Raw genomic sequence first — 55957 nt, 5'->3', positions numbered from 1 at the left:
AATTGACGAACTCAGTAGTGAAGCGAGCCCCGGCCAATGATAGTGTAGCATTTGCTATGTGAAAGTAGGACATTGCCAGGCTCTAAATACAAGAAAGCCCGACTAGTAATAGTCGGGCTTTTTTACGTCTGTAAGAAAGTGAAAATAGTAGCTATCAGCCGTTAACTATCAGCTGCACAGCGTCAACCAGTACTTCGTAGCGTGGGTTGAGTATCACGAAACCCACGGGGAAAAGAACGCGACGACCACCTCAGTGCTCAGTGAATCCCATTAAAAAACATTAAGAATACTTTGCTATGTGTCTCTCCATCGCTGTGGGTACTACGACATCGCCAGGCTCAAATACAAGTAAGCCCGACTAGTAATAGTTGGCTTTTTTACGAGTGCAGGAAAGCCAGTTCGTACATGTGATACATATTTATTTAAGCTCATCATATAGGTCGATCGAGCTAATGCCGATGCTAAAAAGCGTCGATTATAATTACAGTGTCCTTATTTCACGAGCAGGGTTACCCGCAGCAATAAAACTGTTACCCAAAATGATATGGGTTTGGTCTATTATCAATTTTTTTTAGAAAGTCTTTTAACTATTCTGCTAATTATCAATTGGCATCAAGTACTATAGACTTGCTCCATCTTGTATTTACACACCTCACAAAGTGGAGAAAAGCATGTCTCATCAGATTATTAAAGACTTACATAACCGTTATACGGCTAAAAAGTACGATGTGAACAAACGTATTTCATCAGCAGATATTGACGTAATTAAAGAAGCTATTCGCTTGTCTGCTTCTTCGATCAACTCTCAACCTTGGAAGTTTGTATTGGTAGAAAGTGACGAAGCAAAGCAGCGTTTACACGATACATTTGCTAACAAGCATCAATTCAATCAACTTCATGCAAAAGAAGCATCGCATACGCTGTTATTAGCTTATGATCCTAAATTTACTAAGGAGAAGTTTGTTAAACGTGTGGATGTCGAAGTGAGCTCTGGTCATTTACCAGTAGAGTTACGTGAGAGCTTTATGGGTGCTTATGCTTTTGCAGAAATGAATACAGATGAAAATGGCTATAATGGCAGCTGGACTAAAGCACAAGTTTACCTAGCACTGGGTAACATTATGCATACACTGGCGCGTTTAAATATTGCATCTACACCCATGGAAGGTGTTGACCCAGAGTTAATTGGCGAGAAGTTTAGCGAAGAGCTAGATGGCCATATTTGTGAAGTGGCACTTGCAATGGGTTACCCTGTTGAAGAAGAAGACTGGAACTTTGGCAAACCTAAAGCGCGTTTATCAGTTGAAGATATTATTGCTACTGTATAAAGTGTTGCTATAAGTTAATTAGCCGAGAATCTTCTCGGCTTTTTATTTTTAGAATAAACCATACGCTTGTGTTTCTTCGTCTTTCTCTTGTGCTAAATGATCAGGTCTAAATATTGCGCTAGGGTCTATTAAAACACTGTGTTTTTCGGCTAGCTTTATTAGCCCTCGCATCATGCCTTTGGTTTGCGGGTCTATATCAAAGCCTACTTCGGTTAATTTATCGAGTGGCTTAATGTCTTCTTTTTTATAATCTATATTGTCCTCTACTTTATCTACTAGTAACCCGATATATGGGTTGAGCCCGTCTTTAGTAGTAAAAACAATAATAGGTTTATAGTCGAGTGTTATTTGCTCTTTTGCCGCATCAAACAGTCGTTGCAATTGCATGAAGCTGTTGCGCTTTATACTCGCTACATATTTACTGGCTTGTTTATAGTCTTGCTCGCTATGAGCACTAACTGCCTGATCTGTTGTTGTAACTAGCGCTTGAAAAGGCTCATCAAGTTTTTCTATGATAGTTTTTAGGTCACTGTTGTCGGTTTTAAACTCTTTATAAAATACGGCGATGTTGTGCAGCTGAGTTTTATCGTTCGTTATTATCTGGCTCTGCTGCGCGATGCTTTTTTCAAATTGGCTAAACCAATCATTAAGCGAGGTTTGCCAGGTTCTTAGCTCATTAAGTGCTTTTTTATTACTTTGCTCTGTAGAGCTGCCATTTAAAATAACACCTAGGTCGAACACTGGCGTAGGTGTTTCCATGTAGTCTTTTACACCAATAAAGCTCTTATTGTTATTTGGCAATGTAGTGAGGTTATTATCAAACCGCTCGGTGAGTAAAATATCGAGAATTTTAAGTGAAATGGTTTTACAGCCCACTTGAAAGTTTATGAATTCCATACCTTTATCTTTAATTGCCTTGTAATGCTTTAAGGATAGAACAAAATAGATAAATAGCTTAAAGGTTGGGTGGTTTTTTAATTAGTGATTTAACAGCGAGTTTAAATTGTTGCTCTAATGCTTTTTTCCCACTTAAGCGGTGTTGTTTGATTAGCTGCTCATTATTGTGGTTTTGTAATACCATTTGTATCAGCAAGTGGCGAACTTCACTTTTAGTTGCCATTAGGCAGGACGGTGAGTGGTTAAATAAATACCATAGTTTTGGCGCGGTATTAAAGCGATTTATTGTACTAATTGGAGTGTTTATAGGTGGGCTGGGCACGCTAGATTCATCGCTAAATTTACTTATTAGCTCACTGACTAACTCACTGTCGAGCTGGCTAAAGTGCGTTAATAAACCATAAAACAAATCACTTTTAAATTGCTGAGTTAAGGTATGTAAGCCCTGCGGGGATGTGTCTAATGCTTTAACAACAAGGGCTGAGTGCTCACCGGTGCTTTTATCTCGCTGATAACCTAGCTTAACAGTACTAAAGCCTTGAGATTGCCAAAAATGTAAAAGCCCGGCTGTAGCCCCAAAACTTGCACCTATATAACTACAGGTGGGTGTTAGCTGATGCTGGCAATGCGCTAGTAATGCTTTACCTACGCCTTGTTGGTGCAGGTTAGGTGCAACAGCTATACGAATAACGCGTGCGCTTTGTTTTGTTAAATAGCTTGGCTGTGCGCTTAATTGCGCGAGTGATTGTGCCATTAAATGCCCTTGTGGGCGCCGCTCACCACTGATTACTTGCTTAGCTAACTCTGCATCCATACCGCCTTCAACGGCTATTAAACACACTCCCACAACATGCATCTGGCATCTACTAATAAACAGTCTTTGCGCTGGGGCATCAAGAAAGTGGCGTAAATCGTTAACACTGCTTTGATAATGGGCAAGTGCGAGCAGCGCAACTATTTGCTGCAGTAAAGGCTCATTGTCAACGAGTTGCTGTTGAGTGACTTCAACGTGCTCAATGCTACTTAATGCGGGCGGGTATTCGTTATATTGTGCATCTAAAGCAAAGAGTGTGCGTACCTGTTGCTCAAGAGGGTCGCCCTTAGCAAAACGTATAGGGTCTTCTAAGTTTACAACTTTTGCCGCTTTGTAATTTGCTTTTATATGTTGCGTAAAACGAATGGTATAGCCTCGGCCATTACCCTCGTAACCTACCAAGGTGCTTGCAAAGACTATACGCGGGTAGTGCTTTAACATGGCTAATAGTAGTGGTACAGGGATTGCGGCGGCTTCATCGACCAGTAATAGATCACAAGGCGGCAACTGATTAAGCAGTGCATCTGGGGCCATGTACTGTAAATTAGTTAAATGTTTTTGCTGAGCCTTGTATTCAACCTGTAAGGTTTTAGCTAAATGCTTAAAACAGCTATGGGTGGCTCTGAATTGTGTTGCGCATACAATGATTTTTTTATCATGTAATGCTGCGGCTGCCAGACCAAGCGCGGCTGATTTTCCGCGCCCTCTGTCGGCATTAATAATTAAAGGCCTGTTCGCGCGGCCTGTGGCCACCTTAATTATTTGTTCAACGCATTGTTGCTGCGCCTGATACTCAATTTTATTTGTTACATTGCTTTTGATCGGCGGCTGTTTAAAGTCAGTGTGTTCATCAAAGTGTATGACGGGTAGCGTTTGTAAAAGGCGAGAAAAACGTAAATTAAAATAGCTTTGCCGATTACTACTTCCATGAGATTGCACGCTTTTAAGTGCAGGGTCTTGCCAAGAGGCTAAACGTTGTAAGTCAGGCAGTAATAAAAATAACAAACCGCCTGCTTTTATGGTACCGGCAAGGGCAGCAAGTTTATCGGGGTAAATGCCACTATAGCCATCATAAACGGCATGAATAAACTCTTGCCCAAGTAGTTCATGGGTATGCTCAGGCCAACTTGAATTAGCAATGCCGCTGTTTGACAGCAGCTTTACATTATCTGAGTCTGTTAATGCGCTTAGTAGCTCGTAGCACCAAGCGGCTTGGCCTGTAATAAGTACTAACTGACGATGTTTTGCGTCAGTTAGTTGCTGTGTTAATTGTTCAACATAGTGCTTATACAGCTTGAAGTCGTGCATATGCGGTCACTAGCCATTTGCTGCCAAGGTCGTCAAAGTTAACTTGTACACGCGATTGTGCGCCACTGCCTTCGTAATTTAGCACAGTGCCAATACCAAATTTAGCGTGCAGTACACGTTGACCTAAGTTAAACCCACTTTCTTCAAAAGCTGCATGGCTTACTGACGCGCTAAAGCGCCCTGCAGCAGGTGGTCGCGATACCTGCGTTTTAATACGAATTTCTTCTACGCAGTCTTCGGGTATTTCGCGTAAAAATCGTGATGGGCTATGGTACTTTTCTTGGCCGTATAAACGGCGGCTTTCGGCATGGCTTATGTAAAGCTTGTCCATTGCACGGGTCATACCCACGTAACAGAGGCGGCGTTCTTCTTCTAAGCGCCCTGATTCTTCATTACTTTGCTGCGATGGGAACATACCTTCTTCAACGCCCACCATAAACACAAGTGGAAACTCTAATCCTTTAGCAGAGTGAAGAGTCATCATTTGTACAGCGTCTTCGTGCTCATCCGCTTGGCCTTCACCAGATTCAAGTGAGGTGTAGGCTAAAAAGCCCTGTAGTGGTGAGCTAAACTCTTCTTCTTCAGGGAGCTCGTACTGATCGCATGCACTGATAAGCTCTTCTAAGTTTTCTACGCGAGCGCGGCCTTTTTCGCCTTTTTCAGCCTGATACATAGCCATTAAACCAGACGTTTGAATAGTGTACTTGGCTTGCTCTTGTAGTGTCAGGTCGCTGATTTTATCTTCTATGTGTTCTACCAACTCTACAAACTTTGTAACAGCGCTTGCCGCACGACCCGATAAATGCTGTTGTTCAACAATTGCTTTAGCAGCGTACCAAAGAGGCAGCGACTCAGCACGCGCACAGTCGCGTATATGGCTAAGTGTTTTATCGCCAATACCGCGCGCAGGGGTGTTAATTACACGCTCAAATGCGGCGTCGTCTTGGCGGTTTCCTACCAATCGTAAGTACGATAGCGCGTCTTTAATTTCTTGACGTTCGAAGAAACGCATACCGCCGTAAATACGGTATTTTAAGCCTTCTTGAAGCATGGCTTCCTCGAGTACACGAGATTGCGCGTTGCTACGGTATAAAATGGCGGCGTCTTGCAGCGCATTACCGGCATTTAACCAGCTGCGTAGCTTACTACTTACAAAGCGGGCTTCGTCTAGCTCGTTAAAGGCTGCATAAATTGATATAGGCTCGCCTTCGTTGCCATCGGTCCACAAGCTTTTACCCATGCGCTCTGCATTGTTTTTTATAAGCGCATTAGATGCTTTTAGAATGGTTGCGGTTGAGCGATAGTTTTGCTCAAGGCGAATAGTTTCAGCATCAAAATCGGTTAAAAAACGCTTTATATTTTCTATTTTAGCGCCGCGCCAACCGTAAATACTTTGGTCATCGTCGCCTACAATCATAATGCTTTGCGTATCGCCTGCAAGTAGCTTTAACCATGCGTATTGAATGGTATTGGTATCTTGGAATTCGTCTACCAGCATGTGGGCAAAGCGCTGCTGGTAATGGCGAAGTAGCGTAGGGTTATTTTTAAGAACCTCGTAGCTACGTAGCAGTATTTCTGCAAAATCGACTAAACCAGCGCGGTCACATGCTTCTTGATAGGCTGCATATACACGCAGCATCATTTGCTCGTTTATATCGTAGGCTTGAATATCTTTAGGACGCAGGGCTTCATCTTTCTTAGCGCTGATATACCAGCCAAATTGTTTAGCTGGCCATTTTTTATCATCAATATTCATTGATTTTAATAAGCGCTTGATCATTCTTAGCTGATCGTCAGAGTCTAAAATTTGAAAGGCTTCTGGTAGGTTTGCTTCACGATGATGAGCGCGCAAAATACGGTGTGATAAACCATGGAATGTACCAATCCACATGCCTCCCACGGGGGCTTTTAGGGTTTCTTCAACACGGGTGCGCATTTCTTTAGCGGCTTTATTAGTAAAGGTAACCGCAAAAATACTATAAGCAGAAGCTTGCTCAACCTGCATTAACCATGCGATACGATGAACTAAAACACGTGTTTTACCCGAACCAGCACCTGCTAATACCAGCATGTTTTGTAGTGGGGCTGCAACGGCATCGCGTTGTTTGTCATTTAAGCCATCGAGTAATTCAGAAACGTCCATCGTTACGCCTTTTCAATCAATAATGAGAGGGAGTATAACAGGTGTTTTTGTTAGGCTAAATAAAATACTGTTTTTATGAACAGCTATTCTAAAAATACTTGTAAAACTAGTTGCTTAACTGTTTATTCATGCTGTTAAGTAACTGTAATTAAGAATAAAAATAATCAAATTGACCTATATTTAGTAAAAAAGACTAAATCAGTTATTTTATGCTAGTTTAACTAATTGATTTTTAAGCTTTAAAAAATTGGCATAAAGTGTGATAGTAAGTAAATAACTAAAATTTAAAATTAATTAACTACAGAGGTGAGTATGGCTGATCAAGGTTCTGGCGGTAATGTAATTGCGGCGTTGTGTAATATATTTTTTCCTGGTTTAGGGCAACTGGTACAAGGGCGTATTTTAGCTGCTATCTTCTTTGCGCTAGCTATTATAATTAGTTACGCACTTATTTATGTATTGGTAGGCTTTGTACTGGTGCCTATTATTTATTTATGGTCGATTATAGATGCTGCACGTTTTAGATCGCGAAGTTAGCTTTTATGCCACCTATTTAAATAGCGCCCATTGGCGCTATTTTGCGTTTTAGGGGCAGTGTTCAGGGCTATTTATGGGTATAATTAGTGCATTAGCGTTTTACAAGTAAAAATTATGGAATATCAATTTATACGCGACCCTATTAGCGGGCTGCGCATTAAAATAAGCAGCGAGCATGCCCTAATTGGCCGCTGGTTAAATGAAGAAATTGGCAAAGAAAAAGTGGCGATGGTACAAGCACTTATCAACTCAGTTAAAACAAGCTACGAGCCAATAACGTTAAAAGGCCAAGAAATAGACTTAATACTCTCTAAAGACGAAGCCTTATTTGAAGCCCATGCCCTACACCAAGACAGTGAAGACTTAGTTGCCTATCAAGATGATGACTTAATGCTTGAAGAAAATGGCCTAGTGAGTGGTTGTGGCTTTGAAGATTTTATAGATTTAATTGAATCTTGGGCTGATTTTAGCGGCTCAAAGTAAAACCAGAATTATTAAAATAGTGCTGATGCATTGCGCTTTTTTTATCTGTACTATTACACCAATCAAAAACGTCAGGAATGAATATGTCTGCCAATTTAAATAAGCTAGTCGTTATGCTAGAAATGCAAAATGCCATGAATACTAAGGTTCATGAGCAATGGTTTAGCCAAGGTTTTGAGTGGTATAGAGCCATTTGGGTAGAGTGTGCAGAAATGCTAGACCACTACGGTTGGAAGTGGTGGAAAAAGCAAACCCCAGATACTGAGCAAGTCATTTTAGAATTGGTTGATATATTTCACTTTGGTTTATCGCTAAGAATAGACGGCACTACAAGTTATGAAGCGTTAGCAAAGCAGTTAGAGCAGCAACTTAATGCGCCTGAGCAAGCTGATGACTTTAAACAAACACTTGAAATATTAGCAGCATCAGCCGTTGCTGATAAAACCTTTAACGCCGCTGCATTTGCAGGCTGTATGGCGCAAATTGGTATGAATATAGACGATTTATACCGAGGTTACGTAGGTAAAAATACCTTAAACTTTTTCCGCCAAGATCATGGCTACAAAGATGGCAGCTACATTAAAGTGTGGAACGGTCAAGAAGATAACGAGCATTTGGTTGAAGTCGTAAAAAGCCTTGATACCGAACATGCCGACTTTGCAAAGTTAGTATACCAAGGTTTGGAAGCTCGTTACCCAAAAAGCTAATTATATAATAGTGCGGTAGTCGGTTACGTTTAAGTAATCGGCTATTACATTATGTGGTTGCTTACTATCAGGGTTAGCAACCGCAAGTAAATGTTCAATGCCGTATTCTCGGGCTGCATTTAAAACAGGCACACTGTCATCAACAAACAAAGTGCGCTGCTTATTAAACCCTAAATCTTTTTGTACTTGATGCCACAAACTTTGCTGCTCTTTACTCACGCCGTATTGGTGGGTCGACACCACGCCATCTAAATAATTATCTATCGCGGTGTGCTCAAATTTAAGCATGACGTTTTCTGGGTGAGCGTTAGTTAACAAAATCAGCTCTTTACCTGCTTTTTTTAACTCAGTTAAAAAGTGAGGCACATCTTCGCGTACTTTTATTAGGTGTTGGGTTTGACGTTTTAGTTCCATTATCGGCAACTTTAACTGTTCTTCCCAATAATCTAAACAATACCACTGTATTTGGCCACTTACCGCTTGGTAGCGCTTGTGCATATCGGCTTTTGCTTCATCAAGGGTGATATTGCGAGTGCGTGCAAGTTGTTCTGGAACAACATTAAGCCAAAAGTGACTATCGAAATGCAAATCGAGTAATGTTCCGTCCATATCGAGTAAAACGGTATCGATTTTTGACCAATTTAGCATGGGCTTTTCCTTGTGAAAAGTTTATGATTAAGCACAACTGCCATGATAGCAAAATAACGCCAATGACACAGAAAAAGCACCCAACTCCACCGCAAATTATTAGTAATAATGTAGTTGCTAAAAGCCGTTTATTTACTGTTGAATCATTAGAGCTTAAGTTTTCTAATGACGAAGAGCGCCAGTATGAGCGAATACGTGGCGGTGGCCGTGGGGCTGTAATGATTGTGCCAATAACTGCGGACAACGAAATGCTACTGGTACGTGAGTATTGTGCAGGCACGAACGACTACCAATTAGGTTTTCCTAAAGGCTTAATAGACCCAGGCGAAACGCCCCAACAAGCTGCAAACAGAGAGCTTAAAGAAGAAGTGGGTTTTGGCGCCGAATTTTTTGAGCCATTAAAAGTTGTATCAATGGCGCCAAGTTACTTTAACGCAACTATGCATATTTTATTTGCTAAGCAGCTATACCCGCAAACGTTAGAAGGGGATGAGCCTGAACCGCTAGTGGTTGTTAAGTGGCCATTAACAGATTGGCAGTCATTATTAGAACAAGGCGATTTTACCGAAGCTCGCAGTGTTGCCGCTTTGTTATTATTAAATAAGTATTTAGCGTCTGGAGCTGCAAATGAATAAACTACTAGAGCCTTGTATAGAGCTTGCACAACGAGCAGGCGATGCCATTATGGCTATTTATAAAAAAGATGATATTGGCCAACAAGAAAAGTCAGACGCTACGCCCGTCACAAAAGCAGACTTAGCGTCTAACGATGTGCTCGTTGCTGGTTTAAAAGACCTTGCGCCCGAGATTCCTATTATGTCAGAAGAGACGCCTATTCCGGCACTTGCCCAAAGACAAGACTGGCAACGCTACTGGTTATTAGATCCGATGGACGGCACGGGCGAGTTTATTTTAGAAAGTGGTGACTTTGCCGTTAATATTGCGCTTATTGAAAATAACCATCCCGTTTTAGGTGTGATTCATTGGCCAGCAAAAGGCATTACTTACTTTGCTACTGCTAATCAGGGGGCATTTAAACGAGAAAATGGTAGCGATACAAAAATGTCGGTAGCAACACCCGATAACCTAACGCTAGCAGTAAGCCGTAGACAAAAAATTGAAGCGGTCAGTCAGTATTTAAATACGCAATTTGCCACTATTGCTGTAGGCTCGTGCTCGCTAAAAGCATGTATTGTTGCCGAGGGTAAAGCCGACTGCTTTTTACGAATTGGCCCTACTGGCGAGTGGGATACCGGCGCGTCACAAGTGATTGTAGAAGAGGCAGGCGGGTGTATTACCGATGCAGAATTTAACCCGCTTACATATAACCAGCGTGAGAGCACCGAAAATCCAGATTTTATTGTGATGGGACACCCAGATTGGGAGTTTCAAAAAATGATAAGCCCGCATCAAAGATAGCGATTTAAAGAGTGGTTTGGTTGCTTTTTGTTCGGTTGAACGCAATTAACGAGTGAAAGCCTTGCAATATAAGTTTATTCCTATATTATAGCGCTCTCTTCGAAACAGGCTCGTTATTAACACGAAACTATTTCAAAGAAATTACAGGCGCGGGATGGAGCAGCCTGGTAGCTCGTCGGGCTCATAACCCGAAGGTCGTCGGTTCAAATCCGGCTCCCGCAACCAATTTCCTTTAGGGGTTTGAGGTTACTGTAAAATGTTAGTTAAAGAAAAGCTTGTCGGTCTCAGCTCTTCATTAGCCAGCAAAGGTAGTCGTTTTAAATCTGGCTCCCGCAACCAATTTCTTTTAGGAAGTTGGCAGCCTCGTTGTAATGTAAGCAACGCTAAATAAGTATGCATATTTCAGGCGCGGGATGGAGCAGCCTGGTAGCTCGTCGGGCTCATAACCCGAAGGTCGTCGGTTCAAATCCGGCTCCCGCAACCACTGAAATAAAAAGTTAGAATGAAGCGACACTCTATATGAGTGTTTTTTTATGCCTAAAATTCAGTGAAATGAATAGCTCGTCGGTCTCAGCTCTCCATTAGCCAGCAAAGGTTGTCTTCACTGCGTGAGGCATTCACTCTCCATAAACTCTGGCTCCCGCAATCACTGAAATAACACCCCTCATAAATTTATGCCTCCCAAAATAGTGTTTTATACACGTTATAAATTTTCCGAAAAAAGTGTTATTACTTAAAACTTTGTATAGTTTGTGTTAAAACGGCACAAATAATTTTGGGTGTGTTACACATGACTGAGCTTTACCACTGGTTTGATTTAATTGGCATTGCCGTGTTTGCTATTACGGGTACATTGGTTGCACACGAAAAGAAAATGGATGGTTTTGGTGTTGTAGTATTAGCTGCTGTAACAGCGATTGGAGGCGGTACGGTTCGTGACCTTATATTGGATGTTCCGGTATTTTGGTTACACGACCAAAGCTTTTTTTATGCTATTTTAGCAGCGGTATTTATTACCACTCGGCTTATTAACAAGCAAAAGTCGATTCCACATTACACATTACAAATTGCCGATGCATTTGGATTAGCATTTTTTGCGGTTATGGGTACCCAAAAAGCATTACTTGCCGGCATGCCAAATATGACCGCCATTATTATGGGTGTAATTACCGGTTGCTTTGGTGGCATGCTCCGAGATGTGCTTGCCCGCGAAATTCCTATGCTGCTAAAAGGCGAGCTATACGCAATTACCTGTATTGCAGGCGGTGTTGTTTATACTTTGGGTATTCACTTTGCGTTAGCGACTGAACTTGCCATGGTAATGGCAATGCTAACCACCTTATTGCTTCGTATTGCAGCTATTAAATGGCAAATCACAGTACACGTTTTTAAATATTCTGACTAAACTAATTAATTAAACCATTAATTAGGATAAGGAATGTCGCTAGCTCGCATTTATTCTCGTGCCCAAGTGGGTATAAACGCCCCTGAGGTTATTGTAGAGGTACACCTTGGTAATGGTTTACCGGCATTTAATATTGTTGGGCTTCCTGAGGCCTCAGTTAAAGAGTCAAAAGATAGGGTGCGTAGCGCCCTAGAAAACTCTCAATTTGGTTTCCCCGATCAGCGCATTACCGTAAATTTAGCGCCTGCCGATTTACCTAAAGATGGTGGGCGCTTTGACTTAGCCATTGCGGTAGGTATTTTAGTGGCCTCTGGGCAGGTTGTATGTCCTGATATACATAAATACGAGTTTTACGGAGAGCTTGCACTCAATGGCGAAGTGCGTGGCGTAAATGCCATTTTGCCCTCTGTACTTGCAGCAAAAGAGCAAAACCGCTGCTGCTTTTTACCTTTTACCAACGACAGCCTCGCAAGTTTGGTGAACGGCGTTAAACGCAAAGCGGTTAATTCATTACAAGAAGTGTGGGGTGATTTATTAAATCAGCAGCCTTTACCTTTAAATATTGAATACCCTGATTGCGCCCAGTCTCCCGACTTTTTGCTCGATTTAAGTGATGTTAAAGGCCAACCCGGTGCTAAGCGAGTGCTAGAAATAGCCGCCGCTGGAGGTCATAACTTACTTTTTTTAGGTCCACCTGGTACGGGTAAGTCTATGCTTGCTCAGCGAATGGCAACCATAATGCCAACTATGTCTGACGATGAGGCAATATCAACCGCTGCACTTTACTCTATTATTGGTCAATCTATCGATTTAAATAATTGGCGCCAGCGGCCGTTTCGAAACCCCCACCACACTTGCTCAGCAGTTGCTTTAGTCGGTGGCTCTTCAAACCCTAAGCCGGGTGAAATTTCACTTGCGCATAACGGGGTGTTGTTTTTAGACGAGCTTCCGGAATTTGAACGTAAGGTGCTTGATTCTTTGCGTGAGCCTATGGAAACCGGCTCTGTGGTTATCTCCCGTGCAGCAAGGCAAATGGAGTTTCCGGCGCAGTTTCAGCTAATAGCTGCACTTAACCCTAGCCCGACAGGGTGCCATAATGACAAGCGAGCAACACCTGATCAAGTTATGCGTTATTTATCTCGCGTCTCAGGCCCGTTTATCGACCGTATCGATTTGCAAATTGAGTTGCCCCGTTTAACCAGTGTTGAGCTGCAAAGTACTCAGCCCGAAGAAAGCAGTGCTCAAGTTAGGCAGAGAGTGGAAGCTGCATACCATATACAGTTAAAGCGCCAAGGTAAGGTTAACGCGCGTTTAAATAACAAAGAAATGAATATACATTGTGAGCTTGCGCCTGCTGAGTTGCAGTTTTTAGCACGAGCCAGCGAAAAACTGTCGTTATCACCGCGCTCTTACCATAGGGTCATTAAAGTGGCACGTACGATTAGTGATTTAAAAGGCGCAGAACACATTAGTTTAGAAGAGCTAAAAGAGGCGCTAAATTACCGCGCTTTCGAGCGGTTGCTAGCGCAGTTAACTAAATAATACCGAACCGCAATAAGGCTTAATTATTGTAAGGTGTTAAGCTCGGCGTATTTCTACTATGTTAAATTTTAATGCGCTAAATTGACAGCATATAGCCTTTGCCACGCACGGTAACAATGCGTTTTTGGTCTTTTTCATCGTAGAGCTTTTTACGCAAACGGCCAATTAAAACATCCACAGTGCGATCATTTGGGCTCCAATCGGGCTGACCTATTTCTTCTGATATTTTCTCACGCGAGGTGGCTTTGCCTGCGTTGCTAATTAAACAAATTAGCACTTTGTGCTCGGCTTCGGTTAAGCGCGATTCAGTACCTGATGAGGTAATTAATGTTCGATTGTCGGGGTGAAGTTTAAAGTCGGCGTATTCTATAAATTCTTCGCTTTCGTCATCGTCTTGATTAATTGCAATACGTTTATAAAGCGCACGCATGCGTAGCTCAAGCTCTAATAAGTCAACAGGCTTGCAAATATAATCATCAGCGCCTTGGGCAAGCCCTGCAATACGATCGGCTTGTGAGTCGCGGCTGGATAAAACAATGACGCCGATATCGGTCAAAGTGTTGAGCTCTTTGGCAAGCTGCAACCCATCACGCTTGGGTAATACAATATCAATAATGGCAAGAGAAATAGCACTGCGCAGGTTTACACGTTGCCTAACTATGTTTAGGGCATCAGCACCTGTGGAGTCTATTTCTATCGAAAATTCGGTGTCTGTAAAGTGATTTTGGATGCGCTTAACGAGTAGCTCGTCGTCTTCAACCAATAAAACGTTAATTGCCATAGGACTTATTTTTGTATATTTATAGCTCTGTATGGTAGCACCAATCGTTTAATGCTGAGAAGAGGGGGCTGTAACTTTTCGGTAACTTTATGTTTCAAATATAAAAGGCGCCTCATAAAGCACCTGTTTATGGGGTTAAGCTCAGCACACCTAGTAAAATGTGCTGAGCGCTGTGTTACTTATCTGAGTACATAGCATCCCACCACTGTGGTTCGCCTTTTAGATGTTTATCAAAATAAGCAAGCATAGTGTTCCACCAATCAAAGCGCTTATCACGAGCAAAAATTTGATGGTCGGCGCCTTTGTATTCAATTAGATCTACATCTTTATTTAAGAGCTTTAAGGCAGTATACATGGTTAAACTCTCGCCAATAGGTACATTGGTATCGCTATCGCCATGTAAAAGCAGCAAAGGTGTTGTTACTTTATCGGCATGAAATACAGGGCTGTGATCGCTGTACAGTTTAGCGTTATTCCATGGAAAGCTATTTTTAGAGGCTTCGCCTGAGTATAAATACCCCCACCAACCTTCGCCCCAATATGAGGTTAAGTTTGATATGCCCGCGTGTGCAATAGATGCACTAAACATGTCTGTTTTGGTAGCAAGTAGCATGGTCATGAACCCCCCGTATGAGGCGCCTAAATTACCCACTTTTTTGCTATCAACAAAATCGTATTTTTTCAAAAAGGCTTGGGTTCCTTGTATTATATCGCTAGCGGTATAATCGCCCCAGGCGTTGACGTGCTGTGCAGAGAACTTTTGTCCAAACCCTGTTGCTCCTGTGGGCTGTAATACATAAACAACATAGCCATTTTCTGCCCATAAGTTGAACGGGTATCGACCTGTAAAGCCACGAGTAACAGGTGAAGTACCGCCGTAGTAATATACAAGTGCAGGGTGTTTTTTAGTTTTATCTAGGTTAGTAGGTAGGTATACACGCCCTGTTATTTCTACGCCGTCTTTATTTGTGAAATTAAACTCTTCTAGGGTTGGGATTTGTGTATTAGCGTAAGCAAGCGGCTTAGAATCCCAAATAAGATCTGTTTTGTTTTTACTAATATTTAAGCGTTTAAGTTGCTGCGGCGTAGATGCTGTGGTACCGCTAAGAAGTACTTGCGGGTTTCTCTCGCGCGAATAGCTAAACTGCTCGACGATATCTAGACCTGTATTAAGCTTTTTAAAGCGCTGTTTGCTTAAGTCGAATAAATACAAAGGTTGGGTATCTTGCTCGGTTACTTTTATAAGCGCATCGCCGTTATCAAGCACATGTAATTCATCTATAGCGGGGTCAAACTGTTTACTTAGCGCTTTTACGTTTTTACCGTTATCGCTAAGTAAGTACAACTGACCGTCGTAATTATTAGCTAACATCCCTTTTGGAAGGGCGCGGCCTGCGCCATTTTTAAAGTCTGGGCCAGCAACAACGTACACATCTTTGTTGGCGTACTTTGCATGATTAAAGGTTTTAAATTTACCAAAAGACATTATTTTGTTCGATTCTAAGTCAAGCTCCATCAGTTCAGTTTCTGGATGGGTGCTGGCTTGCATAACCATAACTTGGCGACTCATGAGTACCTTGCCACGATTAGTGTGCGCATCTTCAAAGCTATGCGAAATTGGCCCTTGGCTAAGCGCTTTAATTAAGCCGCTGTGTGTATCTAGCATATAAAGTTGGCTTACGTTTCGTGCGTATGACCACCTATCTTGAAGCCCCTTGTAATGCTTAGTTAAGCTGTTGTTGTCTTCGGGTGATTTAGACCAACTGAAAATGAGGCTGCTGTTATCATAAAAATTAAAGTTACTCGCGCCTTCTAGCCCTTCGGCTAAGGTTTTAATACTGAGGTTTTTACGGTTTAGCTGTTTTAGATCATTCCCTAACGTATAAACTAAAAATTTATTATCGGGGCTCCACGCTATATTGCTTGGCTGTTGGCCTTCAAAGCGATACAAGGTTTGATTTTGGCTATTTTTAAGCTCGGTTACCACGTTTGCCTGGTTAGTTGTTTTATTTGAATAGCTGCGTGTGCTGGTAACATATTGTTTAGCATCGGGCGCTAAAGAAAGCCCACTAACCGTGGGGGCATCAAAAAGCTGAACGGCAGAAAGTCGCCGAGTTGTAGAGGTGTTAATTGTAATGTTGTCACTGTCGGCGTTGGGTTTAAAATCGAGGGAAACGTTGTTCCAGTTAGCTACTTGTTGCGCGACTAAAATCACACTATGAGAGCCATTCGTTAACGATAAAGAATAAGTGTGGTTATCCCCTTTTTGAAGCTTAGCATCGATAAACAACTGAGCGTTCTCTATCCCTTTTATCGTTAATGTGCCTTGGCTAAAGCGCCTTGTTTCGATATTGAACTTAAGCGCTTGTAGGCCACCTAAAGTCAGTGCGTTTACTTTATTAAACGGCTGCCAGCTATGCTTTTTACCAAAGACAGACACGCTTTGCGTATTACGCTGCAGCTGCTCTAATAAGTTATTAATAATGGCTTGGCCGTGTGGCGTTTGAAATGGCTTAACTTGCATGTTTTCGCCTAAAGGGCCAATAAACTCGATATTTGATTTATCAAGCGGGGCTGCTATTGCAGTCAAACTCAAGCTGCCAAGAGCAAAAAAGGTAGCTGCTTGTTTTAGTAATTTATTTTTTGTGGTCCAAGGTGAGCTAATTCTCATATTTGTGCCTATTATTGATAGTTATTTGGCCAAATATAGCATGTATTGTTACCATGCCCATATGTTCAACTCATCGGAGAAAAAGTGACTTTACTGATTGTGTACATGGTTGCTGCCATCGTCATTTCTTTTTTATGTTCTGTTATGGAAGCAGTGTTGTTGAGTATTTCGCCAAGTTACGTGGCGCTTTTACGTAAAAACCAACCTGAACTTGCTAAGCAACTAGAAAAGCTAAAAAATAATGTAGATCAACCGCTTGCTGCAATACTAACGCTCAACACTGTTGCTCATACTGCGGGAGCTGCTGGCGTGGGCGCGCAAGCGGCTGTGGTTTTTTCAGATGCGGCGGTTGGTATTGCCTCTGCGATAATGACACTCTTAGTATTGGTACTTTCAGAGATTATTCCCAAAACGTTAGGGGCCAACTATTGGCGTGCTTTAACGCCTAGCGTCACTTACTCTTTACGTTTTTTAGTGATATCGCTAAAGCCATTTGTGTGGTTCGCCCAAAAGCTCACTAATTTAATGGGGGCTAAGCACGATGAGGCTTTTTATATTCGCCAAGAAATAGAAGCCATGGCAGATATAGGCACCGAAACAGGGGCGATCCATGAAGATGAGTCTGAAATCATTCGCAACCTTTTACACTTTAGGCATGCTAAATTAAGCGATTTAATGACGCCGCGCACTGTGCTTTATAAAGTACATAAAGGGTTAACAGTCGATCAATACATGAGCGAGCACGGCTCGTCATCGTTTTCGCGGGTGTTGGTGTTTGATAAAGACGCTGATGACATTATCGGCTTTGTGCATAAAAACGATATTATGCTGGCCTATCATCGCTTAGGCACCGACTATAAAATTAGTAAATTAGTTAAGCCTATCCATACGGTGCCCGAAGGGCATAATGTGTCGTCGTTACTACAAACCTTGCTTAAGCAGCGCACTCACATATGTTTAATTGTTGATGAATACGGTGATGTACAAGGCATTGTAACCCTAGAGGATATGATAGAAGCACTTATGGGGCTAGAAATTGTTGATGAACGTGACCAATCGACCAATATGCGTGTGGTTGCTAAGCAGCGCTGGCGACAACGTTTAGCAAGCAGTAAGCATATAGTAAGTGAAGATGATAATTCGCCCCGAGATAAAAACTAGTTACCTCGGGGAGAAGGCTAGCGTTTAATTGTGCCCCCCGTGCTATTTACCCAATTTATTGCCCATTCTATAAATTCGTCTTTGGCTTTAGGGCAGGTAAATAAAAATCCTTGCATGGCTAAATTAGTACGGTAATTTTTTAAATAGAGTGACTCCTCTGCGCGCTCAACCCCCTCAGCCACCAGGGCTAGTTGCTCTTGACATGCAATATCAACGAGTGAGCTCACCACTACTTGCGAAAACTTATCTGTTTCAATATTGCTAATGAGTGTACGGTCAATTTTTATTTCAGTAAAAGGCAGGCGTTTAAGCTGGTTAATGTTGGTAAAACCCACACCAAAGTCATCCAATGATATGCCAAAGCCATGCATTCTTAATCTGTTTAGTGTTTCTAGCTGAGAAAGGCTAGACAGCGCGTGTTGCTCGGTTATCTCTAAAATAATATCACTAGGTGAAAGCTCATTGAGTTGCAAAATAAGCATCAACTTATTAGGGCAGCTTAAATCATCTAATTGCGTAGGTGATAGGTTAAAAGCCAGTTTTAGGTGCGCGGCAATACTTGTGCGTATGGCTTTTAAATCGCTGGTGGCTTGTTCAAACAAGCTAAAAGTAATTTGATTAATTAACCCTGTTTGCTCCGATAATGAAATAAACCGGCTAGGCGCGATGATCTCGCCTGTATGGGTTTTAACTATACGTGCTAACACTTCAATGCTTTCTATTTCACTGGTTTGAGAATTTATTTTTGGCTGATAATAAGGGGTTATTTCGTTTGATTTGATTGCCTCATGCAATGCTTTTTCTGAGATAGAAGTATGGGAATGTTCATTGTGCACGGCTAAGTGTTTTGCTTTTTGTAAAACAGTTTTTACATGGCTAAGTTGCACGGGTTTAGCTAAATTTGCAACTAAATGAATATTGCTATGACGCGCTAAATTAGCAGCTAGATTAATAACCTTGTGATCCATTTCCGAAATTATAACTACTGCGCCTGTAAAATTAAGCTCGCCTAGTTTTCTTATAAACTCCATACCATCCATTTCGGGCATGTTTAGGTCTGTAAATACAATGTCGTAAAAGTTTATATCGTCAGTTACATGAGTCAGCGCTTGCTGAGCACTCAGGCATTTTGTAACTTTATTCGAGACTCCTAGCTCATTTAAAATGGCCTCCATAACAATTAAAATCGCCTTAGAGTCATCCACAACTAAAATATTGGGTACCGAAATCGACATGCTCTATCCTTGTAACTACTTAATATATTAGTACTGTAAAAGTAGCTTCTGATCAGCCTTTTGTCAGCTTAGTTTTATATAAATTTTTAACTTCCTAGTGCTATTGTGCTTATAGTCTGTAGCAATTCGTGTTTTTTTAATTCATCGGTATACTAGCGCTATTGTTTTAACTGGTTTTAGTCATGATAAAAATCGACCTCATGCTTGCAGAGCAACCATTAACCCTTATGGTATCTGGGCAAAAAATAGTACAAATATTCCATAATCAACAAGCTATAGCATTTGAAAACCCTAAGGATAATTATGTTGAATTTGCTTTATCTAACCAAAGAATAGGTATAGATAGCTCGCAGATTCAGGAGCAATCACTTTCGTTATTTGTAGATGGTGTGTTTGCTACACAGCTTGCTTTACCTGCGCCGGTAAATAGCCAGCCCAAAAAAGGCTTTTTAGGGCTCGCGGCACTGGGCTTTAAGTTATTTAAAAGTGCAAAAGTAATTAAAGTGGCACTGGCCGGTGCATCGGTTGCCGGCTATGCCTGGTTATTCAGTATTGAATTTGCATTAATGCTAATTGCCTGTTTAGTGGTACATGAGTACGGGCACGTTAGGGCCATGAAATATTTTGGCATTAAAACCAAGGGTATTTACCTTATTCCCTTTGTAGGCGGGTTGGCTGTAAGTGACGATAAAATAACAACACGCTGGCAAGATGTAGTTATATCCCTCATGGGGCCAGCCTTTGGTTTGTTTACATCAGTGCTGGGTGTAGTGCTTTATTACGCCACTGAAATGGATATATTTGCCGGCGTTGCAGTACTCAGTGCCTTATTGAATTTGTTTAACCTTTTGCCTATTTTACCGCTTGATGGCGGCCATGTACTAAAAAGTATCAGCTTTTCAATGCGCTCTTGGGTCGGTTTAAGTGTGTGTTTACTCGGTGTGTTATTTGGCTTATGGCTTAGTTATACATTTGGCTTAATGTTACTGGTGTTCTTTTTGTTTGTTGGCGCACTGGAAATTGTGTTTGAATGGCGAGGCCGACATTACTCGCATTTATTGCCGCTTGATAAATACGGCCAAGGTTTTTCAGCTGCTATGTACGCTATTGTAGTTGCAGGCCATGTGGCAGTAATGATGCACTTTGCCGATTCAGAGAATCCAATACTTAGCCTGCCGATGACTATTTTATCGAGTTAATAGTTATACGCGCAGTATCCCTAAATACTGCGCGTAATGAGGGTTTAGTAAAAGCTCAACACGAGTGATATGAACACCCCTGTAACAAATAGCTGCACTACACAAAACCCCATAATATCTTTTGCTTTTAAGCCGGCTATTGCCAGTACAGGTAATGCCCAAAAAGGTTGTATTAGATTAGTCCACGCATCACCCCACGCAACAGCCATAGCAACGCGTGATATATCGGCGCCCAGCTCTTGTGCTGCGGGTATAACAATAGGTGCTTGTACTGCCCATTGCCCGCCGCCAGAAGGTACAAACATATTTACTAGGCCTGCACTTATAAAGCTAAAAAATGGCAAGCTATCGGCATCTGCTACGGCAATAAAACCACGCGATATTTGCTGGGCTAAACCGCTGTCGACCATAACGGCCATAATACCTGCATAAAACGGAAATTGAATAACAATACCTGCGCCGCTAGGAATTGCTTGTTGTAAGCTATTAAGTAAGTTATGGGGTGTTTGGTGTAATGTAATGGCTAAAAACAAAAACACTGCTATAACGCTATTAAGATTTAAGCTACCGCCTGCAATTACAAAGTAATACGCCAAATAACACAGACCGAGCAAGCCAATTGCTATGCCTAGCAGTTTACTGTGTTCTAAATGTTGAGCAGGGCGGGTTACATTTTCATTATTAGCGGGGATCTCTTTTATTAGCGCAGGGTCTACATACACGCTGTTTTTATTACTGGGTAGCATGTAGCGGTTAACCAGCGGCATAATGATAAATAAGCCAATGAGTATGGCTATGTTAAAACCAGCAAACAGGGTTTGTTCAGTACCAATTATACCAATGCTACTTTGTGAAAAGTGGCCTTGCGTGGCTATAGTGAGCGGTATAGAGCCGGCTAAACCGCCATGCCATACTACGAAACCCGAATAGGCACTGGCGACTAACAGCCTGTAATCAACCTTGGTTTGCTTAGCAATGGCTTTAGCAAATAAAGCGCCAATCACTAAGCCAAACCCCCAATTTAACCAACTTGCTAATAACGAAATAAGCGTGACTAAAATTATTGCTTTTGGCGGAGTATTGGCAAGTGTAGCTAGTTTTTCTAATAGTTTACTTACAGGCGATGTACTTGCCAGCATATAGCCTGTGATTAGCACTAACAGCATTTGCATAGCAAAGCTTAGTAGGTTCCAAAAACCATTACCCCATGCGTTGATAACTTCAATACTTGTGGCAGGAGTAAATAGGCATGCCCCTAGCAAGGTAATAATGCTTAGCAATATTACAAATATAAAAGGGTCGGGTAAGTAGCGCTCTACTAATTTGGTAAACGGTGTGGCAATTTTATTAAGCATAATGTGTCTGTATGTTTTTTCGTCCTCTTATAATTAATCATGCTATGAAGGTATTAGCAAACCCACATTTAGTCTTATATTTGTAGGGTCTGCTTATTTTCTAGGGTGGGAAAGCTGTAATCTACAGCGGTTTACAGATCTTACTTAAAAGCTTAAACGTTGCTTAAATGCATGGCTTACAGTAACGTACTGTTTATAGATAATTTACTAACAAAAATTTGTATTATGCTGGGAATATTTAAGAGGCTAACGCTACTTCTTCGTGCTCATATCGATCAGCTGAGTTGGCAAGCGGTGATGCTCGCAATACTTGCTCATATGTTAGTGACTTGGGGGCTACTGCTCATTGCAAATGAGCAAGCGCTTACTTCGTTTGCAACCTACTTTTACTACTATACAGTCACTACTTCAACTGTGGGTTATGGCGATTTTAGTCCAACTAGCGAGCTAGGTCGTTGGGTGGTGGCATTAATACAAATTCCGTTTGGATTAGCTTTATTTGGCGTTCTGTTAGGAAAAACAGGGCAAACAGTGACTTACTTAATTAGGCGCGCTATGACTGGTGATAAAAACTTTGCTCACAGTAACAACCATATTATTATTTTTGGCTGGCACGATACCCGAACAAAAAAAATGATTGATTATATTCTTGCCGATACTAAACGTACTGATCGCCGTATTTTATTGGCGGTAACTGAGCAAATGGAGCACCCATTTTTAACCAACGAAAATGTCGACTTTGCCCGCCTTACCAGTTTTACCGATTTAGAAGAACTTGAACGTGTTGCTATAAATCGTGCCGACAAAATTATTATTGATGGGCAAGATGACAACCAAACATTTACAACAGCATTGCGTATTAGCCGCTTAGTCAAAAGTGAATGTCACATTAGTGCGCATTTCTTAGATGAAACTAAGGTCGATATGCTACTAGAGCACTGCCAAAATGTGGAATGTAGCAGTGCTAAGTCGGCTGAGATTTTAGTGCGCTCAATGCAAGACCCTGGTTCTAGCCGTGTACAAGAAGAGCTATTATCTACGTTACATGGCGACACGCAGTTTAGTTTAGCTATTCCTAGTGGGTGTGATGAAATGGAGTTTGGTACTTTGTTTCACCATTTTAAGCATGACTATAATGCGATTTTGTTAGGGGTAGCGCACAATTTAAGCGCGCAAAATATGGATTTAAACCCACCGCTTGATTACAAAGTAAATGCAGGCGATATACTTCATTATATTGCTCTTGAGCGTGTGCTAACAAATGAAGTTGATTGGCAAAGCTTGGCAAAATAACCAAGGCCTAGATTAAATAATGAATGAAGTAGTATTTTTAATAATTATTTTAAGTGCTTATATTTTACCCGTGGTAATTGTGGTTAATAGTAAGCGTACCCAAGGCCACGAAAAAAATGGTTGGTTATTAGGCGTAATTATTTTTTCGTGGTTGGGGCTTTTTATGTATTTTACTATTGTGCCCAAGCAGGGGCATAAAAAAAGAAAGAAGAATAAACCATCGTAGGCCTATTCTAGCTGTTTGAGTTTGTGCTCAACCAGCGGGTCATCCGGCACGATTTGTTGAGCAACTTCTAATAACTGAATAGCATCATTTGGGTGTTCATCTTGATGTTTAAGAGCCACGTCAATCAGTGGCTGAATATCTATTTTGGCCTGATGCTCTTGCACATGCTCTTCTTTTTCATCTGCTAAAATTTGATGTGCCGTACTTAATAACGCCAAGCGGTGAGGCGAGCTCGCGTTTGCTTTATTTAGGCTTTGGTAATACTCCTCCTTTAGTCGCAAGGTTTTAGTTTGCAAACGAAACTGCGCTATATCAATTTGCTGGTGGCGAATAAAATCAACGGCTACTTGTTTGTAAAAGCCAAACTTAGTGAGGTAGCTGGCATGAGTGCCGTGCCCCATACCAAATACACGTAAATGAGTAAGTTGAGGGTATCGTTTTGCATGTAAGCGGTCTATTTTATTGGTGGGGTCATAAATTATGTAACCCTTAGCATGGCCTAAATCAACATCGTTATATTCACTTTGCCAATCAAACTGCTGCGCAAGCTCAGTGCTTGAGCGGTTATCCCACGGCACTATTTCAGTGTTTTTGGTGCTAACTGGGTGAAAAAATAGTACTTGATCAAGCTTTAATAATTTAGCAAATGCACCCACAGCAAAACCACCGCGGCTAAGGCCATAGCCTAATCGGCTCTTGAATGGGCTAAGTAGTGTCGATAACTGCTCTAAAAAGAAAATTAAATTACGGCTTCTAAACCAATTACTTTTGCCTAAATGCTGAAACGCAATAATATTAACATTTTGTTTTTGCGCTAAGTGATAGCCCCAAGGGGCAAAGTCATCGGTTAGATCGTGTTCTTTGAGGTTGGTGCCCGCGGGTGAGAAAGTAAAAAGCAGGGGCTTATTTAAATCAACAAATTCGTATTTTACGTACACATCGCCGAGTAGGTCACTGCCAGACATGGGCAGCCTAGTTTGTTGTTCATCACGGCAAAGCGTTAACCATTCATCTAACCAATACAGTAGTTTCATTAATCCCCCAATTATAACTCGCGGGGGATCGTATCAAACACGGCTAAATGAGGTCAAACATAGTCAAAACTACCCTCTTAAACGTTCGGGTATTGTTATGGCTAATTGCTCATAGCTATTATTTGCTCCCAATCGTTTTGAGTGACTGGCATTACCGACAGTCGGCCCGCCTTTTTAAGGGCTAGTTCGTTAATTGCCTCGTTAGCTTTAATGTCTTTTAAACTAACCCGTTTATTTAAATGGCATTTATAGGTTACCTCAACAGCAAACCAGCGAGGGTTATCGGGCGTCGCTTTTGCATCGTAATAATCGCTATTTAAATCAAACTGGGTTGGATCGGGATAAGATTCTTTAGTAACGGTTGCTATACCCACAACGCCTACGTGTTTACAACTAGAGTGATAAATGAATACTAAGTCTCCTAGTTTTATATCATCGCGCATAAAGTTACGTGCTTGGTAATTACGCACACCTTCCCACAAGGTGGTTTGCAGTGGCGCTTTTTTTAAATCATCAATCGAAAAAGCATCGGGCTCAGTTTTAAATAGCCAATAATTCATAGCCTTACTCATTTAGTTAGATTTACATACATGTATTGTATAGTATCATTAACTTATCTGGGGATTGAGAGAACAGCAAATGAGCCAAGTATTAGATGATTTATTGTCGTTATTGTCACTTGAAGAAATTGAACAGGGTTTATATCGCGGTCAAAGCCAGGATTTAGGGTTTAGAGCGGTATTTGGTGGTCAAGTTATGGGGCAGGCATTATCTGCAGCAAAAGAAACACTACCAAAAGGACGCGTTGTTCATTCATTACACTCTTACTTTTTACGCCCTGGCGATGCGGCAAAGCCGATTGTTTATGATGTAGAAACTATACGCGATGGTAAAAGTTTTAGTACTCGACGTGTGAGCGCCATTCAATATGGTAAACCGATTTTTTATATGACCGCATCGTTTCAAGGGGAAGAAGACGGCTTATCGCATCAAGCAACTATGCCTAATGTACCGCCCCCTGAAGAACTGCGCTCATCGCTTGAGTTTTACCAAGAAAACGCCCATCACATACCCGAGGCTATTCGTAATAAATTTATACGGGAAATGCCCATTGAAATGCGCCCGGTGACTTTTCATAATCCGTTTAAACCTGAGGTTATTGAACCAGTAAAACATATTTGGATTAAAGCCAATGGCGATATGCCAGATGACCAACGCATTCATAATTACTTATTAGCGTATGCCTCTGACTTTGAGTTTTTACCTACTGCATTACAGCCGCATGGCGTATCGTTTATGCAGCCAAATATGCAGGTGGCAACGATTGACCATGCGATGTGGTTCCACCGCCCATTTAGAATGGACGATTGGATTTTATACACCATAGACAGCCCAAGCGCTAGCTCTGGGCGAGGCTTAGTGAGAGGCCAGTTTTTTGACCGCCAAGGCAATTTAGTCGCATCAACTATTCAAGAAGGGGTGATGCGCCAGCGCTAAGTTAATAACGCTATTTACTATTATTTATAGTGCGCTGTGAGCGCTTAGGTTAAATAACGAAACTTACAAAAAAAGCCTCAATATTTTGAATATTGAGGCTTTTTAATGGTATTTAGTTAATATGTTTAGCGTTAGTTACATTGATCTTGCACTATGTCGCTAACCGATTGCCATATACGAGCCGGTAGCAAGGTTTTTAAGTACATGTATATTTCGCACAGCTGTGTGCTGCCGTGAATACCATTCTCACCATCGGTAATTAACAGCTCACCGCGTAAATTGTCTATAAAGCTTACCAGCACTTTTTTATCAAAAAACTCTGGTGTTTTTATACCATGCAAGGTGCCCAAACGGTTTGCCAGCACTTGGCTTTCTCGCTCAAGCTCAGCCTTTTCAATACCGTTACTGGTTTGAATAAAGCCCACAACAATAGCGTAGCGTTGCAACGTAAAGCTAAGCGACCTTCCTAGCATTTCAAGCTTGGCTAACGAATCATTCGTGTTAGTTACATGAATAGTATCGCCATCAAGCTCAATTAAGTTTTGATCGCTAAAGTTGGCCAAAATACGCGTAATGTAGTTTTCATCAAGTGGCTGTAAATACCACTCTTTGGCAAATAAAGGGTAAAAAGCAGAAACAAGCTTTTGGCATTGCTCAACCGTACTACTGTGTTGCTTAAATAAGTGCAAAGCAATCAGGCTTGGCACGGCAAATAAGTGCAAAATATTATTACGGTAATAGTTAAATAAAGTTTTTTCTTTATCGTTAATTGCAATAATTTCACCAAATTCATCGCTAATAACATCAAACTTATTAAGCTTAATAGCGTGTGTTAATAGCTGCTCTGGTGTTTCATCGGGTGCCGTTACTTTATTACTATAGCTTGCATCGCGTTGTAAGCGCAGGTAAAAATCAAGCTGTGCTAATAGCTTAGGTTTACTTAGTGCGTGCTTGTCGTTAACTAGCAAAATCATAGCCAGTAAATTCACAGCATTAAGAGCTGCAGCATTATTAATTTTTACCATTACTTGGTCGGCAAGCGCCGCCACTTGTGGACCTAGCCATTGTGGCTTTTGTACATCAGTTGGATGTACAGCATCGCGCCAATCAGGTTGGTTATCGTTTAAGTATTGGTTGATAGAAATAGGGTCGCCAAAATTTAGGTAACCACGGCCATAGTTTTTAAGGTTTTTAATGGCTTTAAAAATACCAAAAACTGACTCGCCTTTTTTATCTTTACCGGCAAGCTCTTTTAAATAAGTATTAATTTCCATCACATGTTCGTAGCCAATGTATACCGGCACAATAGATACAGGGCGATCTATGCCGCGTAGCATGGCTTGCAACGTCATCGCAAGCATACCGGTTTTTGGCGGTAGTAATCGGCCAGTGCGGCTGCGCCCACCCTCAGTGTAAAACTTAACTGAGTAGCCTTTAATAAATAGCTGGCTTAAATATTCTTTAAATACGGCAGAGTAAAGTTTATTACCGGCAAACGAGCGGCGAATAAAAAATGCCCCTGAACGACGAAAAATACCGCCGGCAGGGAAAAAGTTAAGATTAATACCCGCGGCAATATGCGGCGGCACCAAACCTTGGTGGTATATAGCATAGGTAAGTAACAAATAATCCATGTGGCTACGATGGCACGGCATATAGATTATCTCGTGACCTTTATTAGTAAGCTCATGGATTTGCTCGGTGTACTTTATATCTATACCGTTGTAGAGCTTAGTCCATAGCCAGGTTAAAATTCTGTCGCCTACGCGTATCATCGCCTCAGAATAATTAGCCGCTATTTCATCTAGTAGTTTTAACGCGTTTTGGCGTGCTTCTGCTTGACTTATCCCTTTTGACTTTGCTTCATCTTGAATCGCTTTTTTTATAGTAGGTGAAGCTAAAAGTGAGTTAAATAATTGCTCACGCGAGGGCATTTTAGGGCCGGTAGCGGCCAGTTTTTGACGCTTAAAGTGCACACGAGCAACACGCAATAGTTTTTGTGGTAGCTCGTTAACATCGGCTTTTTCATTCACAATAAGTGATAAATCGAGCGGTTGGCTAAAGCGAATAAAATTATCGCGCCCAGAAAAAAGCACAACAAAAAACTTTCTAAACCAGCTAGGCGTAAGCGAGTGGGTAATTAAGGTACGAATTCCCGGCTTTTCTTTACCTGGGTCGCGTCCCCATAAAATAGTGACTGGCACCACCTGTACATTCTTTTGGCCGCTATTTAGTAAATGTTCAATTATTTGTTTACCCTGAGACAGGGCCGCAGTCGGCTTGGCGGTATCGCCAAATAACGGTGGTGGGTTTTTAATACCTATAAAACGTTCAAGCTCTTGGTTTCCTAGAGTCTGATAGTCGCATGGGTTAGGCAAGCCATGCTTTTTACATACATTAGTAAGGGCAGCTAAATCGAAGCGCGAATTTAACCGAACTATATAAAAAGTAGGATGCTCCGGATTTAGGTCATATTGTTCTATTGGGCTTTGGGGAAGGACCTTACTTTTTACCAAAACACGGCTTACGCAGCTAGTAAGAAAATTCAAACAATAATTTAATAAACGCATCGACTCACCATATTGAGAGTATTAAAAGCAAAATTAGCGCATAGGATACCATAATATCTATAAAATCCTGTAATTTGCGTAATCGGTTAAATTATAAGCTTAGGACTGATTCGGTGCCGAGCAATTCAATTATAGCTATAAATAACTGGCGGCGGTTATTCGCACAGCTTTGCCCCCGTAATTAAATTGCAATTAGTTGTTGCATTTATCACCAATATCACTATAATACGCAGGCTTTCAAGATTCCTCTGGAACTTGAAGGGATAAATTAAGCTTGGATTTCAAGCTAATAAACAGGAGTTCCGATTTGGAACTCATCGTAGATATAAATTAACAACCGGCATCTTAATTATTAAGATTGTTTCGGTCGTTTTTTTATGCTCTTTAAATGCTCTTTATATTGAGGTTTAAGAATGTCAAATCAACGCATTCGTATTCGCCTAAAAGCTTTTGACCACCGTTTGATTGACCAATCAACGGCGGAAATCGTGGAAACTGCGAAACGCACAGGCGCACAAGTACGTGGTCCAATCCCACTACCTACACGCTTTGAACGTTTTACTGTACTAACTTCACCGCACGTAAACAAAGATGCGCGTGATCAGTACGAGATCCGCACCCATAAACGTCTGATCGACATCGTAGAACCAACTGACAAGACTGTTGACGCATTAATGCGTTTAGATCTTGCTGCTGGTGTTGATGTTCAAATCAGCCTGGGTTAATCGAAAGATTAGAGAGGTTATAGGAAAATGGCATTAGGTCTAGTCGGTCGTAAAGTGGGTATGACACGTATCTTCACTGAAGATGGTGTATCTATCCCTGTGACAGTTATCGAAGCGACTCCTAACCGCATTGCTCAGATCAAATCTGACGCAACAGACGGTTATAACGCGCTTCAAGTAACCGCAGGCACTAAAAAAGCAAGCCGTGTAAACAAAGCAGCAGCGGGTCATTTCGCTAAAGCTGGTGTTGAAGCGGGTCGCGGTCTGTGGGAATTCCGCCTAAATGGTGGTGAAGGCGATTTTGAAGTAGGCGCTGAGCTTACTGTTGAATTATTCAACGAAATCAACAAAGTTGACGTAACCGGTACTTCTAAAGGTAAAGGTTTCCAAGGTGGTGTTAAGCGCTGGAATTTCAGCATGCAAGACGCTACACATGGTAACTCTCTATCTCACCGTGCTCCTGGTTCAATCGGTCAAAACCAATCACCTGGTAAGGTGTTTAAAGGTAAGAAAATGGCCGGTCATATGGGTGCTGAGCGTGTAACGACTCAAAACTTAGAACTAGTTCGCGTTGACGCTGAGCGTAACTTGCTTTTAGTTAAAGGTGCAGTACCTGGCGCTATCGGCGGTGACGTTATCGTTAAACCAGCTGTTAAAGCATAAGTCCTGGAGATTTAGTGATGGAATTAGCAATTAAAGACGCTTCTGGCGCTCTTGAAGTTTCTGAAGCTACTTTTGGACGTGAGTTTAACGAAGCATTAGTACACCAAGTAGTTGTTGCATACGCAGCAGGTGCTCGTCAAGGTACTCGTGCTCAGAAGACACGTTCTGAAGTAAGCGGTGGTGGTAAAAAACCATGGGCTCAAAAAGGTACTGGCCGTGCACGTGCTGGTACAATCCGTAGTCCAATTTGGCGTTCAGGTGGCGTTAGCTTCGCAGCTAAACCACAAGACCACAGCCAAAAAGTAAACCGTAAAATGTACCGCGGTGCGATCAAAAGCATCTTATCTGAATTAGTTCGTCAAGAGCGTTTAATCGTTGTTGAAAGCTTTGGTTTAGAAGCACCAAAAACTAAAGAACTAGTTTCTAAGCTCAAAGAACTTGAGCTTAAAGATGTTCTTATCGTGACTGAAGAAGTAGATGAAAATCTTTTCTTATCGGCACGTAACCTGTACAAGGTTGACACGCGTGATGTAGCTGGTATCGATCCTGTAAGCTTAATTGCTTTCGACAAGGTACTTATTACAGCTGCTGCTGTTAAGCAACTTGAGGAGGCGCTAGCATGATCCGTGAAGAACGTCTTTTAAAAGTGATCCTTGCTCCACATATCTCTGAAAAAAGCACAATTGCTGCTGAAGAAAACAACACGATTGTTTTTAAAGTAACAAATGACGCAACTAAAGCTGAAATTAAAGCGGCAGTTGAGAAGCTTTTTGAAGTAGAAGTAACGGGTGTTCGCACACTTAACGTTAAGGGTAAAACAAAACGTACTGGCATGCGTTTCGGTCGTCGTAGCGACTGGAAGAAAGCTTACGTTACTCTTAAAGAAGGTAGCGAGCTAGACTTTGTCGGCGGCGCCGAGTAATAAGGGGAGTTAGAATTATGGCACTTCAAAAGTGTAAACCAACTTCTGCGGGTCGTCGTCACCTAGTTAAAGTGGTTAACCCAGATTTACATAAGGGTAAACCTTACGCTCCACTTTTAGAGAAAAACTCTAAATCAGGTGGTCGTAATAACAACGGTCGTATTACGGTTCGTCACATTGGTGGTGGTCATAAGCATCATTACCGTGTAATCGATTTTAAACGTACTAAAGATGGCATTCCTGCTACTGTTGAGCGTTTAGAATATGATCCAAATCGTAGCGCAAACATCGCTCTTGTATTATATGCAGACGGTGAGCGTCGTTACATTATCGCACCAAAAGGCTTAAAAGCTGGCGATGCAATCCAGTCTGGTGTTGATGCACCAATTAAAACTGGTAATGCATTACCTATGCGTAATATGCCTGTAGGTTCGACTGTTCACAACGTAGAATTAAAACCAGGTAAAGGTGCTCAAATTGCACGTTCTGCTGGTGCATACGTTCAAATCCTTGCGCGTGATGGTCAATACGTAACATTACGTCTTCGTTCTGGCGAAGTTCGTAAAGTACAATCTGATTGTCGTGCAACACTTGGTGAAGTAGGCAATGCTGAGCATATGCTTCGTTCACTTGGTAAAGCAGGTGCAAATCGCTGGCGTGGTATCCGTCCGACAGTTCGTGGTGTTGCCATGAACCCGGTAGATCACCCACACGGTGGTGGTGAAGGTCGTACATCTGGTGGTCGTCATCCTGTGTCTCCATGGGGTAAGCCGACTAAAGGTGCTAAGACACGTAAGAACAAGCGTACTGATAAATTCATCGTACGTCGTCGTACTAAATAATAGTTGAGGAATAGCCATGCCACGTTCTCTCAAGAAGGGTCCATTTATAGACCTACACTTGCTGAAGAAGGTAGAGAAAGCGTTGGAAAGCGGTGACAAGAAGCCAATTAAAACTTGGAGCCGTCGTTCAATGATCATACCTAACATGATCGGATTGACCATCGCTGTCCATAATGGTCGTCAGCACGTTCCTGTGTTTATCACAGACGAAATGATCGGTCACAAACTGGGTGAATTTGCACCAACTCGCACTTACCGCGGCCATGCTGCGGATAAGAAAGCGAAGAAACGTTAAGAGGGGAATGATAAATGCAAGCATTAGCTAAACATAAATTCGCCTCTGGTTCGGCGCAAAAAGCACGTCTAGTTGCAGATCAGATCCGCGGATTACCTGTCGATCGCGCTCTAGAAATCCTGGCGTACAGCCCTAAGAAAGCGGCTGTATTAGTTAAAAAAGTACTTGAGTCTGCTATTGCTAACGCAGAGCATAACGAAGGTGCTGACATTGATGAGCTTCGTGTAGCTACGATTTTTGTGGACGATGGTCCTACAATGAAACGTATTATGCCACGTGCTAAAGGACGCGCAGACCGCATCCTTAAGCGTACAAGCCACATCACTGTTGTGGTTTCAGATAGCTAGGAGTATAAGTAATGGGACAAAAAGTTCATCCTACTGGTATTCGCCTAGGTATATCTAAACCTTGGGTTTCTACCTGGTACGCGAGTTCTAAAGATTTCTCTGATCAGCTTTTTGGCGATCACAAAGTACGTACTTTCCTTACTAAGGAATTAAAAGCGGCTTCTGTGTCTAAAATCGTTATTGAGCGTCCAGCTAAATCTATCCGTGTAACAATTCATACGGCTCGTCCGGGTGTTGTTATCGGTAAAAAAGGCGAAGACGTAGAAAAATTACGTCAAGCGGTAACTAAGATTGCTGGTGTACCTGCTCAGATTAATATTTCTGAAGTACGTAAACCAGAATTAGATGCACAATTAGTTGCAGACGGCATTGCCTCTCAACTAGAGCGTCGTGTTATGTTCCGTCGCGCTATGAAGCGTTCGGTACAAAATGCAATGCGCATCGGTTCTAAAGGGATCAAAGTTGAAGTTAGCGGTCGTCTTGGCGGCGCAGAAATCGCACGTTCAGAATGGTATCGTGAAGGTCGTGTACCTCTACATACTCTTCGTGCTGATATCGACTACGCAACTTCTGAAGCCTTAACCACTTATGGTATCATTGGTGTTAAAGTTTGGATCTTCAAAGGCGAAGTTATTGGTGGTTTACCACTAGTACAAGAGCAAGAGAAGCCAGCTAAACGCGCACCAAAGAAAGCCAAAAAAAGTGCTAAGTAGAGGTAGCGAGTAATGTTACAGCCAAAACGTACAAAATTCCGTAAAATGCACAAAGGCCGCAACCGCGGTTTAGCGCAAAACGGTAACAAAGTAAGCTTCGGTACTTTCGGTTTGAAAGCTACTGGTCGTGGCCGCATGACTGCTCGTCAAATCGAAGCAGCTCGTCGTGCTATGACGCGTCACGTGAAACGTCAAGGTAAAATCTGGATCCGTGTCTTCCCTGACAAGCCGATCACAGAAAAGCCTCTTGAAGTTCGTATGGGTAAAGGTAAAGGTTCTGTTGAATATTGGGTTGCTGAAATTCAGCCTGGTAAAGTACTTTACGAAATGGAAGGTGTTTCTGAAGAGCTTGCTCGTGAAGCATTTGACCTTGCAGCTCGTAAACTGCCATTCAAAACAACTTTCGTAACTCGGACGGTAATGTGATGAAAGCAAGCGAACTAAAAGACAAAAGCGTAGAAGAGCTAAATGCTGAACTTCTAGGACTTCTTCGTGAGCAGTTTAACCTGCGCATGCAAGCAAGCACTGGTCAGTTAGCTCAGACACACACGCTAAGAACAGTACGTCGCGATATCGCGCGTGTAAAAACAATTATTAACCAGAAGGCAGGTCAATAATGAGCGATAAAATTCGTACTCTTCAAGGCCGTGTAGTAAGCGACAAGATGGAAAAATCTTTCACTGTTGCTATCGCACGTTACGTGAAGCACCCAATCTATGGGAAATTCATCAAACGTACTACTAAGCTACACGTACATGACGAAAACAACACAGCAAAAGCGGGTGACGTAGTTACTATCCGTGAATGCGCGCCAATTTCTAAGAATAAATCTTGGACTTTAGTAGACGTTGTTTCTAGTCCAAAACAAGCTTAATTTTTAAATTAAGTAAGTTTTGTAAAAAGCCCTGGCATTAGCCGGGGCTTTTTGTGTGTAAAGAAAGAAGCGATAAGCGGTAAGTTTTTAGCTGTAAGCTGCTCAAAGTGAATATGAGCACCGCAGTTTGGCCTGAGCCTAGGGCATTTCTTAGAATAAAAGAGCCATTAATACGCAATAGTCTAAATACCAACCTGCATTAATAGTAAGCTGAATTGAGGGGGGAACAGTCACTGCTGACGTTAAAATTGCTTACAACGCACTATCGGGGTTTTAAATTAATAAACCTGTGTCTTTGTGAAAGCAGGGCTATAACAAAAGATATTACTATGCACACGGCAGAGCCTACCACTATGAAGCGGTTCTCGATACGACTAACCTGCCTTTCTCCTACAATTTGATAGGTCACATCTCCCTCTATAAAGCGCTCGCCTTGGTATTGCTGAGTGATATTAAATGCTAAAAAGTCATCTAACTTTGCTTGATAGGTGAAGTAGGTTTGTGGATAAAAAATTTCATATGTTGCACATAACCACGCTATCAGCCCGCACATAAATAAAGTCAGGCTCATAATTAAAGTGATGTTTGAAGGCGTATGTTTAGCTGAATTTATAGGTAGGCATTTGTCAAAACAGGTTTGGCCATAGCAAAGTTTAAGCTTTTCAATCACCTCAGCTGAAGGGATAAACTGTCCATTTTCAAGCTTTGAAAGGTACGACTGTTGAATTCCAATTTCACGGGCTGCATAAGCTTGCGTCCACTTTTTATCTGCTCTAAGGCGCTTCAACTCCATTCCTAATGCTTGCATACCCTTTGCTCTTATTTAATTAGTTAAGCGTTTTATTATCGCTAAAATTTGTATTTATAAATAGCCTAAAAGCGCATATTCATGCTTATTAATATAAAGAATATTATGAATATTAATAGCTTATGTTCACTTTAACAAAATATAAGGTATGCTCAATTCGATTTTAATAAGGAGATATAATATGTCTAATAAATTCACTAGTGCTATTTTAGTGCTTATCAGTTCACTGTTTTTTACAAACTCTAGTTACGCAGAGCCTGTTTTTGCAATTAAAGCCAGTATTTATAAATTACAGAATGAGATTACGGTAGATAGTAAAATAGAACAGGCTTTAAAAAACCTAAGCCCCACGCATCAGCCTCAGCTACTCACGCTATTAAATAAAAGTGCAATGATAGAAATTGGTGATGATACTCAAATGACGGCGCTTGAAGTAAAGCCAAACGCAGAGGGAACGCACTTTAACGCCAGCCTGAAGTTAAAAGAGCAGATTGGCGGCAAGTGGGAATCTATTTCTTCTTTTATGCCGCAAATCCCAAATGGGCAAACAGTGTATTTAAGCCGCACCTTTACAGATAAAGTATGGCTGATAAAAATTACAGGCAAGCGCTACGAATCAATAGCGCGTGCAGAGCAGGCCTTAAATCAAAAGTAGTGCCTGCTAATTTACCGCACAGTAGAGTGGCTGAAAAAAGTTTTATATAAGTTTGCTGGTAAAGAATAGCGGGCACGTTAGTATGCGCTATTAAAGGTACAAGGAGTGTAAAATGACTAAGCAAACAGTGTTGATTATAGGTAATGGTCCCGTCGAAAAGGATGTAAGTAAAGCCTTAAGCAGCTTTGATAGAGTGGTGCGCTTTAATATGTGTGCAAATATGCCTGCAAACTTAGACCAAAAATGTACTGATTTATGGCTAGTAGGAAGAGGTAAGCAAGGCGCAATGCTTTGCGCAGCGTTTCCAGGTATAGATATAACGCAGCTGAAAAATGTCATGATCACCGACCCAAAACCTAGCTTATTTACCCAACCTTTTTATAAGCTAATTAACCGCAGGGGCTGTATTGACCATGGTGATGAAATAATGCGCAAATATAGCCCGCACGCCAACGTGAGCCGCATCGCCCAGCACGATAAAACAGCATTATTAAAACACTTATATACGTTTGGTAAACCTGCTTTTAGAGCTATAACACCCAGTTCGGGAACGTTAGCCATTGAGTACTTTTTAAAGCAGCAAGCACAGGTGCATATTATCGGGTTTGGTTTTAAAGGCTGGAAGCGTCATCCGTGGGATTTAGAAAAGCAATATGTAGCGTCACTTATTGCCAAACAAAAAGTACAGTTATTAAAAAGCCCCAGTTAGTGCTGGGGCTAAAAGTTATTACCAAATCATCTCAACAAATTCAGGGTGATCGATATATGGGTTGCGATTCCCCTGAAACTCAAAAGCTGCTTGGTTTCGGTCAAGCTCCATTTGGCTAACAGGGTCGGCGTTATGCCAGTTTAGTAGCATAGCTACCACCCAACTCTCGAATACTTGATTACTAGTACCGTTAAGGACTGCATTACTGGCTGTTGTGTTGTTTTGCCACGAGCCAATTACGTTCTCATAGCGAGTTGCCATGTAAAAGTATGCGCGTGCAAAGTCGCCTTTAAATTCATCAATGGGTTCAAAAACCGTTCCTGCGTAATTTAATGAACTAGTGGCACTGCCTAATTTACTGCCATTTGTTGATGTGAACGTTGCGCTTGCTACTTCACCAAACGGGAAGTTACTGCGTTTTGAATTAACATACCCATCGGTAGCGTAGATGTGGTGCACGTCTGAATTCATTGGTTCAACAGTGCCACCAAACCAGCTTTTAGGGAATGAATGCTCACGGTTATAGCAATCGGCTTCACTGTTATAAGTACCACACTGATCGCTCACCGCGGTATAGGTATAGCTGTCGCTACCATTTGGCTTTTCACTATACATATCTAAAATACTGTTATCGTTTTCAAAGTATTTATCGCGTGCTGAGGAGTCGTAAAAATTCCAAATAGCTGAGTAACCTTGCGAGCTGTGATTTTTGATAATGTTATAAAGCTCAGTTTTTAATGCATAGCCTGATAAACCCTGAGTTGTTACGTAGTAACCTGTGGGTGTTGGGTTAGTGCCGCCACCAGTATCACCGCCAGAGCCACTGCCTAACTCAAACGTGGTGCTATCAGTGCTGCTAAAGCTTGCACCGCTTGCAAGCTCTGTAGAGCCATAAGTTAGGCTATAGCTACCGTTACCAACATTACAGCACATACCGTCGCCATAACTGTCGCTCATAACTAAAGAGTAAGTACCATCAGTTAAACAAAGTTGCTCGTTGTATTGCGTATTTGAGGCGTAGCCACTGCCGTTTGCGATACCGCTACCTTGGCTGTTATTAATCACCCAGCTGGTTTCGCTGCCGTAGTTATCGGTATTAAGTGTTAAGGTAAGGCTATGGTCGTTACAGCTGCCTGAAGCGCCACCGTCTGTATTAGGCAAAAAGTTATCTACATAAACGGTTTCATTGCCGTCAAAGCCGCTCATATCGTAAAACCGTAAACCCACATTAATGGTTTTGTTACTGCTTGGCGTATAGCTATGGCTAATTGTTTGCCACTGGTTAGTTTGCGCTTGGTTAGAGTACCCTTGGTAACCATCTACATAAAGGCGAGCTCTTATATTTCCTTCAGTGTGATATACATCCACGGAGAAATCATATGTTTTGCCAGCCTCCACACTGACTTGTTGTAATAAGTCGGTATTGCTTTGCGAGCCGGTGGTTACGTTAACAGCTGCTGCGCTGTTTGCGTTATTTATGATACTGGTCGAGCGCGATACATTAATGCCGCTATCAATGGTGGTCCATGCATCAGGCGCATTGCCTGTCCACTGCTCAAAGCCGCCATTTGTGATATTGGCCATTGCTGGGGTGGCGGCAATGAGTAATGCCGTAGTAAGTAGTTTATTTTTATATGTCCCGTGTGACATGATTGTTCCTATTTTTATAGTTGAGTAAATAACATACACTATCTGCGTTAGGTTACAAAATTGTTAAATGAAAAATTAATAAAATAGCAATAATAAGCCTTTAAGCTGTTTTTGAAGGTCTTAATATAAATTAATAACTAAATGGAATAACAAAGCAGATTCTATTCTTTTTTTCTCACCGCATAGCCCGCTATCCTGCACACTAATAAAACCTCAGCAGAGTTACTCTGGGTGGGGTAAAACTCATTTTGAACAGCGCATAACGTGGGCTGTATGTAATTTTCAGGGTTATGGGGAACAAATTCATGTTGTTAGGTCAACTTAACGCAGCGGCAAGCCCGCTATCGCAAGAGCAAGTACAAAAGCTGCAAGGCTTAGTGGCAGAACTTAATCCGATTCAGCAGGCGTGGGTAAGTGGTTACTTAGCAGCAAATGCAAACGCGTCAGCTCTTGGTGGGCAAACGCCTACGGCCGCTGCAGGCGATGCTGCACCGTTAACTATTTTGTATGGCTCACAAACGGGTAATGCAAAAGGTGTGGCGACTAAGCTTAAAGAGCAAGCAGAGTCGCGCGGTTTAGCTGTAAAACTTGTGAGCATGTCTGACTACAAACCTACAGCCCTGAAAAAAGAAAAGTTTTTAACCGTTGTTGTATCTACCTACGGTGAGGGGGAACCACCTGAAGACGCTGAAACATTGTATGAGTTTTTAACCACCAAAAAAGCACCTAAGCTTGATGGTGTTAAAGTCGCCGTACTTGGTTTAGGTGATTCTAGCTATGAGTTTTTCTGTCAAACAGCAAAAGACTTTGAAGAGCGTTTAAACAAACTTGGCGCAGAAACTATTTTCCAACGTGCCGACCTAGATGTTGATTATGATGACGAAGCAGCCACGTGGATCACGGGTGCACTTGATGCATTCGAACCTGATTTAAAAGCACAGCAAGACGCAGTAGGCGGGCAAGTCGTTTCTATGCCATTTGGTGCGCCAACAGCGGCAGCAAGCCAATACACTAAGCAAAATCCATTTGCGGCAGAGCTTGTTACCGTACAAAAAATTACAGGGCGTGATTCTACTAAAGATGTTCGCCATGTTGAGATTTCGCTTGAAGGCTCAGACATTACCTACTTACCTGGTGACTCATTAGGTGTGTACTTTTTAAATGACGAAGCGCGTGTAGATGAGCTACTAACACACACGCAAATCGATGCAAGTGCACAGGTAAAAGTGGGCGAAGAGTCATTGTCTATTCGCGATGCATTAATCGAAAAGTTAGAGCTTACTCAGTCATACCCAGGCTTTGTAGAAAAATACGCAGTTGCAACGGGCACACCTGAGCTACTTAAGCTTGTAGAAGATAAAGCTGCGATGCGTGAATACATTGAACCCCGTCAAATCTTTGATGTAGTGGCACAAAATCCTGCAAAAATAGATGCACAAACCTTAGTTGATTGCCTACGTAAACTACAAGCGCGCTTGTACTCAATCGCTTCAAGCCAAAGCGAGGTTGAAGAAGAAGTGCACTTAACGGTAGGGTTAGTTGAGTTTGAAGCCTTTGGCAGCGAACATTTAGGGGGATGCTCTGGTTATTTAGCGCGTCGTGCTGAAGAAGGGTGTAAAGTTAAAGTATTCAGTGAGCATAACGATAACTTCCGCTTACCTAGCGATGATAATACCCCCATTATTATGGTTGGCCCAGGTACCGGTATTGCGCCATTCCGTGCATTTTTACAAGAGCGTGACTCGCGAGAAGCACAAGGCAAAAATTGGCTATTTTTTGGTAACCCACACTTTACACAAGACTTCTTGTACCAGGTAGAAATTCAGGGTTATTTAAAATCAGGCCTATTAAGCAAAGTTGACGTTGCATTTAGCCGTGACCAAGCCGAAAAAGTATACGTACAAGACAAACTACGCAAAAACTCAAAAGAAATTTTTGAGTGGCTAGAAGCGGGTGCGCATTTTTATGTGTGTGGCGATGCAAACCGCATGGCAAAAGATGTACACAATGCCTTAGTTGATATCATCAGCGAAAACACCGGTAAAAGCTACGAAGACGCCGAGCAATATTTAAAAGACTTACGTAGCGCTAACCGCTATCAGAAAGACGTGTATTAATCACGTTTCTTATTTTATTAACAGCTAGCAGCCGTCACTGTAACAAATTTAGGATTTAAAATGAGCGAACAAGATAAAAACGTAAAACTTTCTGATAACGAACGTTTAAAAAGAGAAAGTAACTTTTTACGTGGCACCATAGAGCAAGATTTAAAAGATGAAATTACCGGTGGTTTTACAGCCGATAACTTTCAACTTATACGTTTTCACGGTATGTACCAGCAAGATGACCGCGATATACGCCCAGAGCGTGCAAAGCAAAAGCTAGAGCCGCTGCACAATGTAATGCTACGTGCACGTATGCCAGGCGGTATTATCAAGCCAGAGCAATGGCTAGCAATTGATAAATTTGCCGATGAAAAAACAAGCTACGGCAGTATTCGTTTAACAACACGTCAAACGTTTCAATTTCATGGTGTATTAAAGCCAAACATTAAAGGCATGCACCAAATGCTAAATAGCGTTGGTATTGACTCTATTGCAACTGCAGGTGACGTAAACCGTAACGTACTATGTACGACTAACCCTGTTGAGTCAGAACTGCACCAAGAAGCTTACGAGTGGGCTGCAAAAATTTCTGAGCATTTATTACCAAAAACAAAAGCATACGCTGAAATTTGGTTAAATGGCGAAAAGGCAGAAACCACAGAAGAGCCAATTTTAGGTTCTAACTACTTACCGCGTAAGTTTAAAACCACGGTCACTATTCCGCCTAACAACGAAGTTGATGTGCATGCGAACGACTTAAACTTTGTCGCTATTGCAGAGGATGGCAAGCTTGTGGGCTTTAACGTACTCGTAGGTGGTGGCCTTGCTATGACTCACGGTGATACGGCTACGTATCCGCGAAAAGCAGATGACTTTGGTTTTATACCACTTGAGCACACACTGAAAATTGCTGAGCACGTTGTATCAGTGCAGCGCGATTGGGGTAACCGCTCAAACCGTAAAAATGCAAAAACTAAATACACACTAGACCGCGTTGGCACAGATGTATTTAAAGCGGAAGTAGAAAAACGTGCTGGTGTAAGCTTTGCGCCAAGTCGCCCTTATGAGTTTACTCACCGTGGCGACCGTATCGGTTGGGTAGAAGGCATTGATGGTAAACACCATTTAACGCTATTTATTCAAAGCGGCCGTATTTTAGATTACCCAGGTAAGCCATTAAAAACAGGTTGTCGTAAAATTGCAGAAGTGCACCAAGGCGATATGCGCATGACGGCTAACCAAAACTTAATTATTGCCGGTGTGCCTGCCGATCAAAAAGCAGTCATTGAAGAAATTGCCCGTAACCATGGCCTTATTGATGACAAAGACACTGGGCAACGTAAAAACTCAATGGCGTGTGTAGCATTACCTACGTGCCCGCTTGCGATGGCCGAAGCTGAGCGTTACTTACCCAGCTTAATTGAAAAAACCGAAGCACTACTTGCTAAGCATGGCATACCTGATGACAGCATTATTATGCGTGTTGTAGGTTGCCCTAACGGTTGTGGCCGCGCAATGCTTGCAGAAGCTGGTTTAGTAGGTAAAGGCCCTGGTAAATATAACGTTTACCTAGGCGGTAATTTAGAAGGTACACGCATTCCAAAACTGTACCTAGAAAACGTAGGTGAAGATGCTTACCTAGACGCGTTTGATAAGCTAATTGGCCAGTGGGCAAGCGAGCGAAACGACGGTGAATGTTTTGGTGACTTTGTAATTCGCAAAGGCATTGTTGCAGAAGTAAAAGTATCAGTAACCGATTTTCACGCTTAAATTAAATACCCACGCAGCGCGTGGGTGAGGTTTAAAATTGACCATGAGTGAATTTAAAAACATATTACAGCTTGATAAGCAAAGCCAAGCGGCATTGCTTGCAGATGCAAACGGCATACTAGCACCAATGAGTGCGGAGCAGCGCGTTGCATGGGCACTAGAGCACTTACCGGATACCGCTTTTTTATCATCAAGTTTTGGTATTCAAGCGGCGGTAATGCTGCATTTAGTAACATCGCAGCGTCCTGATATTCCTGTGGTATTAACCGATACAGGTTATTTATTTCCAGAGACGTATCAGTTTATTGAACAAATGACTACGCGTTTATCACTTAATTTAAAAGTGTATAAAGCCGAGCTAAGCCCAGCGTGGCAAGAAGCTAAGTACGGTAAATTGTGGGAACAAGGCGAAGCCGGTATTAAGCAATATAATCAGCTTAATAAAGTTGAGCCAATGACCCGTGCATTAAAAGAAATAGGTGCAGGTACCTGGTTTAGTGGCCTGCGCCGTGACCAATCATCGACCCGAGCAGACAAACAATTTGTCGAAATAAGCCGAGGTACGGTAAAAGTATACCCAATTATTGAATGGTCAAACCGCGATGTATACCAATACCTTACTAAGCATGATTTACCTTACCACCCGTTATGGGAGCAAGGTTATGTGTCGATGGGTGATGTGCACACTACGCGTAAACTAGAGCCGGGTATGAGCGAAGAAGAAACGCGCTTTTTTGGTTTAAACCGCGAATGCGGGCTGCATATTGACGGCGACGGTATTTAAAAAAGCGAATACTAAACAACTATTTAAACGCAACTTAGGTTGCGTTTTTTATTGCAAAAAAATTGCCTGATTAAGTATTTTTTATTAGACTTGTTTTTCAAGGATTCATTTTTAAGCAGGAACGCTATGAAATACTTCACCTACTTGGCAATATCAGTCATGATCATTGCTGTTATCTCATTATTTTATCTCAAAAAGCCAGATGGGCAGCCGTGGCTTTCTAGTTCGTTAATTAGTACTGAATCGCACAAAATTAAAGAAAAAATGGTCGCGTTATCTACCAATACGCTTAATCAGGCTGTGCAAGGTGCAAAGCAAGCAGGCGATAAAATTACCCAAAGTATAAACAGCAACGCGCCAACAATTAAACCAGGTAGCAAAATTTATAAGTGGCAAGATAAAAACGGACAATGGCATTTTTCTGATACGCCTAATGAAGATGGTAAAAGCATTGAGGTAACACTTGATGCCCGTGATGTAACGGTTGTAGCTGCAGAAGATACTTCAATTTTAAGCAGCAGTGCGAGCATTTCAAAAAAGAGTATCCAGCCACCTACACCAACCGTTTACAACGCTGAATCTATTCAAAAACTGTTTGAAGATGCCGAAAAGGCAAAGCAAAAATTAGAGCAACGCAGTAAAGAAATACAAAGTATAGGTGGGTACTAGGCAAGTATAATATGCTTGTAAAAAGCGATGAACTATTTGTGCATAAAAAAGCCTAGCAACTGCTAGGCTTTTTAGTTTTAAGTATATGATTAGTCAAGCATATTACGTAAAACGTATTGTAGAATGCCGCCGTGTTTGTAGTAATCCCACTCTTTAGGGGTATCTATACGTACATCGGCACTAAAGCTGACTTTTTTGCCCTCAGCATTAGTGGCAATAATGCTCACTTCATTCGTTTTATCGTACAAACCTTCAATATCAAATTGCTCTTGGCCAGTTAGGTTTAATGATTCGTGGCTCTCACCTTCTTTAAACTGTAAAGGCAGCACACCCATACCAATAAGGTTAGAGCGGTGAATACGCTCATAACTTTGTGCAACCACCGCTTTTACACCTAATAAAAGTGAGCCTTTTGCTGCCCAGTCGCGTGATGAACCGGTACCGTATTCTTTACCCGCTAACACAATTAATGGTGTGTTACTCTTTTCATATTCCATTGCGGCATCGTAAATGCTGGCAAGCTTGTCATCAGGTTGAGTGCGAGTAACGCCACCTTCTGTACCTGGTGCGAGTAAGTTTTTAAGCCTAACATTTGCAAATGTGCCTCGCATCATCACTTCGTGGTTACCACGGCGAGAACCATACGAGTTAAACTGTGCTTTTTCTACGCCTTTTTCCTGTAAGTAAATACCGGCTGGCGCTTCAGCTTTAATCGCCCCCGCAGGAGAAATATGATCTGTTGTTACTGAATCGCCAAGTTTAGCCAAACAACGCGCCCCTTCAATTGTTGGCACGCCTGGTGGCTCAACGCTCATGCCCTCAAAGAATGGTGCTTTTTTGATGTAAGTTGACCCCTCATCCCAATCGTAGAGCTTACCATCAGGTATTTGAATTTTTTGCCAACGGCTGTCGCCTTCGTATACGTTAGCATAGCTTTTTTCGAACATTTCTTTGGTTACCGTTTTTTGTACTAGTTCGTTGACTTCGCTTACGCTTGGCCAAATGTTTTTAAGGTAAATATCGTTACCGTTTTCATCTTGCGCAAGTGGCTCGTTGTATACATCTATGTCTGTACGCCCTGCAATGGCATACGCTACCACAAGTGGAGGCGAGGCTAAAAAGTTCATTTTAACGTCTTGGTGTATACGCCCTTCAAAGTTACGGTTACCCGATAAAATAGAGCTTACAACCAATTTGTGTTTTTGAATAGCTTCGCTAATTTCATCTGCAAGCGGGCCTGAGTTACCTATACACGTGGTACAGCCATAACCGACCAAATTAAAGCCTAATGCCTCTAGGTCATCCATTAGGTCGGCTTTTTCAAGGTAGTCGGTGACCACTTGTGAGCCCGGTGCAAGCGATGTTTTAACCCAAGGTTTTACGTTAATACCTAGCTGCTTGGCTTTTTTAGCTACTAAGCCTGCGGCTAAAATTACACTGGGGTTAGAAGTGTTTGTACAGCTTGTAATGGCGGCAATAACACAGGCACCGTCGTTTAGCTCAAATTCTTGGCCTTTAAATTTTACTTTGGCTGCCCCCATAAACTGCGCTTCGTCTACTGGTTCATCTGGGTTAGTGGTTGGGCCTTCACTTTCAATGCGTGCTTCTTCAATATCGCTTTTATCACGACGCGCCATACGCTCATCTTGGAAACCTTTAAGGTGCTGGCCTATCACATCACCAGCTTTATCAAGTGTAATTCTGTCTTGTGGGCGCTTAGGACCTGCAAGGCTTGGCACTACATCGTCTAATTTAAGCTCTAGGGTATCGGTGTAATGCGCTTCGTCGCCTTCATGGCGCCATAAGCCTTGGTGTTTAGCGTAGTCTTCAATCAGTTTAAGGTGATCTTCATCGCGGTTTGTTAAACGCAGGTAGTTAATGGTTTCATCATCAATTGGGAAAATACCACATGTTGCACCGTACTCTGGCGCCATGTTGGCAATGGTTGCTCTATCGGCTAGCGGTAAATCAGCTAGACCATCACCATAAAACTCAACAAATTTACCCACCACTCCATGGTTACGTAGCATTTCGGTAACGGTAAGCACTAAATCGGTAGCAGTGGTACCCTCGGGTAAACGGCCATTTAATTTAAAGCCCACCACTTGAGGAATAAGTAAGCTAATTGGTTGCCCAAGCATGGCGGCTTCGGCTTCAATACCGCCTACGCCCCAGCCTAACACACCTAAGCCATTAATCATGGTGGTGTGCGAATCAGTCCCTACCAGTGTGTCTGGGTAGGCTATTGATTTTCCGTTCTTACTGTCGTTAAAAACAACACGCGCTAAAAACTCTAAGTTTACTTGGTGAACAATACCTGTAGCAGGTGGGACTACCTTTAAATTATCAAAAGCAGTCTGCCCCCAGCGTAAAAATTCGTAGCGTTCTTTGTTACGCTCGTATTCTAGCTTGGCATTTAAATCAAACGCACCGTCGTCACCGTAGCCATCTACTTGAACAGAATGATCTATTACAAGTTCAGCAGGTGAAAGCGGGTTTATTTTTGCAGGATCGCCACCAAGCTTTTCCATTGCATCACGCATGGCAGCTAAATCAACAATGGCGGGAACACCTGTAAAATCTTGCATGACAACACGGGCGGGTGTAAAAGCCACCTCAGCTGAGGGTTTTGCTTTAGGGTCCCAGTCAAGGAGGGCCTGAATGTCTTGCTCTTTTATATTTACGCCATCTTCATTGCGTAGCAGGTTTTCTAGTAATACTTTGAGAGAAAAGGGCAATCGCTTTGCTTTGTCGCCTAATCCTTTAAGTGAGTGAATATGGTATTGCTCGCCATTAATCGTTAATTGTTGTTGGGTGTCGAAACTATTCATTTTTTGCCCCTTTGATAGTTAGGATTATGTCCTTGATAAAATAACGTGTTTATTTGCCATTAGTTTGCAAAGTGCATACCAGAGATAATAAATATGACAAATCAGGCTAAAAAGCAGGTTGTGCAATGCATGTTTTTTAGACAGCATTAAGTATAGAAGTGCTACCTAAAATTGTTTTTTCAAGTAGCAAAAAATGAGTTTAAAAAAGGAGGAAAGGTTAGTTTAACCAACCTTGTTGTTTGCTTTTTATACTTAAATATAAAAGCAAAAACGCAATAACAATCACTAAAATAGGCATAAACACTGCGCTTATTCCCAGCATTTTAATGCTATTTATCACAAAGAAGTTATAAAACTGCTGAATAAATATCGCTACCAACGATAGCGCAAATATAGGTGTAGCAAGCGCGTTTTTGGCCAGTAGCAGTATGCAGCCAAGGGTGCCACCTAATACCGCTACAGCAAATGCAATGGTCGACCACAAAGGTACGTTTGAATAGGCAGCTTGTTGATCTAGCGGGAGTTTACTTATCATTTCGGGGGTCATCATAAGGTGCATTACAAATGCAAAAACACCTAGTAAATTCCAAATAAGTGCTGCCCATAGGACGGGTTTAAACCAATTAGGGGTGACGAAGGTTGCCATATTATTACCTTGTTTTTATTGTAATTTACGAGGTAATTAAAGAGCAAAAAGGCTCACTGTTCAAGCGAGCCTATACATATAATAAAAATGGCACAAAGCGCTAATGACTAGCCAAATGAGATAGGGCGGCGCCCTGTTTTTTCATCAACCTTTGGTTTTTTAGTGCGTTTTCTTTTATTTTTTGCAGGCTTTTGCGCTGTTTCATTGGGCGCTTTTTCTACCTGCGGCTGGGTTGTTACCACTGGGCGCTCTACAGGGGTTGCATCTTCACTTAAAGTGAGTTGAAAAAGCTCGCCATCAAATTCAAGTACATCGCCACTGTATAATTTTTTCCGTTTTATTGTACATATTTCATGGTTAACCCCAATATAACCTTCAGCTATAAGGTTTTTAGCTTGACCGCCACCTTCTACTAAATCGAGTACTTTTAGTAATTTACAAAGCTCTATGGGCTCTTCTTCAAGTTCAATTTCTATATATTCTTCTGACATGGTTATCTCTGTTGGTGGCGCATAAGCAGCAAGTATAAAGGCTTGCACTGTTTTTTGCACCTAGCAAGCGCGCCCTAGCGGGATAAAAAAAGTGTGATAAATATAAAACTTTTTCAACTTTAAAAAAACTGCAGCATTTGATGCGTATGCTCTCGCAAAAATTTGGTGTGCTATTTGCTATTGCTTTGGCAAATAAAAAGTGTACCTACATAAATGGTAAGAATTTAACCGTTTTAATTGTTTAGGTCTGCATATAATTGGAGCAGTAAATGGGCATTAGATTAGCAATGAAAAAAGAGCTAATGGGCTTAGATAATTCAGATATGCTGACAGCAGATGATGTAAGAGCTCACCTGGCTAACTCGGTAAAAACAGAAAAAGAGAAAGATGAACGCGGTTTTTCGGTTATTTCTAAGTTCAATGATACGCACAGTCGGCTAATTAGTGGTGATCCACTTAAAAAATCAAAGTTAGAATTTGAACGTCATCGCTTATTTAACGAAGTTTTATACACTCGACAAAGTGTTGATGCATGGTTGGATAGCCAAACACGTTAATTTTACTATTAATAGTTACTTCTACTAGACTACATTTGTAATCAATAAGGGTAACTATGAAAAGTGGAATTTTAATTTGTGCGTGGGTACTTCTATTAACTGCATGCCAACAACCAACTGTTTATGTTTTTAGCGAAAACTTGCAAGAGGAGCAACGCAAACAGCTAGACGCTGCACTAAATGCACAAAACCTCCCTTTTGAATACGTAGAGCTAGATATCCCATCGGATTTTGGTGAAGCCACATTGCTTTTATCAAGTGATAAAATTTACCAAAAAGAGACAGAGCAGCTAGCTACTATTATGCAGGGGCTAGGTTACGAGCCACAAGTTAACTATACAACGCGATCAAATCATTTTTATGGCGATGGCAATATAGGCTTTTATTTAAAAAATGCAGATAGCAATAGCCAATTTGTTATGCCTAAGCAGCTAAGAACAACCCAATGCAGCGACGATAAATACAATGATTTAGTGGTCAAATTTGTAAATGAGCATGTTGATTTTACGCTACCCAGTGGTGCAGTAGTGAGACTGAAGTGGGAGTATTTATATGGTTATGTTGTTATTTATTATAAATCCTACTCGCAAACATACAGCCACTCACAGCCATTGGTAAATACACCCTTTGGGGCTAAACCATCCGATACTTACACATTTACGGCACACGTAAATAATCCCGGTTGGCTTGATTGCTCATTGCAGATTGTTTATATGGATTGATCTAACCGTGGGTTTCTATGTGCTCACTAAGTTTAGCAATGCGTAAGCTCATGCCCTCTATAATTCGGTCTTTAATTTTTTCGCGTATCACATTAGGTAAGCGGGTCAGTGCCTCTGGGGTAATGGCAAGTACTATGGTGTCGGTTTTAGCGCGAGCGCTCGTACTGCGCTCGCGGTTATTAATAAATGCACCTTCACCGATAAACTCACCGGGCTCTATAGTGCCAAGCTCCAGCAAGTGGTTATGTTTAAAAACAAGTAACGCACCACTTAATACAATGTATAAGCGTTTGTCGTTATCGTATTGTTTAAATAAATGCTGATGCTGGTTAACTAAATACAATAACCCAAACGACTCTAGTAGCACTTGGCGTTCAGCAAGGGTGAATTCTTTAAAAAAGTGCAATCTATTCACTATTTCCATTTGTTTAAATAATGGAATGTGTTCTATTAATTTCATCCTAAGGCCAACGAGTAACAGTTAGAAACTAGTTAATATTGCGCTCTTTTAATTTGCGGGTCAACGTGTTGCGCCCCCAGCCAATTTTTATGGCTGCATCTTGTTTATGGCCAGAACAATTAGCTAATGCTGTTTTTATCAGGCGAGTTTCAAGTTGTGCTTGAATATCAGGCCAAATATTTTCTTTACCTTGCTTAAGCTCTTGGTTGAGCCATTGCTGAAACGCATCAAGCCAATCACCTTCTTGTTGAACAGGCGCCGCATCAATGATCTCTGGTGGTAGGTCTTGCTCACTTACTAATTCACCAGGGGCCATAACGGTTAACCAGCGACAGGTATTTTCGAGTTGGCGCACATTACCAGGCCAGCTAAATAGCCTAAGTTGCTCTGTGGCTTTTGGGCTGAGAACTTTACTTTCTACTTGTAGGTCTTTTGCGCTTTTGTGTAAAAAGTGTTGCGCTAAGCGTTCGATGTCTTCGGTTCTTTCTCTAAGAGCTGGTAAACGAAGGCGCACAACGTTTAAACGATGAAATAAATCGTCCCTAAATTTACCCTGTTTTACCAAATCTTCTAAATTTTGATGCGTTGCAGCAATAATGCGTACATCAACCTTAATACTTTGGTGTCCGCCCACACGGTAAAACTCACCATCGGCGAGTACGCGTAATAAACGTGTTTGCACATCCAGTGGCATATCGCCTATTTCATCTAAAAACAGTGTGCCGCCATTGGCTTGTTCAAAGCGGCCTTTGCGAACGCTATCGGCACCCGTAAATGCGCCTTTTTCGTGGCCAAATAACTCAGATTCCACAAGCTCTTTTGGAATAGCGGCCATGTTTAATGCAATAAACTGGTTTTCTTTACGCGGGCTGTGGTTATGTAAAGCACTGGCCACAAGCTCTTTACCTGTGCCTGACTCACCATTAATGAGTACACTCATACTTGAAGCCGAGAGTTTACCTATCGCTCTGAACACTTCCTGCATCGCAGGGGCTTCGCCAATAATATGGGCACTTTTAGGTGGGGCTTGTTTACGTTTGGTTTTTTTAGTTGAGTTTGCTCTGCAGGCGCTTTCGATTAAGGCCACTGCTTCGTTTAAATCAAAGGGTTTGGCTAAGTACTCAAACGCGCCTTTTTGAAACGCGTTAACTGCAGAGTCTAAATCTGAGTGCGCGGTCATTATAATAACCGGCAGCCCAGGGTTTTGCTCTGCTATCAGTTCAAGCAGTGCCATGCCATCCATGCCTGGCATCCGTACGTCAGATACCAACACGGTTGGCTGGCTAAATTTTAGCGCACTTAACACGTCTTGCGCATTGGCGAAGCTTTCTGCTTCAAATCCTGCACGTGTTAGCGCCTTTTCTAATACAAAGCGAATTGATGCGTCATCATCTACAAGCCAAACTGTTTTCATGCCAACTCCAAAACATTAATCTGCAAAAGGCAGATAGATATTAAATTCAGTATGGCCAGGCCAGCTATCGCAGTCTATATAACCATCGTGCTGATCGATGAGCGTTTGTGCGATTGAAAGCCCTAGCCCTGAGCCACCTTCTTTGTTGGTGATCATCGGGTAAAACAATGTCTCGCGAACGCTAGGGTCTATGCCTGGTCCATTATCAGAAACCTGGATCAACAAGGCTTTTTTAGGGGCTTTTCCGGGGCGGCGATATTGATGATTAATGCGGGTTTTTATTTTTATTTCACCGCCATCCACTAACGCCTGTTGAGCATTACGAACTATGTTAAGTACTACTTGCTGAACTTTGCCTTGGTCAATAAACACATCTGGAATACTTGGATCGTAGTCTTTAACTAGATTAATATTTTTACAATTATCTAATGTGCTTAATTTGACAACCGACTCGAGTGTTTGGTGAATATTACCATACGACTTTTGTGGAAGCTGATTTGGCCCAAGTAGCCTATCAACTAATTCACGTAATCGGTCTGCTTGCTCAATTATAAGTTCAGCGCATTCGTCCCTTTCTTGTTGATCCACCTCGTACTGCAATAACTGAGCCGCTCCGCGTATTCCTCCTAAAGGATTTTTAATTTCGTGAGCAAGTCCTCTAATCAAATTTCGCGCTGCTTGATATTGATGCATTTGATTAGAGGCTTTGTCGTGTTTTATTTCTTCATCGGTTTTACGACACTCGAGCAAAATATAGCGCTCGTTTTCAAATTTAACTTGGCGTGATGTAATGGCTATTTTCGCATGTCGAGAATCTATAAAGACCACGTCAGCTCTGTGCTGGCTGCAATCTACACCATCAATAAGTGAGTACTGAGCTATGCGTTCTAAATCCACAGAGTGGTAATTAAATAAGCTGTTAAAGGTCTGCCCAATAATGCGTTTTTTACCCAGGCCAAGTAGCTCGCTAGTGCTGGTATTGGCATAAACAAGGATAAAATTTTTATCAAGTAACATGACCGATGTTGTTTGGTTTTGCCAAATGGCATTAAGAAGTTCGGGGCTGAAATTTTGATTGTTTGGCATCTTTGCACCACTTTAGTGCGTTAATATTTGCAAGCAAGTTTTGATCAGTAAATACTGCTGCGCTAATTTTATTATCTGAGTCATTGTACTTAGTTTATAGCCTTTCTTTGCATAACAAAGGTGCTAGGCTGACTGATAGCAATGGCTTGATTTTGTTTGTTATAAAGTTTGAGATACAAGGTATGTGTGCCGTTTTCAACGTTCCGTATAGCAAATGTTGATAAACCGCTTGCAGGCCCATACGCATTACCGTTTAAAAATAGCTGTACAGTAAAGCCTGCCTCAAAACGCGGTGTTATTCGGCTTGTGACGTACACTGAGCCTGTGTTCTCGCGCACAGTTTGGTTGTGAGTAGGTGACGATATCATAATTTGAAAACGATTAAGGCGCGTTGGTTGTAGTGAATCAGGGGTGTGTTTATCGGTATCAGACAAAGTAAGATCTTGGCTATTTAATTTTATTTCATGCGCGCCGCTGCGTGGTGTATCTGAGAACACTAAAACACCATTTTTATCTTTCCAAGCATAAATCTTATCATTGCCTGCGTAACTATAAATGCTTAATCCTAAAGCAAAAAATAGTAATAATATCCTGTAATTCACATTGCTACCCTGCATCTTTTGTAATTACATAACTTTAGTGGAGATAACCCTAATTTACCATAAAAAAAAGCCCGCTAAGCGGGCTTGAGAACACACATTTATTATCTTATCGATAATTTACTCTACAGCGTATTAAACGCTGTAGTACATTTCAAACTCAACTGGGTGAGTTGTCATGTTAAGCTTTTCAACTTCTTGAGATTTAAGAGCAATGTAAGCGTCGATTAAATCATCGGTAAATACGCCACCTTGCGTTAAGAATTCACGATCAGCACTTAGTGCTTCTAATGCTTCTTCTAAAGAAGATGCAACTTGTGGAATTTCTGCTGCTTCTTCTGCAGGTAGGTCATATAAATCCTTATCCATAGCATCGCCAGGGTGGATTTTGTTTTTAATACCGTCAAGGCCAGCCATTAGCATTGAAGCAAATGCTAGGTAAGGGTTAGCTGTTGGATCAGGGAAACGTACTTCTATACGACGACCCTTTTCAGATGGTACTACTGGGATACGGATAGATGCAGAGCGGTTACGCGCAGAGTATGCAAGCATTACCGGCGCTTCAAAACCTGGTACTAAACGTTTGTACGAGTTAGTAGAAGCGTTTGCAAATGCGTTAATTGCTTTAGCATGCTTAATAATACCGCCAATGTAGTAAAGTGCATCTTCAGAAAGACCGCCGTACTTATCACCAGCAAAAAGGTTAACACCGTCTTTTGCTAGAGATTGGTGACAGTGCATGCCAGAGCCGTTATCACCTACAACAGGCTTAGGCATAAATGTGGCTGTTTTTCCGTAAAGGTGAGCCATGTTATGGATAACATATTTCATCTCTTGGATTTCATCCGCTTTTAAAACCATTGTATTAAAGCGAGTCGCGATTTCGTTTTGACCAGCTGTAGCAACTTCGTGGTGGTGCGCTTCTACTACTTGGCCTAGTTCTTCAAGTACTAAACACGTAGCTGAACGCCAATCCTGTGAAGAGTCAACCGGTGAACAAGGGAAGTAACCACCTTTAACACCTGGACGGTGGCCAGTATTACCGCCTTCATACTCTTTATCTGAGTTCCATGCTGCTTCAACAGCATCAATTTTGTACATAGAACCAGACATATCTGACTTGTATTTAACATCATCAAATAGGAAGAATTCTGGCTCAGGGCCGAATAAAACTGTGTCTGCGATACCGGTAGATTTCATGTACTCTTCAGCGCGCTTAGCAACCGAACGAGGGTCACGCTCGTAACCTTGTAATGTAGATGGTTCTACAACATCACAACGCACGATAAGCGTTGCTTCTTCTGTAAATGGGTCTAATTTTACTGAATCAGCAACAGGCATAAGTACCATGTCTGATTCGTTAATGCCTTTCCAACCTGCAATTGAAGAGCCGTCAAACATTTTGCCGTCTTCAAAAAAATCTTCATCTACTTGGTGATGAGGAATAGAAACATGTTGTTCTTTACCTCGAGTATCAGTAAAGCGTAAATCAATGAACTTAACGTCATTTTCTTTAATAAAATCTAAAACCGATTGTGACATGTGTCCTCCAACTGTTGGGTTTTATTATTGCTGCATTAAATGCTTTGGATTTAGGTAAGCCGATTTTATGCCATTATTTTAACTTGCTGTTTATTAAGACTAAAATTGTTATTGCACAAAAGTGGCCATACACTTTGCACTTTTGTGGTGCGTAAAATATCCATATTGGTGCAAAAATTTCACGCTTTATTCTGCACGTATTTTAATCACCTAAATCAGCTTAACTTAAATAGTAAATAGTGCCAAAGCAAACAACAAATTAGCTAAAAAACGACAATTTATGTAATTTTCCGAAATTTATTTCATATAATTGTCATATAAAAAACAGATACTTAGTAAAAGTATTGAGAAAGTTTTTAAAATTATATTGGATAAACTTTCATCCATGTCATTAATGAGGGATAATATGCGCCCTTTTAAATCCTATGCTGGGACATCTGGTGAAAACGCAGATGAGTGCGTAGATCTTGCAGGATCAATGAGAATAAACTTCTCTGAGTAAAAATATGAGCATCGAACAGTTAAGAAATATAGCGATTATCGCGCACGTTGACCACGGTAAAACAACGTTGGTTGACAAACTACTTGAGCAATCAGGTACATTAGAAACACGCGGCGGTAACGAAGAGCGTGTGATGGACTCAAACGACATTGAGAAAGAACGTGGTATTACCATTTTGGCTAAAAATACAGCCATTTCATGGAAAGACTACCATATCAATATCGTAGATACCCCGGGACACGCCGATTTTGGTGGTGAAGTTGAACGCGTACTTTCGATGGCTGACTCAGTATTATTACTTGTTGATGCTCAAGAAGGTCCAATGCCGCAAACGCGTTTCGTAACGCAAAAAGCATTTGCGCAAGGCTTAAAGCCAATTGTTGTTATCAATAAAATTGACAAACCAGGTGCACGCCCTGATTGGGTTATGGATCAAATCTTTGATTTATTTGATAACCTAGGTGCAACTGATGAACAGTTAGATTTTAAAGTAATCTACGCTTCAGCAATCAACGGCTGGGCTACATTAGACTTAGACGAGCCGTCTGACAACATGGAACCTATGTTCCAAATGATTGTTGACGAAGTATCACCACCAGAAGCTGATCCTAAAGGTGATTTCCAAATGCAAATCTCTCAGCTTGATTACAACTCTTATAAAGGTGTAATTGGTGTTGGTCGTATTAAGCGTGGTTCTGTTGCGCCAAACCAACAAGTGACTATCATCAGTGCTGATGGTACAACTCGTAACGGTAAAATTGGTTCAGTGCAAAGCTACTTAGGCCTTGAGCGTATTGAAACTGACCGTGGTTACGCAGGTAATATCGTAACAGTAACGGGTATTGGTGAGCTTAAAATTTCAGACACAGTGTGTGCACCTAACAATGTTGAAGCGCTACCTCCACTAAGTGTTGATGAGCCTACAGTAACAATGACGTTCTCTGTAAATACATCACCGTTTGCTGGTAAAGAAGGTAAATTTGTAACCTCACGTAACATTCTTGAGCGTTTACAAAACGAGCTTGTACACAACGTTGCACTTCGTGTTGAAGAAACGGATAACCCAGATAGCTTCCGTGTATCTGGCCGTGGTGAATTACACCTTGGTATCTTAATCGAAAACATGCGTCGTGAAGGTTACGAGCTAGCTGTATCACGTCCTGAAGTTATTCTACGTGAAGTAAACGGTGTACTAGAAGAACCGTACGAAACAGTAACAATTGACTGTGAAGAAGAACACCAAGGTTCTATCATGGAGCAAATTGGTCTTCGTAAAGGTGAACTTACCGACATGTCTCCAGATGGTAAAGGCCGTATGCGTATGGACTTTATGATCCCAAGCCGTGGTTTAATCGGTTTCCAAACTGATTTCATGACGCTTACCTCTGGTTCAGGTCTTATGTACCATACGTTCGATCACTACGGTCCTCATAAAGGTGGTACTATTGGTTCACGTAAGAACGGTGTAATGATTGCAAATGCAACTGGTAAAGCACTTACTAATGCATTATTCAACCTACAAGAGCGTGGTAAATTATTCATCGGTCACGGTGTTGAAGTTTACGAAGGTATGGTTATCGGTATTCATAGCCGTGATAACGACCTAACAGTTAACGCACTTAAAGGTAAGCAACTTACTAACGTTCGTGCATCTGGTACAGATGAAGCGCAAACACTTACGCCACCATTGAACTACACACTTGAGCAAGCGCTTGAGTTCATCGATGATGACGAGTTAGTAGAAGTAACACCTGAGAACATTCGTATTCGTAAACGTCACTTAACTGAAAGTGAGCGTAAACGTGCGGGTCGTGCAGCTAAAGCTTAATTGCCTTTAGAGTATGCATAGTAAAAGCCGCTGTATTGCAAAATACAGCGGCTTTTTTGTTTTTAAAGTAGAGAAGCTTTCAGTTTTTAGTTATTAGTATTGAGATCTAAAGGGCAATGCCTCTTATTCTCTTTGTGAATAATTTACTTAAAAAATATTTGCACAAGGAGAAGGGAATGAGAAGTAAAAGTGTCAAAGCTGAAACAATCGATAACACAAAGCATCTGTCATTGTTGGTAGGGTATTTTTTCGTTGGGTTTCGCTACGCTCAACCCAATCTACGTCTCAACTATTTATTAGTGGTTACTTTTTGGAAGTAGAGCGGCTTTTCCAAATGCACCAGTATTTATAGTCCGTTCTATAGTGAAACTGCCACAATGTATTTATCTCTAAAAGCGCAGCGCCTCTTATTCTCTTTGTGAATAATTCACTTAAAAAATATTTGCACAAAGAGAAGGGAGTGAGCAGTAAAAGAGTCAGAGCTGAAACAATAGT

General features: G+C 41.6%; 54 protein-coding genes and 2 tRNA genes. 35 read left to right on the top strand and 21 right to left on the bottom strand.

Going from position 1 to position 55957, the window contains the following annotated elements; all coding sequences use genetic code 11:
- Positions 1 to 671 precede the first annotated feature (671 nt).
- The gene (locus CWC17_RS03205) at positions 672 to 1328 is read left to right on the top strand and encodes an NAD(P)H-dependent oxidoreductase (protein WP_138612067.1); all 657 of its coding nucleotides are present in this window, start codon (positions 672 to 674) and stop codon (positions 1326 to 1328) included.
- Positions 1329 to 1376: 48 nt separating this feature from the next.
- Here CWC17_RS03205 and CWC17_RS03200 read toward each other — a convergent pair whose 3' ends face one another.
- Genes CWC17_RS03200 through uvrD form a run of 3 tightly spaced genes read right to left on the bottom strand, consistent with a single transcriptional unit; the run spans position 1377 to position 6490 of the window.
- Entirely contained in the window at positions 1377 to 2225 is an 849-nt protein-coding gene (locus tag CWC17_RS03200) for a chemotaxis protein (RefSeq protein WP_138612066.1), read from the bottom strand.
- Between the two features lie 58 nt (positions 2226 to 2283).
- Positions 2284 to 4347, bottom strand: a complete 2064-nt coding sequence (locus CWC17_RS03195; protein ID WP_138612065.1) for a tRNA(Met) cytidine acetyltransferase TmcA domain-containing protein — start codon at positions 4345 to 4347, stop codon at positions 2284 to 2286.
- Positions 4325 to 6490 carry a DNA helicase II gene (gene uvrD, locus CWC17_RS03190; RefSeq protein WP_138542674.1) on the bottom strand — a complete coding sequence of 722 codons (2166 nt, stop codon included), beginning with the start codon at positions 6488 to 6490 and terminating at the stop codon, positions 4325 to 4327. The genes CWC17_RS03195 and uvrD overlap by 23 nt, the downstream gene beginning before the upstream one ends.
- A 312-nt stretch (positions 6491 to 6802) precedes the next feature.
- Here uvrD and CWC17_RS03185 point away from each other — a divergent pair, with 312 nt between their 5' ends.
- The 3 genes from CWC17_RS03185 to CWC17_RS03175 all read left to right on the top strand — a co-directional run bounded on the left by CWC17_RS03185 (position 6803) and on the right by CWC17_RS03175 (position 8217).
- Entirely contained in the window at positions 6803 to 7027 is a 225-nt protein-coding gene (locus tag CWC17_RS03185; protein ID WP_004588664.1) for a hypothetical protein, read from the top strand.
- Positions 7028 to 7141: 114 nt separating this feature from the next.
- The gene (locus tag CWC17_RS03180; RefSeq protein ID WP_055016899.1) at positions 7142 to 7510 is read left to right on the top strand and encodes a YacL family protein; all 369 of its coding nucleotides are present in this window, start codon (positions 7142 to 7144) and stop codon (positions 7508 to 7510) included.
- Positions 7511 to 7593: 83 nt separating this feature from the next.
- The gene (locus tag CWC17_RS03175; RefSeq protein WP_138542675.1) at positions 7594 to 8217 is read left to right on the top strand and encodes a dUTP diphosphatase; all 624 of its coding nucleotides are present in this window, start codon (positions 7594 to 7596) and stop codon (positions 8215 to 8217) included.
- Here the strand turns inward: CWC17_RS03175 and yrfG are convergent, their stop codons facing one another.
- Positions 8218 to 8865 (bottom strand): GMP/IMP nucleotidase, encoded by a 648-nt coding sequence (gene yrfG / locus CWC17_RS03170; RefSeq protein WP_055016897.1) that lies wholly within the window; start codon positions 8863 to 8865, stop codon positions 8218 to 8220.
- A 62-nt stretch (positions 8866 to 8927) separates the two neighbouring features.
- Between yrfG and nudE the strand changes: the two genes are divergently transcribed.
- The 6 genes from nudE to CWC17_RS03140 all read left to right on the top strand — a co-directional run bounded on the left by nudE (position 8928) and on the right by CWC17_RS03140 (position 13231).
- Positions 8928 to 9500, top strand: a complete 573-nt coding sequence (gene nudE, locus CWC17_RS03165) for an ADP compounds hydrolase NudE (RefSeq protein ID WP_138612069.1) — start codon at positions 8928 to 8930, stop codon at positions 9498 to 9500.
- Complete coding sequence (gene cysQ, locus CWC17_RS03160) at positions 9493 to 10284, top strand: 3'(2'),5'-bisphosphate nucleotidase CysQ (RefSeq protein ID WP_055016896.1); 792 nt, start codon at positions 9493 to 9495, stop codon at positions 10282 to 10284. Before nudE ends, cysQ begins: the two co-directional genes overlap by 8 nt.
- A gap of 148 nt (positions 10285 to 10432) precedes the next feature.
- A tRNA-Met gene (locus tag CWC17_RS03155) sits at positions 10433 to 10509 on the top strand.
- A 182-nt stretch (positions 10510 to 10691) separates the two neighbouring features.
- A tRNA-Met gene (locus CWC17_RS03150) sits at positions 10692 to 10768 on the top strand.
- Positions 10769 to 11074: 306 nt separating this feature from the next.
- On the top strand, positions 11075 to 11689 hold the full coding sequence (locus tag CWC17_RS03145; protein ID WP_138541545.1) for a trimeric intracellular cation channel family protein: 615 nt from the start codon (positions 11075 to 11077) through the stop codon (positions 11687 to 11689).
- A gap of 33 nt (positions 11690 to 11722) precedes the next feature.
- Entirely contained in the window at positions 11723 to 13231 is a 1509-nt protein-coding gene (locus tag CWC17_RS03140) for a YifB family Mg chelatase-like AAA ATPase (RefSeq protein ID WP_138541544.1), read from the top strand.
- Positions 13232 to 13307: 76 nt separating this feature from the next.
- On the opposite strand, the gene CWC17_RS03135 is transcribed toward CWC17_RS03140, so the two are convergent.
- The gene (locus tag CWC17_RS03135; RefSeq protein WP_055016531.1) at positions 13308 to 14012 is read right to left on the bottom strand and encodes a response regulator transcription factor; all 705 of its coding nucleotides are present in this window, start codon (positions 14010 to 14012) and stop codon (positions 13308 to 13310) included.
- 175 nt (positions 14013 to 14187) lie between these two features.
- Complete coding sequence (locus CWC17_RS03130) at positions 14188 to 16683, bottom strand: S9 family peptidase (protein WP_138612064.1); 2496 nt, start codon at positions 16681 to 16683, stop codon at positions 14188 to 14190.
- A gap of 84 nt (positions 16684 to 16767) precedes the next feature.
- Here CWC17_RS03130 and CWC17_RS03125 point away from each other — a divergent pair, with 84 nt between their 5' ends.
- Positions 16768 to 17844, top strand: coding sequence for a CNNM domain-containing protein (locus CWC17_RS03125; RefSeq protein WP_138541542.1), 1077 nt, complete (start codon positions 16768 to 16770; stop codon positions 17842 to 17844).
- A 17-nt stretch (positions 17845 to 17861) separates the two neighbouring features.
- Here CWC17_RS03125 and CWC17_RS03120 read toward each other — a convergent pair whose 3' ends face one another.
- Positions 17862 to 19079 (bottom strand): EAL domain-containing response regulator, encoded by a 1218-nt coding sequence (locus CWC17_RS03120; RefSeq protein ID WP_138541541.1) that lies wholly within the window; start codon positions 19077 to 19079, stop codon positions 17862 to 17864.
- Positions 19080 to 19261: 182 nt separating this feature from the next.
- Between CWC17_RS03120 and CWC17_RS03115 the strand changes: the two genes are divergently transcribed.
- Positions 19262 to 20278 carry a metalloprotease gene (locus CWC17_RS03115; RefSeq protein ID WP_138541540.1) on the top strand — a complete coding sequence of 339 codons (1017 nt, stop codon included), beginning with the start codon at positions 19262 to 19264 and terminating at the stop codon, positions 20276 to 20278.
- A 44-nt stretch (positions 20279 to 20322) separates the two neighbouring features.
- Here CWC17_RS03115 and CWC17_RS03110 read toward each other — a convergent pair whose 3' ends face one another.
- Complete coding sequence (locus CWC17_RS03110; RefSeq protein WP_138612063.1) at positions 20323 to 21633, bottom strand: short-chain fatty acid transporter; 1311 nt, start codon at positions 21631 to 21633, stop codon at positions 20323 to 20325.
- A 225-nt stretch (positions 21634 to 21858) separates the two neighbouring features.
- Between CWC17_RS03110 and CWC17_RS03105 the strand changes: the two genes are divergently transcribed.
- Entirely contained in the window at positions 21859 to 22926 is a 1068-nt protein-coding gene (locus CWC17_RS03105) for a potassium channel family protein (protein ID WP_138541549.1), read from the top strand.
- A 19-nt stretch (positions 22927 to 22945) separates the two neighbouring features.
- On the top strand, positions 22946 to 23152 hold the full coding sequence (locus tag CWC17_RS03100; protein ID WP_055016525.1) for a PLDc N-terminal domain-containing protein: 207 nt from the start codon (positions 22946 to 22948) through the stop codon (positions 23150 to 23152).
- A gap of 2 nt (positions 23153 to 23154) precedes the next feature.
- Here CWC17_RS03100 and CWC17_RS03095 read toward each other — a convergent pair whose 3' ends face one another.
- Entirely contained in the window at positions 23155 to 24186 is a 1032-nt protein-coding gene (locus CWC17_RS03095; RefSeq protein ID WP_138612062.1) for a cytosolic protein, read from the bottom strand.
- A gap of 101 nt (positions 24187 to 24287) precedes the next feature.
- Positions 24288 to 24746: an EVE domain-containing protein gene (locus tag CWC17_RS03090; protein WP_138612061.1), complete on the bottom strand. Its 459-nt coding sequence runs from the start codon at positions 24744 to 24746 to the stop codon at positions 24288 to 24290.
- 79 nt (positions 24747 to 24825) lie between these two features.
- Here CWC17_RS03090 and tesB point away from each other — a divergent pair, with 79 nt between their 5' ends.
- A complete protein-coding gene (tesB, locus tag CWC17_RS03085; RefSeq protein WP_055016522.1) occupies positions 24826 to 25683 on the top strand; it encodes an acyl-CoA thioesterase II in 858 nt (285 codons plus the stop codon).
- A gap of 131 nt (positions 25684 to 25814) precedes the next feature.
- On the opposite strand, the gene plsB is transcribed toward tesB, so the two are convergent.
- Positions 25815 to 28253, bottom strand: a complete 2439-nt coding sequence (gene plsB, locus CWC17_RS03080; RefSeq protein WP_138612060.1) for a glycerol-3-phosphate 1-O-acyltransferase PlsB — start codon at positions 28251 to 28253, stop codon at positions 25815 to 25817.
- Positions 28254 to 28666: 413 nt separating this feature from the next.
- Between plsB and rpsJ the strand changes: the two genes are divergently transcribed.
- From rpsJ to rpsQ, 11 genes are read left to right on the top strand one after another with little or no spacing between them, the layout of a single operon-like run.
- Positions 28667 to 28978 (top strand): 30S ribosomal protein S10, encoded by a 312-nt coding sequence (gene rpsJ / locus CWC17_RS03075; RefSeq protein ID WP_002957900.1) that lies wholly within the window; start codon positions 28667 to 28669, stop codon positions 28976 to 28978.
- A 27-nt stretch (positions 28979 to 29005) separates the two neighbouring features.
- Positions 29006 to 29641: a 50S ribosomal protein L3 gene (gene rplC, locus CWC17_RS03070; protein WP_004588685.1), complete on the top strand. Its 636-nt coding sequence runs from the start codon at positions 29006 to 29008 to the stop codon at positions 29639 to 29641.
- A 17-nt stretch (positions 29642 to 29658) separates the two neighbouring features.
- Entirely contained in the window at positions 29659 to 30264 is a 606-nt protein-coding gene (rplD, locus tag CWC17_RS03065; RefSeq protein WP_004588686.1) for a 50S ribosomal protein L4, read from the top strand.
- Positions 30261 to 30563, top strand: a complete 303-nt coding sequence (gene rplW, locus CWC17_RS03060; RefSeq protein ID WP_004588687.1) for a 50S ribosomal protein L23 — start codon at positions 30261 to 30263, stop codon at positions 30561 to 30563. Before rplD ends, rplW begins: the two co-directional genes overlap by 4 nt.
- Positions 30564 to 30580: 17 nt before the next feature.
- Complete coding sequence (rplB, locus tag CWC17_RS03055; RefSeq protein ID WP_055017711.1) at positions 30581 to 31405, top strand: 50S ribosomal protein L2; 825 nt, start codon at positions 30581 to 30583, stop codon at positions 31403 to 31405.
- Positions 31406 to 31421: 16 nt separating this feature from the next.
- Positions 31422 to 31700, top strand: coding sequence for a 30S ribosomal protein S19 (gene rpsS, locus CWC17_RS03050; protein ID WP_010376377.1), 279 nt, complete (start codon positions 31422 to 31424; stop codon positions 31698 to 31700).
- Between the two features lie 14 nt (positions 31701 to 31714).
- Positions 31715 to 32047 (top strand): 50S ribosomal protein L22, encoded by a 333-nt coding sequence (gene rplV, locus CWC17_RS03045; protein WP_055016519.1) that lies wholly within the window; start codon positions 31715 to 31717, stop codon positions 32045 to 32047.
- 11 nt (positions 32048 to 32058) lie between these two features.
- On the top strand, positions 32059 to 32760 hold the full coding sequence (gene rpsC, locus CWC17_RS03040; RefSeq protein WP_004588691.1) for a 30S ribosomal protein S3: 702 nt from the start codon (positions 32059 to 32061) through the stop codon (positions 32758 to 32760).
- Between the two features lie 12 nt (positions 32761 to 32772).
- A complete protein-coding gene (gene rplP / locus CWC17_RS03035) occupies positions 32773 to 33186 on the top strand; it encodes a 50S ribosomal protein L16 (RefSeq protein WP_002957890.1) in 414 nt (137 codons plus the stop codon).
- A complete protein-coding gene (rpmC, locus tag CWC17_RS03030; RefSeq protein ID WP_004588692.1) occupies positions 33186 to 33377 on the top strand; it encodes a 50S ribosomal protein L29 in 192 nt (63 codons plus the stop codon). Before rplP ends, rpmC begins: the two co-directional genes overlap by 1 nt.
- Positions 33377 to 33634, top strand: a complete 258-nt coding sequence (gene rpsQ / locus CWC17_RS03025) for a 30S ribosomal protein S17 (RefSeq protein ID WP_004588693.1) — start codon at positions 33377 to 33379, stop codon at positions 33632 to 33634. Before rpmC ends, rpsQ begins: the two co-directional genes overlap by 1 nt.
- 262 nt (positions 33635 to 33896) lie before the next feature.
- Here rpsQ and CWC17_RS03020 read toward each other — a convergent pair whose 3' ends face one another.
- Entirely contained in the window at positions 33897 to 34442 is a 546-nt protein-coding gene (locus CWC17_RS03020) for a helix-turn-helix domain-containing protein (RefSeq protein WP_138541535.1), read from the bottom strand.
- 181 nt (positions 34443 to 34623) lie between these two features.
- Between CWC17_RS03020 and CWC17_RS03015 the strand changes: the two genes are divergently transcribed.
- Together CWC17_RS03015 and CWC17_RS03010 are read left to right on the top strand one after the other, a co-directional pair.
- Positions 34624 to 35097: a hypothetical protein gene (locus CWC17_RS03015; RefSeq protein ID WP_055017713.1), complete on the top strand. Its 474-nt coding sequence runs from the start codon at positions 34624 to 34626 to the stop codon at positions 35095 to 35097.
- 112 nt (positions 35098 to 35209) lie between these two features.
- Positions 35210 to 35806, top strand: a complete 597-nt coding sequence (locus CWC17_RS03010) for a hypothetical protein (protein WP_138612059.1) — start codon at positions 35210 to 35212, stop codon at positions 35804 to 35806.
- 18 nt (positions 35807 to 35824) lie between these two features.
- Here the strand turns inward: CWC17_RS03010 and CWC17_RS03005 are convergent, their stop codons facing one another.
- A complete protein-coding gene (locus CWC17_RS03005; protein WP_138612058.1) occupies positions 35825 to 37456 on the bottom strand; it encodes an HNH endonuclease signature motif containing protein in 1632 nt (543 codons plus the stop codon).
- Between the two features lie 305 nt (positions 37457 to 37761).
- On the opposite strand from CWC17_RS03005, the gene CWC17_RS03000 reads away from it, so the two are divergent.
- The 4 genes from CWC17_RS03000 (at position 37762) to CWC17_RS02985 (ending at position 42784) form a co-directional block, all read left to right on the top strand.
- On the top strand, positions 37762 to 39573 hold the full coding sequence (locus CWC17_RS03000; RefSeq protein WP_138612057.1) for an assimilatory sulfite reductase (NADPH) flavoprotein subunit: 1812 nt from the start codon (positions 37762 to 37764) through the stop codon (positions 39571 to 39573).
- Positions 39574 to 39633: 60 nt separating this feature from the next.
- Positions 39634 to 41331 carry an assimilatory sulfite reductase (NADPH) hemoprotein subunit gene (cysI, locus tag CWC17_RS02995; RefSeq protein ID WP_138612056.1) on the top strand — a complete coding sequence of 566 codons (1698 nt, stop codon included), beginning with the start codon at positions 39634 to 39636 and terminating at the stop codon, positions 41329 to 41331.
- A gap of 43 nt (positions 41332 to 41374) precedes the next feature.
- On the top strand, positions 41375 to 42115 hold the full coding sequence (locus CWC17_RS02990; protein WP_055017717.1) for a phosphoadenylyl-sulfate reductase: 741 nt from the start codon (positions 41375 to 41377) through the stop codon (positions 42113 to 42115).
- Between the two features lie 126 nt (positions 42116 to 42241).
- Positions 42242 to 42784, top strand: coding sequence for a DUF4124 domain-containing protein (locus tag CWC17_RS02985; protein WP_138612055.1), 543 nt, complete (start codon positions 42242 to 42244; stop codon positions 42782 to 42784).
- 89 nt (positions 42785 to 42873) lie between these two features.
- On the opposite strand, the gene acnA is transcribed toward CWC17_RS02985, so the two are convergent.
- The 3 genes from acnA to CWC17_RS02970 all read right to left on the bottom strand — a co-directional run bounded on the left by acnA (position 42874) and on the right by CWC17_RS02970 (position 46752).
- Positions 42874 to 45615 carry an aconitate hydratase AcnA gene (acnA, locus tag CWC17_RS02980; RefSeq protein WP_138612054.1) on the bottom strand — a complete coding sequence of 914 codons (2742 nt, stop codon included), beginning with the start codon at positions 45613 to 45615 and terminating at the stop codon, positions 42874 to 42876.
- A 217-nt stretch (positions 45616 to 45832) separates the two neighbouring features.
- Positions 45833 to 46261, bottom strand: a complete 429-nt coding sequence (locus tag CWC17_RS02975) for a hypothetical protein (protein ID WP_138612053.1) — start codon at positions 46259 to 46261, stop codon at positions 45833 to 45835.
- Positions 46262 to 46368: 107 nt separating this feature from the next.
- A complete protein-coding gene (locus tag CWC17_RS02970) occupies positions 46369 to 46752 on the bottom strand; it encodes an RNA-binding S4 domain-containing protein (protein WP_138612068.1) in 384 nt (127 codons plus the stop codon).
- A gap of 269 nt (positions 46753 to 47021) precedes the next feature.
- Here CWC17_RS02970 and CWC17_RS02965 point away from each other — a divergent pair, with 269 nt between their 5' ends.
- Complete coding sequence (locus tag CWC17_RS02965; RefSeq protein ID WP_055016508.1) at positions 47022 to 47309, top strand: hypothetical protein; 288 nt, start codon at positions 47022 to 47024, stop codon at positions 47307 to 47309.
- A 56-nt stretch (positions 47310 to 47365) separates the two neighbouring features.
- A complete protein-coding gene (locus CWC17_RS02960) occupies positions 47366 to 48031 on the top strand; it encodes a hypothetical protein (protein ID WP_055017720.1) in 666 nt (221 codons plus the stop codon).
- A gap of 1 nt (position 48032) precedes the next feature.
- Here CWC17_RS02960 and CWC17_RS02955 read toward each other — a convergent pair whose 3' ends face one another.
- From CWC17_RS02955 to glnA, 5 genes are all read right to left on the bottom strand, one after another.
- Positions 48033 to 48491 (bottom strand): cyclic nucleotide-binding domain-containing protein, encoded by a 459-nt coding sequence (locus CWC17_RS02955; protein WP_055016506.1) that lies wholly within the window; start codon positions 48489 to 48491, stop codon positions 48033 to 48035.
- Positions 48492 to 48519: 28 nt separating this feature from the next.
- Positions 48520 to 49905, bottom strand: a complete 1386-nt coding sequence (gene ntrC, locus CWC17_RS02950; RefSeq protein ID WP_055016505.1) for a nitrogen regulation protein NR(I) — start codon at positions 49903 to 49905, stop codon at positions 48520 to 48522.
- A gap of 15 nt (positions 49906 to 49920) precedes the next feature.
- Complete coding sequence (glnL, locus tag CWC17_RS02945; protein ID WP_055017722.1) at positions 49921 to 50991, bottom strand: nitrogen regulation protein NR(II); 1071 nt, start codon at positions 50989 to 50991, stop codon at positions 49921 to 49923.
- 89 nt (positions 50992 to 51080) lie between these two features.
- Positions 51081 to 51593 (bottom strand): DUF4124 domain-containing protein, encoded by a 513-nt coding sequence (locus tag CWC17_RS02940; RefSeq protein ID WP_138541526.1) that lies wholly within the window; start codon positions 51591 to 51593, stop codon positions 51081 to 51083.
- Between the two features lie 132 nt (positions 51594 to 51725).
- Positions 51726 to 53132, bottom strand: coding sequence for a glutamate--ammonia ligase (glnA, locus tag CWC17_RS02935; RefSeq protein WP_055016502.1), 1407 nt, complete (start codon positions 53130 to 53132; stop codon positions 51726 to 51728).
- Positions 53133 to 53638: 506 nt separating this feature from the next.
- On the opposite strand from glnA, the gene typA reads away from it, so the two are divergent.
- Positions 53639 to 55462, top strand: a complete 1824-nt coding sequence (gene typA / locus CWC17_RS02930) for a translational GTPase TypA (protein ID WP_138612052.1) — start codon at positions 53639 to 53641, stop codon at positions 55460 to 55462.
- Positions 55463 to 55957 lie beyond the last annotated feature (495 nt).

This window comes from Pseudoalteromonas sp. S3785, assembly GCF_005887365.1.
Lineage (GTDB): Bacteria > Pseudomonadota > Gammaproteobacteria > Enterobacterales > Alteromonadaceae > Pseudoalteromonas.
This window is presented reverse-complemented; position numbering and strand designations above follow the sequence as displayed.

Excerpts from the sequence above, each read along its gene's own strand:
- CWC17_RS03205 (WP_138612067.1), top strand. The coding sequence starts at position 672 with ATGTCTCATCAGATTATTAAAGACTTACATAACCGTTATACGGCTAAA.
- CWC17_RS03200 (WP_138612066.1), bottom strand. The coding sequence starts at position 2,225 with ATGGAATTCATAAACTTTCAAGTGGGCTGTAAAACCATTTCACTTAAA.
- CWC17_RS03195 (WP_138612065.1), bottom strand. The coding sequence starts at position 4,347 with ATGCACGACTTCAAGCTGTATAAGCACTATGTTGAACAATTAACACAG.
- uvrD (WP_138542674.1), bottom strand. The coding sequence starts at position 6,490 with ATGGACGTTTCTGAATTACTCGATGGCTTAAATGACAAACAACGCGAT.
- CWC17_RS03185 (WP_004588664.1), top strand. The coding sequence starts at position 6,803 with ATGGCTGATCAAGGTTCTGGCGGTAATGTAATTGCGGCGTTGTGTAAT.
- CWC17_RS03180 (WP_055016899.1), top strand. The coding sequence starts at position 7,142 with ATGGAATATCAATTTATACGCGACCCTATTAGCGGGCTGCGCATTAAA.
- CWC17_RS03175 (WP_138542675.1), top strand. The coding sequence starts at position 7,594 with ATGTCTGCCAATTTAAATAAGCTAGTCGTTATGCTAGAAATGCAAAAT.
- yrfG (WP_055016897.1), bottom strand. The coding sequence starts at position 8,865 with ATGCTAAATTGGTCAAAAATCGATACCGTTTTACTCGATATGGACGGA.
- nudE (WP_138612069.1), top strand. The coding sequence starts at position 8,928 with ATGACACAGAAAAAGCACCCAACTCCACCGCAAATTATTAGTAATAAT.
- cysQ (WP_055016896.1), top strand. The coding sequence starts at position 9,493 with ATGAATAAACTACTAGAGCCTTGTATAGAGCTTGCACAACGAGCAGGC.
- CWC17_RS03145 (WP_138541545.1), top strand. The coding sequence starts at position 11,075 with ATGACTGAGCTTTACCACTGGTTTGATTTAATTGGCATTGCCGTGTTT.
- CWC17_RS03140 (WP_138541544.1), top strand. The coding sequence starts at position 11,723 with ATGTCGCTAGCTCGCATTTATTCTCGTGCCCAAGTGGGTATAAACGCC.
- CWC17_RS03135 (WP_055016531.1), bottom strand. The coding sequence starts at position 14,012 with ATGGCAATTAACGTTTTATTGGTTGAAGACGACGAGCTACTCGTTAAG.
- CWC17_RS03130 (WP_138612064.1), bottom strand. The coding sequence starts at position 16,683 with ATGAGAATTAGCTCACCTTGGACCACAAAAAATAAATTACTAAAACAA.
- CWC17_RS03120 (WP_138541541.1), bottom strand. The coding sequence starts at position 19,079 with ATGTCGATTTCGGTACCCAATATTTTAGTTGTGGATGACTCTAAGGCG.
- CWC17_RS03115 (WP_138541540.1), top strand. The coding sequence starts at position 19,262 with ATGATAAAAATCGACCTCATGCTTGCAGAGCAACCATTAACCCTTATG.
- CWC17_RS03110 (WP_138612063.1), bottom strand. The coding sequence starts at position 21,633 with ATGCTTAATAAAATTGCCACACCGTTTACCAAATTAGTAGAGCGCTAC.
- CWC17_RS03105 (WP_138541549.1), top strand. The coding sequence starts at position 21,859 with ATGCTGGGAATATTTAAGAGGCTAACGCTACTTCTTCGTGCTCATATC.
- CWC17_RS03100 (WP_055016525.1), top strand. The coding sequence starts at position 22,946 with ATGAATGAAGTAGTATTTTTAATAATTATTTTAAGTGCTTATATTTTA.
- CWC17_RS03095 (WP_138612062.1), bottom strand. The coding sequence starts at position 24,186 with ATGAAACTACTGTATTGGTTAGATGAATGGTTAACGCTTTGCCGTGAT.
- CWC17_RS03090 (WP_138612061.1), bottom strand. The coding sequence starts at position 24,746 with ATGAATTATTGGCTATTTAAAACTGAGCCCGATGCTTTTTCGATTGAT.
- tesB (WP_055016522.1), top strand. The coding sequence starts at position 24,826 with ATGAGCCAAGTATTAGATGATTTATTGTCGTTATTGTCACTTGAAGAA.
- plsB (WP_138612060.1), bottom strand. The coding sequence starts at position 28,253 with ATGCGTTTATTAAATTATTGTTTGAATTTTCTTACTAGCTGCGTAAGC.
- rpsJ (WP_002957900.1), top strand. The coding sequence starts at position 28,667 with ATGTCAAATCAACGCATTCGTATTCGCCTAAAAGCTTTTGACCACCGT.
- rplC (WP_004588685.1), top strand. The coding sequence starts at position 29,006 with ATGGCATTAGGTCTAGTCGGTCGTAAAGTGGGTATGACACGTATCTTC.
- rplD (WP_004588686.1), top strand. The coding sequence starts at position 29,659 with ATGGAATTAGCAATTAAAGACGCTTCTGGCGCTCTTGAAGTTTCTGAA.
- rplW (WP_004588687.1), top strand. The coding sequence starts at position 30,261 with ATGATCCGTGAAGAACGTCTTTTAAAAGTGATCCTTGCTCCACATATC.
- rplB (WP_055017711.1), top strand. The coding sequence starts at position 30,581 with ATGGCACTTCAAAAGTGTAAACCAACTTCTGCGGGTCGTCGTCACCTA.
- rpsS (WP_010376377.1), top strand. The coding sequence starts at position 31,422 with ATGCCACGTTCTCTCAAGAAGGGTCCATTTATAGACCTACACTTGCTG.
- rplV (WP_055016519.1), top strand. The coding sequence starts at position 31,715 with ATGCAAGCATTAGCTAAACATAAATTCGCCTCTGGTTCGGCGCAAAAA.
- rpsC (WP_004588691.1), top strand. The coding sequence starts at position 32,059 with ATGGGACAAAAAGTTCATCCTACTGGTATTCGCCTAGGTATATCTAAA.
- rplP (WP_002957890.1), top strand. The coding sequence starts at position 32,773 with ATGTTACAGCCAAAACGTACAAAATTCCGTAAAATGCACAAAGGCCGC.
- rpmC (WP_004588692.1), top strand. The coding sequence starts at position 33,186 with ATGAAAGCAAGCGAACTAAAAGACAAAAGCGTAGAAGAGCTAAATGCT.
- rpsQ (WP_004588693.1), top strand. The coding sequence starts at position 33,377 with ATGAGCGATAAAATTCGTACTCTTCAAGGCCGTGTAGTAAGCGACAAG.
- CWC17_RS03020 (WP_138541535.1), bottom strand. The coding sequence starts at position 34,442 with ATGCAAGCATTAGGAATGGAGTTGAAGCGCCTTAGAGCAGATAAAAAG.
- CWC17_RS03015 (WP_055017713.1), top strand. The coding sequence starts at position 34,624 with ATGTCTAATAAATTCACTAGTGCTATTTTAGTGCTTATCAGTTCACTG.
- CWC17_RS03010 (WP_138612059.1), top strand. The coding sequence starts at position 35,210 with ATGACTAAGCAAACAGTGTTGATTATAGGTAATGGTCCCGTCGAAAAG.
- CWC17_RS03005 (WP_138612058.1), bottom strand. The coding sequence starts at position 37,456 with ATGTCACACGGGACATATAAAAATAAACTACTTACTACGGCATTACTC.
- CWC17_RS03000 (WP_138612057.1), top strand. The coding sequence starts at position 37,762 with ATGTTGTTAGGTCAACTTAACGCAGCGGCAAGCCCGCTATCGCAAGAG.
- cysI (WP_138612056.1), top strand. The coding sequence starts at position 39,634 with ATGAGCGAACAAGATAAAAACGTAAAACTTTCTGATAACGAACGTTTA.
- CWC17_RS02990 (WP_055017717.1), top strand. The coding sequence starts at position 41,375 with ATGAGTGAATTTAAAAACATATTACAGCTTGATAAGCAAAGCCAAGCG.
- CWC17_RS02985 (WP_138612055.1), top strand. The coding sequence starts at position 42,242 with ATGAAATACTTCACCTACTTGGCAATATCAGTCATGATCATTGCTGTT.
- acnA (WP_138612054.1), bottom strand. The coding sequence starts at position 45,615 with ATGAATAGTTTCGACACCCAACAACAATTAACGATTAATGGCGAGCAA.
- CWC17_RS02975 (WP_138612053.1), bottom strand. The coding sequence starts at position 46,261 with ATGGCAACCTTCGTCACCCCTAATTGGTTTAAACCCGTCCTATGGGCA.
- CWC17_RS02970 (WP_138612068.1), bottom strand. The coding sequence starts at position 46,752 with ATGTCAGAAGAATATATAGAAATTGAACTTGAAGAAGAGCCCATAGAG.
- CWC17_RS02965 (WP_055016508.1), top strand. The coding sequence starts at position 47,022 with ATGGGCATTAGATTAGCAATGAAAAAAGAGCTAATGGGCTTAGATAAT.
- CWC17_RS02960 (WP_055017720.1), top strand. The coding sequence starts at position 47,366 with ATGAAAAGTGGAATTTTAATTTGTGCGTGGGTACTTCTATTAACTGCA.
- CWC17_RS02955 (WP_055016506.1), bottom strand. The coding sequence starts at position 48,491 with ATGAAATTAATAGAACACATTCCATTATTTAAACAAATGGAAATAGTG.
- ntrC (WP_055016505.1), bottom strand. The coding sequence starts at position 49,905 with ATGAAAACAGTTTGGCTTGTAGATGATGACGCATCAATTCGCTTTGTA.
- glnL (WP_055017722.1), bottom strand. The coding sequence starts at position 50,991 with ATGCCAAACAATCAAAATTTCAGCCCCGAACTTCTTAATGCCATTTGG.
- glnA (WP_055016502.1), bottom strand. The coding sequence starts at position 53,132 with ATGTCACAATCGGTTTTAGATTTTATTAAAGAAAATGACGTTAAGTTC.
- typA (WP_138612052.1), top strand. The coding sequence starts at position 53,639 with ATGAGCATCGAACAGTTAAGAAATATAGCGATTATCGCGCACGTTGAC.